Source organism: Stenotrophomonas sp. 21LCFQ19 (genome assembly GCF_056861425.1).
Map to the genome: position 1 here is coordinate 1 of NZ_JBSPUF010000003.1, position 57,104 is coordinate 57,104.

Consider the following 57,104-nt stretch of genomic DNA (forward strand, 5'->3'; position numbering starts at 1 on the left):
CGGCAGAGGTTTTGGCGGGAATGCCCCTTGCCGAGCATGGCTCGGCACTACGAGTCAGTTGCGGTGCGCGGTGCCCAGGTACTCGGCGCTCTGCATCTCGATCAGGCGGCTGGCGGTGCGCTCGAAGGCGCCGGCCAGGCGAGTGCCGCTGTACAGCAGCGGCGGCGCGTCCTGGGCAGTGCAGACCAGGTTGACCTGGCGGTCGTACAACTCATCGATCAGGTTGACGAAGCGGCGCGCGGCATCTTCGTTGAGGCGATCGAAGTGCGGTATGCCACCGAGCAGCACGGTGGTGAACTCGCGTGCGATCTCGATGTAGTCCGACGGCCCACGCGGGCCTTCGCACAAAGCTGCGAAATCAAACCAGGCAATGCTCTTGCCACGGCCACGCACCGGGATCTTGCGGCCCTCGATCTGGATATTGCCGCCGCGTGCTTCTTCGGCACCGCTCAGCTCTTTCCAGCGCCCGGCCAGCCACGCATCACTTTCCGCATCCAACGGCGCTCGGTATACCGGCGAGCGGGTCAGCGCGCGCATGCGGTAGTCCTCGGTGCCTTCGGCATACAGCTCGACGCAGTACTTCTCCAGCAAGGCAATCGCCGGCAGGAAACTGTCACGCTGCAGGCCGTTGAGATAGAGGTTCTCCACCGCCGTATTGGAGGTGGTCACCAGGGTCACGCCCTCGGCGAACAACCGCTCCAACAGGCGTCCCAGCAACATCGCATCGCCGATGTCGGTGACGAAGAACTCATCCAGCACCAGCACGCGCAGCTTGTCGCGCCACTGCTGGGCAATCTTCGCCAGCGGATCGCTTTGCCCCTGGTGCTCATGCAGCTGCTCGTGGATACCGCGCATGAAACGATGGAAGTGGGTGCGGTACTTCTGCTCGATCGGCAAGCCGTCATAGAACAGGTCAACCAGGAAGGTCTTGCCGCGACCCACGCCGCCCCAGAAGTACAACCCTTTTACCGGCTCGGGCTTCTTCCAGAACGCCGACAGCCGGTCCAGCCAGCCATCCTGCGCACTGTCGACAATGGCCAGATGGATGCGGTCCAGCTCGGCCAGCGCCGCATGCTGGGCGACATCGTCGCGCCAATCGCCGCGGGCCACGCCGGCGGCGTAGCGTTGTGAGGGGGTCATTGCATCCATGCTCAGTTGCTGCCGTCAGGCAGCCAGCGCCGCACTTCATGCTGGATGGCGCCGCGCAGGTCGATCAACTTGCGGTGGAAGAAATGCGAGGTGTCCGGCATGCGCACCAGCTGCGGCGGATTCGGCAGCGATTCCAGCCACTGGTACACGCCTTGTGCATCGACCACTTCGTCGGCATCGCCCTGCACTACCAGCCAGTTGGCCGGCGGCTGCACTTCGGAGAAGTCCCAGGTGCGGCGGCCAACCGGTGGTGCGATCGAGATCAAGGCCTGCGGTTGCAGCTGCGCGGCAGCGCGCAGCGACACATAGGCGCCAAAGCTGAAACCAGCCAGCCACAATGTGGCATCCGGACGCTCACTGCGCACCCAGTTGACCACCGCGCGCAGATCGTCGGCTTCGCCTTCACCATTGTCGTAGGTGCCAACCGAGGCGCCGACGCTGCGGAAGTTGAAACGCACGGTGGTGATGCCCAGGTCGCGCAGCGCGCGCGAGACCATGGTCACCACCTTGTTGTGCATGCTGCCGCCCTCGATGGACAGCGGGTGGCAGATGACGGCGATGATCGGACGCGCGGCGGACTCGCCATCGGGCAGGTCGACGCCGACTTCCAGCGGACCGGCCGGGCCGTCCAGCATCAGCGTCGCCGATTCGTGGGGGAATGGGAGAGTTTGCATGCGGCCATAATAGCGGCCCCGTCCGGCGGCTTCACGCCTGCCCTTCACAACTGCCCAAATCCATGCATTTCCTTGTCCTGAGTGTGATCTGCAGTGTTCTGGTATCGGTGCTGCTGAAACTGGCGCCACGCCGCGGCGTCGATATCGCCCAGGCGGTGACCTGGAACTATCTTGCCGCCAGCGTGCTGTCGCTGCTGTTGCTCAAACCTTCCTTGCAGTCGCTGCAGAGCGGGCATACGCCGTGGCTGGCGCTGCTTGGCCTTGCCGTGGCGCTGCCCGGCATCTTCCTTGTGCTGGCCCGCGCGGTGCGCGAGGCCGGCATCGTGCGCAGCGACGTGGCCCAGCGACTGTCCCTGCTGCTGTCATTGGCCGCCGCCTTCCTGCTGTTCGGCGAACAGGCCAATGGCTGGAAGCTGGCTGGGCTGGGGCTGGGCTTGCTGGCGATTGTCGGTGTGACCGCGCGCGATGGCGGCAGCACGGAGCGCTCGCGCTCCAGCTGGGGCTGGTTGCTCGGGGTATGGGCCGGCTTTGCCTTGATCGACATCCTGCTCAAGCAGGTTGCAGCGGCCGGTACGCCATCCATCGCGGCCCTGCTGGTGAGCTTCGGCATCGCCTTCGTGCTGATGCTTGCGTGGCAGCTGCAGCGGCATGTCAGCGGCAACAGCCGACTGACGCTGGGCAATCTAGGCTTTGGCCTGCTGCTCGGGCTGCTCAACTTCGGCAACATTCTGTTTTACGTGCGTGCGCACCAGGCGTTGCCGCACAGCCCGGCGACGATTTTCGCAGGCATGAATATTGGTGTGGTGTGCCTGGGTGCGCTGGTCGGCGTGCTGGTGTTCGGCGAGAAGACCGGCGTGTGGAACCGCGCAGGCCTGGCGCTGGCGGTGGTGGCGATAGCCTTGATTGCGCGCGGGACGCTTTGAGGGTTCTGTTGATCTGGAGCAACAGCAAAGGCACCCCTCCCCGGCCCTCCCCTTCGCTGCGCGAAAGGGAGGGAGAACAGCACCCCTCCCCAACCCTCCCCTTGCCTGCGGCAAAGGGAGGGAGAAAAACTGCCCCCTCCCTTTCGCGCAGCGAAGGGGAGGGTTGGGGAGGGGTGCTCCTAAGCTTCTAGCTTCTAGCTTCTAGCTTCTAGCTTCTAGCTCTCAGCCTTAGGGCTCAAACCCCAGCAACAACGGATCATGGTCCGAGCTGCGCCACGGCCCCGGCACGTTGCGGCCCTGGTAACCAACCTCGTCCGCTTCATCGGCATTGATATGCCACTCGGCTGCGCCCTTCAGCCGTGCGGCCATGCCCGGACTCAACAGCGCGTGGTCCAGGCGACCGGTCATGCCGTTGTAGACGTAGCTATAAGGCTGCTGCACACCGGCCACCTTGAACGCGTCCTGCCAGCCATCGGCGTTCAAGGTGCGGATCGGGTCTTCCATCGCATAGGCGTTGAAGTCGCCCAGCAGCACCGCATCGCGGCTGCCGCTACCGGTCGGATCTTCCTGCAACCAGTTGTGCAGCAACTTGGCCGATTCCACGCGGGTGGCGTTCCAGCAGCCCTGGCCGTCATTGCGATCAGCGTTATCGCCGCTCGCTTCCGAGCAGCCCTTGGACTTGAAGTGGTTGGCCACCACCACGAACGGCGTGCCCTTGCGGCCCATGCGGAACGCCTGCGCCAGCGGCACGCGGCTGCGTTCGCCAAACGGCTCGCGCTCCAGCACCGCCGGCTTGCCGACCGGGCTCACCTTTGACGCGCGGTAGATGATGCCGACGCGGATCGGGTTGTCGCCCGGGCCCTTGCCAGCATCGACGAAGCGCCAATCGCCATCCTTGCCCTGCGCGGCATTGAGCGCGCGCACCAACTGATCGATCGCCGAGCCCGGGCCGTAGCCGTCGTTCTCCAGTTCCATCAGTGCAGCAACGTCGGCATTGAGGCTGCCGATGGTGGTGATCAGCTTGGCCTGCTGCGCCGCCTGCTGTTCGGCGGTCTTGGCGCCACGCAGGGTCGGATAGCCGCCGCCCTTGCCGTCGCCGTTGAAGTAATTCTCCAGATTGAACGCAGCGATGCGCAGGCCGCCAGCCACCGTCGGTGGCTGCTGCGGGCGCTCGGCGTCCACCACGACCGGGGCGGTCAGCTGCAGGCGATAGCCGCCATCGAAACGCTGGTCGACGATGCCCTGTACCTCGCGCAGCTGCGCGCCGCTGCGCAGCAGCTGGTCCGGCGCCAGATACGGCACCGCGCCCGGATCGCGCTTGCCGCTGGCATCGTCCAGGCGCAGGCGACGGCGGTTGTTGTCGGCAATCACCGCGGCTTGTTCAGGGCTGCCGGCGGCGGCCACTTCGCTGGGCTGCCACAGGCGGCCGCCGAAGGCAGCGGTCAGTTCGCCATAGCGTGAGAGCTGGTCCTGGCCAGCCACGGTCAGGCCAGTCGGAATGCGCACCTGCATGCCTTCCAATGCTTCCCAGTTGGCGGGGACATCGGTCAACACCAGCGGCGCCGGTACGGGCCGCGCTGCGGCCGGGCTGATGGTCTGCGCCTGCAGCGTGGTCAGGCCCTGCTCGCTCTTGCCGGCAGCCTGCTCCTCGACGGTGCCGGTGATGCGCAGCCACTGACCGACCTGCACGGTCTGCTCCTTGGGCAGGCGCACGAACAAGCCATCGGAAGAGGCGGCATCACCATCACCTGCGTCCTGCACGAAGATGCCGCCCAGGCCATCGCGCATATCGGCGGTCACCGCGCCCTCGATGGTGACGGTCTTGCCCGCATACGGGCTGTGGTCGGTCGTGCCCTGCACGCTGCCGATCGGCAGTACGACGGGCTTGGACGGGGCAGCCAGCGCCGCGCCGGAACAGGCGGCAGCCAAGGCCAGGGCAAGCAAGCTAGGGGTACAACGCATGGACGCACTCCGGGGAAGACGGAAACACAAAGCGCCGCCCTGGTGGGGCGGCGCCGGCTATTCTGCAGCAATCGGGTCTATTGCCAGCTGCGTGAGTCTGGCGGCTTTCTATTTCAGATTGGCCAGCATCCAGTCCACGGTGGCGTGGATCTGCTCCTCGCTGAGCCCGGCATTGCCGCCCTTGGGCGGCATGATGCCGCCGTCCGGGCCGGTATAGCCCTCGATGGCGTGCTTGTAGAGGGTGTCCTTGCCCTGCGCCAAGCGTTTGTCCCAGTGGCTGTGGTCCAGGGTTGGCGCGTTGCCCACGCCGGTGGTGTGGCAGGCAGTGCACAGGCTGTCGAAGATGGTCTTGCCGTCCAGGGTGCCACCGTAGGCCCCGCTGGCGGCCGCAGCAGCTGCTGCCGCAGCGGCGGCTGCAGCCTGCGCCGACGCACCGGTAGCACCGGCGTACACCGCACCGATGGGTGCAATGCGTTGCTCGATGCGTTTGGTCGCGGTCGGCGACACTTCCTTGGGAATGACGTGCTGCAGGTAGGAGGCGAAGATGATCAAGCCAATCGTGATGACGGCCAGGATGGCGATCACGATGGAAAAGCGTTTCAGGAACTCAAGGTCGTAATTCCGCACGTCTCATCACCCCGGGCGAGTTGTCGGTGGACCAGCAGCTGCTGGGCGAGTATAGACCAGCGTCCGCCTGCTCCCGCAATGCCCATGAACACGCGCAAAAGTGCGGCAATGCAGCATCCCAAGGTGGTTACAGCACTCAGTGCGGCAGCGGCGCACCGGCTGCGCGCAGGCATAGCGCACTGATCGCAGCGACCAGATGTTCGCCATCGCGCAGGCCATCGCGGCTGGGCGCGGTCGGCCCGACCAGGGCTTCGGTGAAGGCACCAACGATGCAGGCCGCGCTGATTTCCAAGTCCTGCGCCGGCAGCTCGCCAGCGCGCACGCCGTCTTCAAGGATGCGCTTGAACACGTCACCGAACAGCCGCCGGCAACGGATGCGCTCGGCCTCCACTTCCGGGTCGACCGGCTCGGCGATGAAGGCATAGGCCAGGCCCGGACCGGCCATGGCGCGTCGCACGAACGAAGCCACCGCCAACTGCAGCCGCTGCGGCGCCGGCAAGGGCTCATCGGCGATGGCGGCGAGGATCTCCAGCTCGTGCTCCACGGCGAAGGTCAGCACCTCCACGAACAGCTCTGCCTTGGACGGGAAGTGCCGGTAGATCAGCCCGGTCGATACCCCCGCCTCGGCCGCCACCGCGGTGATCGGCGCATTGCGATAGCCGCCTGCGGCGACCAGCCGGCGGGCGGCAGCCAGGATCCGCTCGCGGTTGCCCGCCAGCCGTTTTTCCATCAATTCCGAGCGCTTGTAAGCCATTTGTTGATTCTATGTTCAATTTTTGAATTTGTATTCACTTTTTAGCCGGGAGCCGCTAGGCTGCGCGCAAACGCCCGTGCCGACGGCCTGCCCGTCCCCCCAACCCGGTGCGCCCCTTATCGCCAAGCAGTACCGGAGCCAGCCATGCACGTCCCCACCCTGAATTTTGATCTGGGCGAAGAAATCGACATGCTGCGCGAAAGCGTGGCGCAGTTTGCCGCCGCCCACATCGCGCCGCTGGCCGCCGAAGCAGACGCCAGCAACCACTTCCCCAACCAGCTCTGGCGCCAGCTTGGCGAACAGGGCCTGCTGGGCATGACCGTGGAAGAAGAATACGGCGGCAGCGGCATGGGCTACCTGGCGCATGTGGTGGCGATGGAGGAAATCTCGCGCGCTTCCGGCGGCATCGGCCTGTCCTATGGCGCGCATTCCAACCTGTGCCTCAACCAACTGCGCAAGAACGCCAGCGAAGCACAGAAGCACAAGTACCTGCCCAAGCTGTGCAGCGGCGAACACGTCGGTGCTTTGGCGATGAGCGAACCAGGCGCCGGCTCTGACGTGGTGTCGATGAAGCTGCGCGCCGAGCTGCGCGGTGATCACTACGTGCTCAACGGCAACAAGATGTGGATCACCAACGGTCCCGATGCCGATGTCCTGATCGTCTATGCCAAGACCGACCCGGACGCCGGCTCGCGCGGCATCACCGCCTTCATCATCGAAAAGGGCATGAAGGGCTTCTCCACCGCGCAGAAGCTGGACAAGCTGGGCATGCGTTCGTCCAACACCTGCGAGCTGGTGTTCCAGGACTGCGAAGTGCCGGTCGAGAACGTGCTGGGTGCGGTTGGTGGTGGCGTCAAGGTGTTGATGTCCGGCCTGGACTACGAGCGCGTGGTGTTGTCCGGCGGCCCGCTGGGTCTGATGTCGGCGGCGCTGGATGTGGTGCTGCCGTATGTGCATGAGCGCAAGCAGTTCGGCGAGGCGATCGGCACCTTCCAGCTGATCCAGGCCAAGCTGGCCGACATGTATGTCGGCCTCAATGCCTGCCGCGCCTATGTGTACGCAGTAGCCAAGGCCTGCGACCAGGGCCGCACCACGCGTCAGGATGCGGCCGGCGCGATTCTTTACTCGGCCGAGAAGGCGACCTGGGCGGCAGGTGAAGCGATCCAGATCCTCGGCGGCAATGGCTATATCAACGAGTACCCGGCCGGGCGCTTGTGGCGTGATGCCAAGTTGTATGAGATTGGTGCTGGTACTTCGGAAATCCGCCGCATGTTGATTGGGCGGGAGTTGTTCCAGAAGACCGCATGAATCCGCTTTAGCCCCTCTCCCTCCGGGAGAGGGGTTGGGGTGAGGGTCGGCGGCGAAGCCACTGCAGGAACAGATAGTTGCAGGCTGCGTGCCTACCCTCATCCGCCCCTTTCGGGGCATCCCCGCCTTCGCGGGGACAGGCTCTTCTCCCGAAGGGAGAAGGACGATAAAAATCCAGGACCTCGGCCATGACCGTACTCACCTCCCAGCTGCAACCCGGCAGTGACAGCTTCGAAGCCAACCGCGCCGCGATGCAGGCCCAGGTCGATGATCTGCGCGCCACACTTGAAGCCACCGCACGCGGCGGCAGCGATGCAGCCCGGGCCAAGCACAGTGCGCGCGGCAAGCTGCTGGTGCGCGAGCGTATCGATGCCCTGCTCGATCCCGGCAGCCCGTTCCTGGAGGTCGCGCCGCTGGCCGCCCACGGCATGTATGCCGATCCAGTGCCGGGCGCCGGCATGGTCGCCGGCATCGGCCGCGTCTCCGGGGTGGAATGCCTGATCGTCGCCAACGATGCCACGGTCAAGGGCGGCACCTATTACCCGGTGACGGTGAAGAAGCATCTGCGTGCGCAGGAAATCGCCCAGCAGAACCGTCTTCCCTGCATCTACCTGGTCGACTCCGGTGGCGCCTTCCTGCCGCTGCAGGATGAAGTCTTCCCCGACCGCGATCATTTCGGCCGCATCTTCTACAACCAGGCCAACCTGTCGGCACAGGGCATTCCGCAGATCGCCTGCGTGATGGGCAGCTGCACCGCCGGCGGCGCCTATGTGCCGGCGATGAGCGATGAAACCGTCATCGTCAAGGAACAGGGCACGATCTTCCTCGGCGGTCCGCCGCTGGTGAAGGCCGCAACCGGCGAAGTGGTCAGCGCCGAAGAACTCGGCGGTGCCGACGTGCATACGCGCATCTCCGGTGTTGCCGACCACATGGCCGACAACGACCTGCAGGCGCTGGCACGGGTGCGTTCCATCATCGCCAACTTGAACTGGCGCAAGCCCGATGCAGGCGTTGCGCTGCAGGCCAGCGAGGCACCGCTGCTTGATCCGCAAGAGCTTTATGGCGTGATTCCAGCCGATACACGCAAGCCCTACGACGTGCGCGAAGTGATCGCACGCATCGTCGATGGTTCGCGTTTCGATGAGTTCAAGCCGCGCTATGGCAACACCTTGGTCACCGGTTTCGCGCATGTGCATGGCCATCCGGTCGGCATCATCGCCAACAACGGCATCCTGTTCTCGGAGTCCGCGCTGAAGGGTGCGCACTTCATCGAGCTGTGTTGCCAGCGCAATATCCCGCTGCTGTTCCTGCAGAACATCACCGGCTTCATGGTCGGCCGCAAGTACGAGCACGGTGGTATTGCCAAGGACGGCGCGAAGCTCGTCATGGCGGTGGCCAATGCACGCGTGCCGAAGTACACAGTGGTGATCGGTGGTTCGTTCGGCGCCGGCAATTACGGCATGTGCGGGCGCGCGTATTCACCGCACTTCCTGTGGATGTGGCCGAACGCGCGGATCGGGGTGATGGGCGGCGAGCAGGCCGCCAGTGTGTTGGCCACGGTCAAGCGTGATGGTATCGAGGCCAAGGGTGGTGCGTGGTCGATCGAAGAGGAAGATGCGTTCAAGCAGCCGATCCGTGATCAGTTCGAGCAGCAGGGTCATCCGTATTACGCGAGTGCGCGTTTGTGGGATGACGGAGTTATTGATCCGGCGGATACGCGGCGGGTGCTTGGGCTGGCCTTGGCTGCCAGTCTCAATGCGCCGGCGCAGGACACGCGGTTTGGTGTGTTCCGGATGTGATGGCGCCATGCGCTTTTTTGATGAAATAGCGTTGAATCAAGAGCTTTCGCTCCCCTTCGGGGAGCGAGTTACTTCTCTTTGCTCGTGCAAAGAGAAGATAACCAAAAGAAGCGCCTGTTCAACAGCCGAATGGCTGGTCAAGCACGCCCTGCCTACGCGCCCAGCATGCTTCGCGTGCCGGGTGCACTCCACCGGCGGGATTTTTCGACACGACATCCCTGTCGTGGCGAAAAACGACGCGCATCCATGCACGTCGCCCTTCGGGTATTCCCCACCGGTTCCGTCGCTGCGGAAAGGGCCCGTTAGAGCAAAAGCAAGTTCAAGAGCAACAGCAACAACAACGGCGAAAGCCCTTGGCTCCTCCCCTGCCCGCGCGGCACATCGTGGATAAGACAATGTTCAACAAGATCCTGATCGCCAATCGTGGTGAAATCGCCTGCCGCGTTATTGCTACCTGCCGTCGACTGGGCATCGCTACCGTGGCGGTGTACTCGGATGCCGACCGCAATGCGCGGCATGTGCGGCTGGCTGACGAGGCTATCCATATTGGTGCTGCGCCGGCTGCCGAGAGCTATCTGCGCACCGAGGTCATTCTCGATGCTGCGCGGCGCAGCGGTGCACAGGCCATCCATCCGGGTTACGGCTTTCTCTCCGAGAACGCAGGCTTCGCGCGTGCCTGTCATGCTGCAGGGATCGTCTTCATCGGGCCACCGGCCAGTGCCATCGATGCGATGGGCGATAAGAGTTCGGCCAAGGCGTTGATGCAGACTGCCAACGTGCCGCTGACGCCGGGCTATCACGGTGAGCGGCAGGAGCCCGAATTCCTGCGCGCGCAGGCCGATGCGATTGGTTATCCAGTGCTGATCAAGGCCAGCGCCGGCGGTGGCGGCAAGGGCATGCGCAAGGTCGAGGCCAGTGCCGACTTCGAGGCCGCGTTGGCCAGCTGCCAGCGCGAGGCGCAGGCTTCGTTCAGCAATGCACATGTGCTGGTGGAGAAGTACGTCGAGCGCCCGCGCCATATCGAGATACAGGTGTTCGGCGACAGCCATGGCAACGTGGTCTATCTGTTCGAGCGTGACTGCTCGGTGCAACGCCGCCATCAGAAGGTGCTGGAGGAAGCGCCCGCGCCCGGCATGACCGCCGAACGCCGCGCCGCGATGGGCAAGGCGGCTACCGATGCCGCACGCGCAGTCGGTTACGTCGGTGCGGGCACGGTGGAGTTCATCGCCGGGCCGGATGGCGATTTCTATTTCATGGAAATGAACACCCGCTTGCAGGTCGAGCATCCTGTCACCGAGCTGATCACTGGCACCGACCTGGTCGAGTGGCAGCTACGTGTGGCCGCCGGCCAGCCGCTGCCGAAGACGCAGGAACAACTGCAGATCCACGGCCACGCCATCGAGGCACGGCTCTACGCCGAAGACGCCGACCGCGGCTTCCTGCCTTCCACCGGCACGCTGCGCCATCTGCGCCTGCCGCAACCCAGCGCCAATGTGCGCGTGGACGCAGGGGTCGAGCAAGGCGATGCAATCACCCCGTACTACGATCCGATGATCGCCAAGCTGATCGTCTGGGATGTGGACCGTGCCAGCGCCCTGCAGCGCATGCAGCAGGCCTTGGCGCAGTGCCAGGTCGTCGGTGTGACCACCAATGCCGCCTTCCTGCGCCGGCTGGTGCTGACCGACTCGTTCCGCACTGCCAATCTCGATACCGCACTGATCGAACGCGAGCGCGAGGCGCTGGATATCCACCACGTTGCTGCCAGTGACAATGATTGGGCATTGGCGGCTGTGCTTGCCGTAGCCAACGACACGCCGCACGGCAACGATGCATCACCGTGGGCAATCGCCGACAGCTGGCGGCTCACCGGCCCCGCAGCACGCTTGGTGACGCTGGAGCACCTGGAGCAGCGCAAGCAGCTGCAGGTGCGCGACAGCGCCAACGGCTGGCAGGTGCAGGTCGGCGACGCATCAATCAGCGTGACCGGGAAAACCGACAGCACTGGCTACGCCCTGCAGCTGGGTGAACGCCTGCAGCGCGGCCAGGCAATCCGCGAAGGCAACATGCTGTACGTCTTCGGCAGCGAACAGCAGCAGCGCTTCAACATCCACGACCCGGTCGCCGAAGCCGACAACAGCAACGACCATGGCGGCAGCCTGCTGGCACCGATGCCGGGCCGCGTTGTCACCCTGCTCGTGCAGCCCGGCACCAGTGTCAGCCGCGGCACGCCGCTGCTGGTGATGGAAGCGATGAAGATGGAACACACCCTGCAGGCGCCGGCCGACGGCACCGTGCATGGCTTCCGCGCCAAGGCCGGTGACCAGGTGGCCGATGGCGCGGTGCTGGTGGATTTCGAGGCGGGCTGATTGCCCGCCGCGTCTCAGCCAACCGACTCCCAGACCGCCTGTGCAGGATCGAACTCGGTGGTTTCCATCACCTCCGCACGCCATCCGAATCCGCAGATCGCCAAGGGGCTCTGCGCCATCGGATCGAATCCGAAGGTCTGTTCAATCTCTTTTTCGTTGATCGCCGCCGTTACAAAGGCACCGAGCCCCATCTCGGTTGCGCAGCCCAGCAGCAGCTGCGACAGGTGACCAACATCCAATGTCACCGCACGGTAGGCCTTCGCATGCCCCCTGTATTTCCAGTGCAGGCGATCAAAGCGCGGGGCCAGCACGATCATGACGTGTGCGTTTGCAAACCAGAACTGGCCCGCCACGAACCTTGCAGCGGCGCCTGGCTCCGGCGTCAACGCTCCAGGGATCAGCGTGAGCGCGTGCTCCATCGGGTGATAGTGATACAAGCCGGGCAACACCCCTTCAACGTTCTGGATGATGAGGTAGCTCTCGGTCGCATGCAGTCCGCCGGCTGATGGCGCGTTTCTTTTCAGGAAGATGCTTTCCTCGTCCAACCGATAGCTTCCGGTCGCAGCAAAGCAACGCCCCATCAGACGTGAGAAGACCGCCATCGACAGCGGTTTTGAAGTGTCAAAGTTACGGCAGGTGCAACGCATCTGCAGGCGTCGGTCCACCTCGTCCTCAGGCTGACGGGGCAGCATGATCATGGGCCCTTCCGGCGCAACCGTTGCCGGCGGGGGTGCACCAAAGCGCTGGCGCAACCCAGCTGCTGTCTGGATGCCTACCGAATCGATCGCAGCAACGCTGTTCCGGTCTTCCCATCGAGCCTGCCAGTGCAGCATAGCTGCTGGCCCCCACCAGCCCAGCTCGCGGATCCGCTCGTCCGACCGGATATGGCTGCCTTTGCCGCAGTCGCTGAACAGCAATCCTTTCCCAAGCAACTCGAGCTGCGGAGAGCTCAATGGCAGCGCTGTTTCCGTCCAGGTATCCGCATCAAACCCGCCCAGGACCTGAAGTGCCTCCGCGGACACCTCAACACCCTCCGGCAGATGCGGCGCCAGCGCCATCCAGCAGCCGCTCGAAACCAAGCCGGCACGGCCGGCAAGAACATCATCCAGGCTGAAGCGATCCACCCGCCTTGGCTCGATGAAAAGGTGTTTGCAACGGCGAAGGGAAATAACAGTGGAGGGCATGGGTATTTCTTGCAAAAAGAGAGCGCCCAGCGGGCGTCGGACCAAGCGGTGGTAATCCACCATCGTGAATACCGCTAAAGTTACCGTCTTTTATACCGCTATGTTGACCGAGAATCCTCAGCCACTGCCCGTGGCCTACTCCCCAAACAACTTTCTGGATTGAATGCCATGAGTAACGAAAAGAGTCTTCTCTCACAAGAAGACGCGGTTAAGCTTCTGGACCTCCTCAGCACCGATGATGCATTCCGTGAGTTGTTCGCAGCGAGCCCGTCCCAGGCGCTGCAGCAGATCAGCGCCTCAGCAGCTGCATCAAGCTGCACCTGCGAAACCAGCGGGCCGCTTGCGAGCAAGGCGGAATTCATGCGTTCGCGCGACGCCCTTCTTGCCCATCTGGCCGCCAACGCTGCCTTCTACATTCCTCATTGCTTCGTCTCGGGCCAGGTTGACAGCTCGCTGCAGCGCAAGCCGCAGATCTAAGCAATCACGCCCATCATCGGCGCGCCTGGCGCACGTCTCCCACGTTACGCGCCTTGAGCGCGTACGTGCCGGAGTTCTCCGCATAGGCCAAACCGCGCTGAAGCGCCAGCCACTGACGCTGGCTCTCGGCCAGTTCACGTCTCCCAAGCTTGGCCTGCAGGCTTGCAAGAACCACGTGTAGCTGCAGCAACTCCGTGCCGTCCACCTGCTTCTGTAGCCGGGCTACCGCCTCTTCAATACGCGGCCGGTCCACTTCCTGGCCTGCGTGTATCAACTGCAGGAGCTGTCGACTTCTTGGATCGTTCACACGCTTGCCCACATCATCAAGACGCGGCAGCCACGACGCCACCAGTCCCTGATGTCCGGCGCGCTGGGCCAGGTACAGAGCAGACGCGGCAATGAACACCCATTCCACCGTGTCCGCGCCCACGGCCTGCAGCGCTTCCTGCTGCAACCGCTGAAGCTCTCTTTCGAACGTCGCAGCGGCCACGGGGTGACCCATCTCGGGAAGCACCGCGAGCTCCTGCAAGCGAAAGACACTGCAGACATAGCCTTGGACTTTGCATTGACTCGCGCCCGCCCGTGCCTGCGCAAGCGCTTCTTCCGGCTTTCCTGCATCCACAGCGATAGCTATGCGCTGCAGCCACCCGGACATGTCTTCCTTTGGCAGTGAATCAAGAACCGACTGCGCTGCGGCAAAGTCATCCTGCGCCGCCAAAGTCGCGGCAAGCTCACTGTCGGTATAGCGTTCGTCAGACGCCCTTATCTCCTGGAAGTTCTGTTTGGCTTCATCAAGCTTGTTCTGTGCCAGCTGCGTACGTGCGAGCTGGCGCTGCGCGAGCAGACGTAGTGAGTTCTGCGGGACCACGGCTCCCCGCGCCGAACGCTCGGCTTCCGGGTACTGCCCAAGGGTGAACAATGCATTGGAGCGATTGGCGTACGCGGCGTGGTAGTCAGGATAAAGATCGCCGAGCAGCTTCCACTTGTAGGCGCTCTCTGCCGCACCGGCACCATTGATCTCCGCCCCCCATGCATCCAGGTACAAACCTTCGCGCGGTGTCAGATCATCGCGGTATGCAACTGCTTTCTGCAGCAGTTCCCGCGCAAGAATCGTGTCCCCACGCGAGTACGCGATCCGCATCTGGGCCATATATGCGGCGGCAAAAGCCGGATCCAGGTGCTCGGCCTGCTCCAGATAGGCCTCTGCGTCATCCCGCCTTTTCTCCGCATAGGCCCCAACCCCCATCGCATAGGCATGCAAGGCATCCAGATTGCTGGTGGCGACCCGTGGCAGCGGCAAGGATGTGCGCCCAAGATCATCGCTGGCCTCACCAAGTTTCAGGCGGATGGCGGCAGCAACCTTATCCAAGGAGCCCAAGGCCGAATCCAGCCCGTCACCGTCCGCATATGCGGAATACACGACCCTGCCGGACGCGGGATCCACAACCTCCATGGTGATCCGCAGCTTTCCGTGCAGCTCCAGCACACCAGGCATGACCACGGCTCGCGCACCATCCCGGATGGCGACCTCCTTGGCTGTATCACGATCCAGCGGTTGGGAAGGATCCTTGCGCATCTGCTGCAGGGTCTCGCGCACTTTCAGGTCACTGAGGACATTCACATGGCGGGACTGCTCGAGACTGATTCGCAGTGCCTGCTGCAGGGCATCGTCCAGCACCAGGTTGCCGGTCTGGTTGCTGAAGTCGCCAACGACCACCCAATCCCGCTCGGCAAAAGCGATGGCTGGCTCGGGGCGCACCAACACCCATCCTACAGCGCCCACGGCAACCACCAGCAACAACTCGGCGACCAGCGCTGCCGGTCGCCGCCACAGCGGCAGACGTCGCCACGCCTTGCTGGAGCGGGCCGGCATGCGCAGTGGAGCGCTACCCGTTGTGCCCACTTCAAACACTTCCTGTGGCGTCGGCAGGCCCTTGAAGTACCAGCGACCGTGCGACTTCCATTGCAGGTCCGCACCGCGCTCGCCCAGCTCGCGTTGGCTTGGGCGCAACAGTGCTTCGGCCACTGACGACAGCAGGATCTGATTCGGTCGCGCCAACGCCATCAAACGGGCGGCGGTGGGCTTGGCCACACCTTCCACATCGACTGGCTTGGCGCCAGCAGCAACCGCATCCTCATCGTTGCGCCAGAACAGCACGTCGCCCACATGGATGCCGATCCGCGCCTGCAGCGGCAGCTTGCGCTCCCTGCCGATCTCAGCCAGCACATCCAGGTAGTCCAAGGCAAAGCCCAGCCCCTGGGTAGGCACGTCGAACAGCAGGAACATGCCATCGGAGCGATCGATCAGACGTCCTTTCCAGCGCTGCAGCAGCTGCAGCGCGCGCATGTCCAGGCTGCGGAACAGCTCGGCTGCCGCCGCATCGCCAATCCGCGCCGTCAGTGCCACCGAATCACAAAGATCGGTCAATACCAGCGTCTTCAACTGGCGGTTGGATAAAGGCCCGTCGGTCTCGCTGCTCATGCGCTAAACCGTGCTAGCCGAGGTCACCGGACTGCTCCAGGAACCACCGCGCGCGATTACCGCCTTCGCGCTTTGCCAGGTACAGCGCTTGATCAGCGCGCGAATAGGCGTCGTTCCAGTGGTGGTCCTCATCGATCAATACCATGCCGACACTCAGCGAACAGGCACCGACCGTCGCGCCGGGGTAGGCGATCAGGTGGCGCATGGCTTCGAGCACGAATTCGGCGGTGCGCGACAGACTGGCGGCGTCGGCCTTCATCAGCAATACGCAGAACTCGTCGCCGCCAAGACGGCAGGCGATATCGTCCTTGCCGGTCACCGAGGCAAGAATACGGCCGAAGCACTGCAGGGCATGGTCACCAGCAAGGTGACCGTAAGAGTCGTTCAAGCCCTTGAAGTCATCGCAGTCGAGCAGCAACAGCCCCTGCGGGCGATGACCGGAGCGGTGTGACTTCTGTAGAAAGGCGGTGAGCGCACGGCGGTTGCTGAGCCCGGTCAGATCATCGCTGTAGACCAGCTCACGGGTGTGGTGCAGCTCGTGGTTGGCGCTGTAGAGATTGCCGAGCGCGGTTTCCAACTCCTGGTTGCGACGGCTGAGCTGGGCGATCAGGCGCTGCTCGCTGGACACCACCCGCGACAGGGTACGGCGCAGGAAGAACACCACCATCGCCGGGTCCTGGTCGATCAGGCGATGGAAATTCTCGTGGGTGATCTCCAGCAACACGCTGTCGCAGTTGGCGCGCGCATCGCAGGAACGCGGGTGGCGCTCGATCAACAGACCAAGTTCACCAAAGAAGTCGTTGCAGCCCATCGGCTTGGGTGCCAGGCCGGCGCCGAAGTCCAGGCTGACCGTACCGCTGACGATGATGAACATCGAGCTGCCCAGGTCACCACGGCGGAACAGCACCTGCTCGGCCTGCAGCGTGCGGCGCACGCCGTACTCGGCAAACAGCGCAAACTCCACCGGCGACAACTGCGCGCGCAGTATCGCGCCTCCCGTCGACGTAGCGACGGAAAGTTCAGACTCCAGTGCCAGACCCCCTGTTCCCATGCCGCTCATTCCCTGCCTCATGGACCGCTCGCCCATCTCAGACGAGTAATCTCGCGAGCCTATCATCAAAATTATCGGTTTTGTGATCCGCCACACCGTTTGATACAGGGTCATGCCCAAAAAAAAGAAGGGGCTCGTAAGAGCCCCTTGGAAACGACCTGGCCAGCGCCCTCAGGCAGCGACTTCAGTCTGGAACTGCTCTTCCTCGGTGGAGCCGGTCAGCGCGGTCACACTGGAGGCGCCGCCCTGGATCACCGTGGTCACATCATCGAAGTAACCGGCGCCCACTTCCTGTTGGTGCGAGACGAAGGTGTAACCCTTTTCACGGGCGGCGAATTCCGGCTCCTGCACCTGCTCCACGTAGTGGCGCATGCCTTCGCCACGGGCGTAGTCGTGGGCGAACTTGAAGGTGTTGAACCAGTTGATGTGGATGCCAGCCAGGGTGATGAACTGGTACTTGTAGCCCAGCGCGGCCAGCTCGTCCTGGAACCTGGCGATGGTCTTGTCGTCCAGGTTCTTCTTCCAGTTGAACGAGGGCGAGCAGTTGTACGACAGCAGCTTGCCGGGGCTGGCAGCATGCACGGCCTGGGCGAATTCGCGGGCGAAGCCCAGGTCCGGGGTGCCGGTCTCGCACCACACCAGGTCGGCGTGCGGGGCGTAGGCGACGCCGCGGCTGATCGCCTGCTCCAGGCCGTTCTTCACCCGGTAGAAGCCCTCGGCGGTGCGCTGGCCGGTGACGAACGGCGCGTCATTGGGGTCGAAGTCGCTGGTCAGCAGGTTGGCGGCTTCGGCATCGGTGCGAGCCAGCACGATGGTCGGCACACCCAGCACGTCCGCCGCCAGGCGCGCGGCCGACAACTTCTGGATCGCCTCCTGGGTCGGCACCAACACCTTGCCGCCCATGTGGCCGCACTTCTTCACCGCCGCCAGCTGGTCCTCGAAATGCACCGCGGCGGCGCCGGCGACGATCATGTTCTTCATCAACTCGTAGGCGTTCAACACGCCACCGAATCCGGCCTCGCCATCGGCGACGATGGGCAGGAAGAAATCGATCGCATCCTCGGCCTTGACCTTGCCGTCGATGATGTTCTTCCACTGGATTTCGTCGGCGCGCTGGAAGGTGTTGTTGATGCGGCGGACCATGGTCGGCACCGAATCGTAGGCGTACAGCGACTGGTCCGGGTACATGGTTTCGGAGGTATTGCCGTCGGCGGCCACCTGCCAGCCGGACAGGTACACCGCTTCCAAGCCGGCCTTGGCCTGCTGCATGGCCTGGCCGGCGCTGATCGCACCAAAGGCGTTGACGTAGCCCTTCTTCGAGCCGCCATTGACCAGTTCCCACAGGCGCTCCGCACCGCGCTTGGCCAGGGTGTACTCCGGCTGCACGCTGCCGCGCAGGCGTACCACGTCGGCGGCACTGTAGGTGCGCTTCAAACCCTTCCAACGCGGGTTGGTATCCCAGTCCTGCTGCAGGGCGGCGATCTGTTGCTGGTAGCTGCTCATCGTGTCGTCCTCAAAAAAGTGGTGCGTACGTAAGGGGAAGGGTCAATCGATCTGCCGGTAGGCAGGCAAGGTCAGAAAGTCGGTCAGCTCGTCGGCGCGGCTGAGCTGGTCGAGCAGGCCGATGGCCTGGGTGATACGGCTGCCACCGGGCAGCGCGGAGGTATCGCCAAGGCGTGCGGGCAAGGCGCGCAGGGTGCTGGCCAGCAGCGCGAAATCGATCGCGGTGCCGTCATCCAGGTGCTGGTTGCCGGCATGCAGCCACTGCCAGATCTGGCTGCGGCTGATCTCGGCGGTGGCGGCGTCTTCCATCAGGTTGTGGATGGGCACGCAGCCGTTGCCGTCCAGCCAGGCGGCCAGGTAACGCACGCAGACTTCGACGTTGTTCTCGAAGCCGGCGCGGGTAACCGTGCCGCTGCAGGGCGCGATCAGTTCATCGCGGCTGGCCTGCACATCACGGCGCAGCACGTGGTGCTGGTTGGGGCCGGACATGTGCTCGTCAAAGATCGCGCGGGCCACCGGGATCAGCGCCGGGTGCGCCACCCAGGTGCCATCGTGGCCGGCGGTGACTTCGCGCAGCTTGTCGGCGCGCACCCGCGCCATTGCCTGCTCGTTGGCGGCGGCGTCGTGGTTGATCGGGATCTGCGCGGCCATGCCGCCCATCGCATGCGCGCCACGGCGGTGGCAGGTCTTGATCAGCAGTTCCGAATACGCCTTCAGGAACGGCTGGGGCATCGTCACCTGCCCGCGTTCCGGCAGCACCTTGTCGCCGTGGCGGCGGAAGGTCTTCAGGTAGGAAAAAATGTAATCCCAGCGACCGCAGTTCAGGCCGACGATGCGATCACGCAACACGTACAGGATCTCGTCCATCTCGAACACCGCCGGCAGCGTCTCGATCAGCACGGTGACCTTGATCTGCCCATGCGGCAGGCACAGCATCCCTTCGATGTGCGACAGCGCGGTCTCCCACAGCGCCGCCTCTTCCATTGACTGCAGCTTGGGCAGGTAGAAATAGGGGCCGCGGTCCTTGTCCATCAGGGTCTGCGCGTTGTGGAAGGCGAACAGGGCCGCATCGAACAGGCCGCCGGCAATCGGCTGGCCGTCGATCAGCACGTGCTTCTCGTCCAGGTGCCAGCCGCGCGGGCGCACGATCAGCACCGCCTGCTCTTCGAACGGGCGCAGCGTGTAGTGCTTGCCCGGGCCCTTGGCCGTGGCCGGCGCGGTGAAATCCAGGTCGCCGCGCACTGCCGCCTTCATCGTCTGCTGGCCGGCCAGCACATTGCGCCAGGTCGGCGAGGTCGAATCCTCGAAGTCGGCCATGAACACTTTGGCACCGGAGTTCAGCGCATTGATGACCATCTTCGGGTCGGTCGGGCCGGTGATCTCGACACGGCGGTCCTGCAGCGCGGCCGGGATCGGCGCCACGCTCCAGTCCTCCTCGCGGATGGCACGGGTGTCGGCGCGGAAATCCGGCAGGCCGCCCTGATCGAAGAAGGCCTGGCGCTCGCGGCGGGCCGCCAGCCGCGCCTGCCGGCCCGGCTCGACCGCACGGTGCAGCGATACGAGCAGGCCCAGCACGCCGGCCGGCAGCAGCGCGGACTGGCCGGCCAGCTGGGTGGTCAGGGTGATGCCCGGGGTCGGGCGGGGGGCGGACTGCTGGGCAACGACTGCGTGGGCGACGGCGGACATCGGAGGTTCCTGCGTATGTCGGGGACTCCAACGTGCCGCCGCAGGGAGGTATTTAACAAAACAGTTTTTGCAATGTTATCTATAAGTTGTGCTAATACTTACCTCAACATGCCCACCAAGACGCCCGTAACTCCGCGTTTTTCCTACAAGTCTGATCGGCTCAAGCCGCTGCGGGCATTCCTGCAGACGGTGCGCCTGGGCTCGGTTTCGCGTGCTTCGGAAGCGCTTTTTGTCAGCCAACCGGCGGTGAGCCTGCAGCTGCAGGCGCTGGAACGGGAGTTGGGAGTCGTGCTGTTCGAGCGCAGCGGGCGCCGGCTGGTGCCTACCCGCGAAGGCCAGCTGCTGTACGACATGGCGCAGCCGCTAGTGGAAAGCCTGGACGGCCTGCTGCCGCGTTTCCGCGAGAAGGTCAGCGGGTTGGATGCGGGCGAGCTGAATATCGCCGCAAATTCTTCGACCATCCTGTATCTCCTGCCGAAGATCGTCGAAAACTTTCGTCAGCAGCACCCGGATGTGCGCCTGACCCTGCACAACGCAATCAGTGCCGACGGCACCGACCTGCTACGCAGCGACGCCGCCGACCTGGCCATCGGCTCGATGATGGATGTGCCGGCCGACCTCAGCTACGCCCCGGTCTACCGTTTCGAGCAGGTGCTGATCACCCCGCCCGACCACCCGCTGGCGAAGAAAAAGAACCTGACGCTGGAAGACCTGTCGCCGTGGCCGCTGATCCTGCCGCCGCGCCGGCAGATCACCTGGCGGCTGGTCGACCTGGTGTTCCAGCAGCACCGCGTGCCGTACACGGTGGCGCTTGAAGTTGGCGGCTGGGAGGTGATCAAGCAGTACGTGGCAATGGGCATGGGCATCAGCATCGTCACTGCCCTGTGCCTGAACGACGGCGACCGCGACAAACTGGCGACGCGTGCGATGAGTGAGTACTTCCCGTCACGCAGCTATGGCGTTGTGGTGCGACGGGGCAAGGTGTTGTCGCCACAGGCCAGGGCGTTTGTGGAGTTGATCCAGCCGGATCTGTTTGCGCCGAGGCAGTACGACGACACCGGGCATTCGGAGCGGTAAGTTTTTTGGCTTTCGGCTTTCGGCTTTTGGCTTTTGGCTTTTGGCTTTGATGCCGTCATTCCCGCGCAGGCGGGAATCGCACTTGCCTCTGTTCTTGCCTCTGTTCTTGCCTCTGCCCTTGCCCTGGTCTCACACACCCAGCAAAGAGCGATTCCCGCCTGCGCGGGAATGACGGGTGCGTAGTTGGTCGGTAAAGGCCTCACAGCCTAGACTCATGGCATGTCCCTGGAACTCCGCCACCTGCGCTACTTCCTGGCCGTCGCCGACACCTTGCACTTCGGTCGTGCCGCCGAGCGCTTGGGCATGTCGCAACCGCCGCTCAGCCAACAGATCCGGCAACTGGAAACCCTGCTTGATGCACAGCTGTTCGTGCGCAGCCATCGCCGCGTGCAGCTCACACCAGCAGGCGACGTACTGCTGGAACAAACCCGCGACATCCTGCAGCGCATGGACAAGGCAGTCGACAGTGTGCAGCGCGCACAACGCGGCGAAAGCGGCGAGCTGCGCATCGGCCTGACCCGTGCGACACCGCTGTCACCGCAGATCCCGCGCGCGATCTACGCTTACCGGCAGCAGCACCCACAAGTGCAGATGCAGCTGCGCGAAATGAACAGCCTGCGCCAGATCGATGCCCTGCTTGCCGACGAATTGGACGTGGGCATCATCCGCAAGCGCGTGCTGCCGGACGAACTGGTTGCACAGCACCTGTTCGACGATCCCTTGGCACTGGTCGTGCATGCAAGCCACCCGGCGCTGCGCGGCAAGGACCCGGCAACGGTACGTTTGTCGTTGAAGCAATTCGCACTCGACCCGTTTGTCGGCTTCTCACGCGACTCCGGTGCAGGCATCCACGACCATGTGATCACCCTGTGCCGCAATGCCGGCTTCAGCCCGCGCATCGTGCAGGAAGCCGGTGAGTCATCAACCTTGATCAGTCTGGTCGCTGCCGGGCTTGGTGTATGCGTACTGCCCTCCTCCTGCGGCCACATCCAGGTGGAGGGCGCGTGCTTCGTGGAACTGGCTGATCGTGGTGCGGCGTCCGAGATCCAGTTGGCATGGCGGCGTGAAGCGGTGACGCCGTTGTTGCGGCAGTTCATTGCCTTGTTGAAGCGGGAAGTGGCGGCTTGAAGGGGAGAGTAGCAGCGGGAGCAAGGGCAAAAGCAAAAGCAAAAGCACCCCTCCCCAACCCTCCCCTGCGCTCCGCGCAAGGGAGGGGGCGAAGCTCAGTCCCCTCCCTTTGCCGCAGGCAAGGGGAGGGTTGGGGAGGGGTGCTTCTGGCTTCTGGCTTCTGGCTTCTGGCTCTCAGCTCTTCGCCTCAACCAACACCAGACCCGCCCCCTGCTCCAGCCGACGCCACAACCGCCAGGCCGCACCAACACCCGCCAACGTCAGCATCAAGCAGAAAACGCAGACGCCGGCCCACCCCCAGTGCGTATAGAACACACCACCCACGGCGCCCAATACGCTGGAGCCCAGGTAGTACGAAAACAGATACAAGGCCGACGCTTCAGCACGCAGTGCACCTGCGCGCACGCCCACCCAACTGCTGGCTACCGAATGGCCGCCGAAGAACCCAAATGTCGCCAGCGCGATACCCAAGGCCATCGTCGGCAACCACGGCATGGCCAGCAATACGATGCCAGCCAGCACCAAGCCAAATGACATGGCCAACACCGGCCCACGCCCGAGTCGATTGGCAAGCTGCCCCATCCACGCCGAACTGACGCTGCCCACCAGATACACAGTGAAGATCAGCCCGACCACCGTCTGGCTCAAGCCATACGGCGGTGCCAGCAGGTGGTAACCAAGGAAGTTGTAGAGCGTCACGAACACGCCCAGCAGCAGGAAGCCGCAGGCAAACAACCATGGCAGTGCTGCATCACGGAACAGCCCGGCAAAGCGCGCAGGCAATTGCAGCGGCTCGACGCGCTTGGCGCGGAAGTGACGCGATGCCGGCAGCTGCGTCCACAACGCCACGCTCGCCAGCAACGCGATCACGCCCACCGCTGCAATACCGGTGCGCCAGCCCCAATGGTCAGCCACCACGCCGGCAATCAAGCGTCCGCTCATGCCACCCACCGCGTTGCCGCCGATATACAGGCCCATCGCCAAACCCAGCGAGTGACTGTCCATTTCCTCGACCAGCCAGGTCATGGCCACGGCCGGCACACCGCTCAGGCTCAGGCCAAGCAAGCTGCGCAGCAGCAGCAAGGTGTTCCAGTCATCGGTCAAAGCGGTGGCGAGCGTGAGCAACGCAGAAGTGAGCAGCGACGCCACCATCACCGGGCGCCTGCCGATGCGGTCGGAGACCATGCCCGCCACCAGCATCGCAACCGCCAACACGCCGGTGCTCGCCGACAAGGCCAAGGCGCTGTTGCCAGCACTGATGCCGAAGTGGCTGCTGAAGCCCGGCATTAGCGGCTGCACGCAGTACAGCACGCCAAAAGTAGCGAAGCCGGCCATGAACAAGGCCAGCACCGCGCGCCGGAACTCAGGTGTGCCCTGGCGGATGTGGGGATGTTCGGCTGCCGTGTTCGACGCGCTGATCGGGGCCAGCGATTGGTTGCAGGCTGGCATGTTGCCGGGTTCGGGTTGCATTGCTTCCTGGCCTGTAGCGGCAGGCCGGTTGATTGGAGATGCGGGAAGCTTGAACCTGGGGATCGAGTCGATCCATAACCTGCTGTGTACGGATTGATATCTGCAAAATATTGATTGAGGCGTCTGTAGGAGCGGCATAAGCCGCGAAGCTGGCTATCCCGACCGGCACCGGCTTCGCGGCTTACGCCGCTCCTACAAACGCAAGCGCCTCAATGCCCGCTGCAATCGCAGCCCTTCCAGCCCGGCTGCTTGCTGGTCTGGCCGATGCCCGGGTTGAAGGTATTGCTCGGGTCCAGCTGCTGGTAGAACTGCGCCAGCGCCGGCTTGGCCGGATACAGGTGACCGACGTTGTGCTCGGCCGGGTACTCGGCACCGCGTTCGTCCAGCAGCTTCCACATGGCGTGTTCGATCGCCATAGGGTCTTCACCCTTGCGGGCGATGTAGTCCTGGTGGAATACATGGCACAGGAAGTGACCGTAATAGAGTTTGTGCAGCAAGCGCGCATCCAACTCGGCCGGCAGCTGCTCGAACCACGCGCGGTCGTCGCGGCGCAGGGCGATATCCAGTGCGACGATGTCCTGTACCTGCGCACGATGCACTTCGCGGTAGCGTACCGCCGCGCCAGCCACTGCGAACCGGTGCAGGAAGGCCTTGCGACCTTCGTCCGGCGTGCAGTGGAAGTAGTCGCCTTCATGCCCGGCGAAGAAGCCGCGCAACCACTGCTCAGTCGCTGCCGCATCCTGTGCGGAAACCTTGACCAGCAAATGGTGTTCATAGCGCTGGCGGAACTCGCCCATGCGCTTGGGCAGATGCGAGGGCAACAGTCCGGTCAGCAGTTGCATCGCGTGATCGGTGACGCCACGCAGGCCCAGTCGCTCGAACCAGCCATCAACCCGGCTCTTCAAGGCGAATGCCGCCGGTACCCGTGCGGTGCCCAGCTTGTCGATCAGCAGGAAAGTGTCCTTGCCGTAACGCTCACCGATGTCATAGGCGACGCGATGGATGTACTCGCCGGAAATCGGCAGGCGCTCGAAGCCGGTCAGCAGCTGGCGGCGGATCGCGGTAAGGCTTTCGGTGCTGTTGCTGCCGATATAGAACACCTCGGCCGCTTCCTTGGCGAAGGTGTCCAGGCGCACCGCGAATACGGCCAGCTTGCCAGCCGAACCCGCGGCTTCGTAATGACGGCTGGGGTCGGCGTTGAAACGCGCGGGCGTTGCCGCGTCCACCTGCCGTACCTGCTCGGCATAGCGCGGATCGGAACCGGCGCGCTCACCATCAACACGCACATCGGCGGGCTGGTAGTCGCCGGCCTGCAGGCGCTGCAGGATTTCCTCCGGCGTGTCGCCCAGGGCAATGCCAAGATGGTTCACCAGCTGCAGGCGGCCATCGCCATCCACCTGCGCGTACAACGCCATCTCGGTGTAGGCCGGACCACGCCGCACCAGCGAGCCACCGGAGTTGTTGCAGACACCGCCCAGCACCGAGGCACCGATGCACGAGGAACCAATCACCGAATGCGGCTCGCGCCCAAGCGGTGCCAAGGTCTGTTCGAGTCGGTCCAAGGTAGCGCCGGGCAGGCACAGCACCTGCCGCCCTTCATCGAGCAACTGCACGCCGGTCAGCCGAAGCGTGCTGATCAATACGATCGGCCGACCATAGTCGTTGCCATCCGGCGTCGAGCCACCGGTCAGACCGGTATTGGCCGCCTGCAGGATGATCGCCGCCCCGCCCTGCACCGCTGCCTGCAAGGCGCGCCACATCTCCAGCAAGCTTCCAGGACGCACCACCGCCAGCACAGCGCCATCGCCGAAACGGTAGCCCTTGCGGAAGCGGCGCGTGGCCTTGTCGCCGGTCAGTACATGGGCATCACCAACGGTTGTGCGCAGCTGCGCCAGCAGTGCTTCGTTCGCACTCATGCCAGGTTGACCAACGAATCGCGGCCGATATCGGCAATGCGACGTGCACCGGTCAACGTCATCGCCACGCGCATTTCCTTGGCGATCAGGTCCAGCAGATTGGCCACGCCAGCCTCGCCCTGCGCGGCAAGCGCGTAGACGAAGGCACGGCCGAGCAGCACGCTATCCGCGCCGAGTGCGAGCATGCGCACCACGTCCAGGCCAGTGCGGATACCGGAGTCGGCGAGGATCTTCAGATCGCCCTGCACCGCGTCTGCAATCGCCGGCAAGGCACGTGCGGTGGACAGCACGCCATCAAGCTGGCGACCACCATGATTGGAAACCACGATGCCGTCGGCACCAAAGCGCACCGCATCGCGCGCATCATCCGGATCGAGAATGCCCTTGATCACCATCGGGCCTTTCCAGAACTCGCGGATCCATTCCAGGTCCTTCCACGAAATCGACGGGTCGAAGTTGTTGCCCAGCCAACCGATGTAATCCTCCAGCCCGGTCGGGCTGCCGCGATAGGCGGAGATGTTGCCCAGGTCATGCGGACGGCCAAACAGGCCAACGTCCCAGGCCCAGCGTGGATAGGTCATCGCCTGGCCGATGCGGCGCATGCCGGCATTCGGGCCACTCATGCCCGAATGCGCATCGCGGTAGCGCGCGCCCGGCACCGGCATGTCGACGGTGAACACCAGCGTGGTGACGCCGGCAGCCTGCGCGCGCTCCAGCGCGTTACGCATGAAGCCGCGGTCGCGCAGCACGTACAGCTGGAACCACATCGGTCGTTTGATCGCAGGTGCCACTTCCTCTATCGGGCACACCGATACCGTCGACAGCGTGAACGGAATGCCACGACTGTCCGCCGCACGCGCCGCCTGCACTTCACCGCGACGCGCATACATGCCGGTCAGGCCGACCGGTGCCAGCGCAACCGGCATTGCCAGTTTTTCGCCGAACAACTCGGTTTCCAAGCTGAGCTCGGACATGTCGCGCAGGATGCGCTGGCGTAGCGCGATGTCGGACAGATCGGAAACATTGCGTTTGAGCGTGTGTTCGGCATACGCGCCGCCATCGATGTAGTGGAACAGGAACGGCGGCAGACGACGCTGCGCGGCCGCACGGTAATCGGTGGAGGCGGAGATGATCATGGGTCAACCGTGGGGAGAAGGAAGCCGCGAAGCGCGGGCACGCCGCGCTTCGTCTTCATCGAGCGTGCGCAGGGTCGTGTGCACGAACTCAAGATGGGTATGCGCTGCGGCACGCGCACGCTCGGGGTCGCCAGCCAATACCGCATCCATCATTTCGCGGTGCTGGTCGGACAAGGGGGAAAACGTCGTCGATGCGGTGTAAAGCTTTTCGCGGCTCTGCGAGATATTTGTCTGCAGCAGCTCGAACAGGCCGCGCATCACCTGCAGCAGCACCAGATTGTGCGAGGCCTCGGCGATGGACAGATGGAAGGCGGCGTCGGCGCGCGCTTCGCCGGCCGGATCGTCCTTGCCATGCGCATCCATCATGGTCTGGAAGGCCTGCGCGATGCGTGCGCGGTCGTCATCGGTAGCCCGCAACGCGGCATGCCAGGCGGTTGCGCCTTCCAGCGCATGGCGGATTTCCAGCACGTCGAAGCGGTATTCCGGATCGCCCTGGAACAGCGGCAGGTACGGCACCAACGGCTCATCCAGGGCTTGCCGCGCACGCGCTGCCGGCTCGGCGACATAGGTGCCACCACCAACCCGCGCCACCAGCAGGCCCTGGCTGCCAAGCTGGGCAATCGCCTCACGCAGCGCCGTGCGCGAGACCCCGAGCTGCACCGCCAGTGCGCGCTCGGAAGGCAGCCGGTCACCCGGCTGCAGTTGTTGTTCGTCCACCAGCACGCGCAGCTGCGCGGCCACCTTGTCGGAAATACGTTGCGTACTCATGCCGACATTGTGGCCCGAAGCTGCACTGCGTTGGCGGATGCGCGCGGCCATGGCTCAGGGAATCATCCAGGTCAGCCAATAGGCCTGCGCGGTGGTGATCAGGCCGACCATTACCGTGAAGATCAGGCTGTGCTTGACGGTGAAGCGGAACAGGTCCGATTCCTTGCCGGCCAGGCCCACCGCCGCACAGGCGATGGCGATGGACTGCGGCGAGATCATCTTGCCGGTGACGCCGCCGGTGGTATTGGCCGCAACCAGCAACACCTCGGACACACCGATCTGCTGCGCGGTGGTCGCCTGCAAGGCCGAGAACAAGGCATTGGACGAGGTGTCCGAACCGGTCAGGAACACGCCCAGCCAGCCGAGGAACGGCGAGAAGAAGGTGAAGGCCTTGCCGGTATGTGCAAGCGCCAGCGCCAATGTCGCCGACAAGCCGGAGTAGTTGGCGATGAAGGCGAAGGCCAGCACCATGCCGATGGAATAGATCGGCATCTTCAGTTCATTGACGGTCTCACCAAAGGTGCGCACCGCCGCACGTACCGGCATGCGCAGGTAGAGGATCGCAATCACCGCCGCCAGCATGATCGCGGTGCCGGTGGCCGAGATGGCATCAAACTTGTACACGGCCTCGTAAGCGGTGGGCGCGTTCACGATCGGCGGCATCTTCTGCACCAGCTGGTCCAGGCCCGGTACCGGCAGCTTCAGCACCCAGCTCTCCAGCGGGCCACCGGGGGCAAACAAGGCCTTGAACGGCTTGATGCTCCACAGCGTGACCATCGCGGTGAGGATCAGGAACGGCGACCACGCCTTGGCGATCTGGCCGGCGCTGTAACGCGGTGCGGCCGATGCCTGCGCGGCAGCGTCAGCACTGGCTTCGGTTTCAAAGCGGAAGATGCGCTTGGGCTGCCAGCGACGCAGGAACAGCGTCAGGCATACCAGCGATGCAAGCGACGCCGTGATGTCCGGCAGTTCGGGGCCGATGAAGTTGGAGGTCAGGTATTGCGCGATGGCGAAGGAACCACCGGCGATCAACACTGCCGGCCAGGTTTCCTTGATGCCGCGCCAGCCATCCATGATGGCCATGATCCAGAACAACACGATGATGGTCAGGAACGGCAGCTGGCGGCCGGCCATCTGCCCGATCTCGAACGCATCCAGACCGGTGACCTGGCCGGCGACGATGATCGGAATGCCCATCGCGCCGAAGGCCACCGGCGCGGTGTTGACGATCAGGCACAGTCCGGCGGCATACAGCGGCTTGAAGCCCAGCCCGACCAGCAACGCGGCGGTGATCGCCACCGGTGCGCCAAAACCTGCGGCACCTTCAAGGAAGGCACCGAAGGCGAAGCCGACCATCAGCATCTGCAGGCGCTGGTCTTCGGTCACCGACAGGATCGACGCGCGGATGATCGCGAACTGGCCAGTCTTGACCGAAACCTTGTACAGGAACACCGCGCCAATGATGATCCAGGCGATCGGCCACAGCCCGTACAGGAAGCCGAAACCGGCTGCACCCAAGGCCTGCGACACCGGCATGCGATAGAACAGCAATGCAACGGCCAGCGCGATGGCGACGGTGATGGTGCCGGCCAGCCAGCCCTTCATGCGCAGCACGGCCAGGGCAACGAAGAAGAAAGCGATCGGCAACAGCGCGATCAGGCTGGACAGCCAGAGGTTGCCAGCGGGGTCGTACAGTTGTTCCCAGGGCTGCATGCAGGTTCTCGTCAAAGGCGAAAGGCGGCCCACCCGCAGGTGGCGTGGCGGTGGTCGCGAACATTGGTATTACCAATATTCAATCTGTCTGACCAACGAACCGCGATTGAATCGCCGTTTTCGCGAAGATCCTATTAGACCATAGGGTTAATGATGGATATTGGTACTACCAATTAAACATAGATCTTGTGGGAGCGGCGTCAGCCGCGAAGCCAGTGGTGCCGGCGAACCGCATGGATGCAATGGCAAACAGACAAGGGCTGTATTGATGTCAGCTTCGCGGCTGACGCCGCTCCCACAAAAAAACAAAAACAAAGGCAAGAAAAACGGCACGTCTCCGTGCCGGTTTCTTCATTGCCATCGCCACTTACAAACGCCGCCACTCCGGCCCATCACCGCGTCGCCAATACACCGCCACTGCCTTGCCATACACCGTATCGGCATCCACCAAACCGAAGAAACGGCCATCAAAACTGTTACCACGATGGTCACCCACCACCAGCAACTTGCCAGCCGGAATGGTGATGCCATTGATATCCGGGCCGCCGCCATCACGCAGATCCAGCTGCACCTGCTTGCTGCCGAACAACTCCTGCGCCACGTCCTGGCGCAGCGGCTGCTCGTTGATGGACAGATAGCCGTCATGCAGCTGCACACGGTCGCCAGCCACGGCAACCACACGCTTGATCAGGCGCGTGCCATCGGCCGGCGAATCGAACACCGCCACGTCACCGCGCTGCGGTGCCTGCCCCGCCAACAGCTGTACGTCCGTGAAAGGAACGCGCAGACCATACGCACGCATATCCACCACTACCCGATCACCGGGCTGCAGGGTCGGCTGCATCGAGCCACTGGGCACCTGGTAGTGGTTTGCCAGGCTGTCGCGGGCAGCAAACAGCAGCAGCAACATCACCGCCAAAGGGAAGGCTTCGCGTCGCAGCCAGGCCAGCACGGGGTGGGGCGATGCAAGGGACGCAGTCTCATTCATGGCTGATCACCAACTCCGGGGTCAAGCCGAATTGACCGTCCAAGGCGGCCGAAGTTCCCCGTGATTCCGGCCCCCGGGCCACACACTTGCTACGCAGGCTTTACGCCGCCGCGCCCAGCCACCATCGCGATTTGACGCGGCTGCAGCGCATCGTGGCACCACCGCGCCGCATGGCGCTTGAACATGGTGCTACATGAGCGTTTTACTGATCCGGCACACCCAGAAGCCAATGCCGGATGCATCCTTCCTGCCTGCACATCTCGCAGGGCAGCCGCTGCAATGCCTGTACTGCGCCTCATTGCCCGCTTTGGCCCAATGCCTGCAGCACGCACGGCAGCATGCGCCGAGCTGGGTGCTGATCGAGAACAGCGCAGCCGACGCGGCGCAATGGACGCTGCACGGCCGCAGCGTATGCAACGCCCTGGACGCCCTGCCGGCACCGTACATCGAAATCGCCAGCAATGATGCCGATACGCTGGAGACCCATCTGCATCCGCACCACGCTGCAACTGCGGTGGTGGTCTGCAGCACTGGTACCGATGAGGCGCGACATCTGTCGCTGGCCATTGCCACACACCTGCTCAGCAATGGAAAAGGTGGTTGAGCCATGGCGATCTTCATCGTGCGTGGGCCCGATGCCTGTGATGCACTGCTGCAGGCTGCCGTGCCGCTGCCACGTCAAGTCATGAATGCATTGGTGCATCGCGCACTCGATGTCGGCATCAGCGTGGCACAGCGCAACTGCCGCTCCGAGCAGGAGCTGTTGGACTCGCTATGCGCTGCCGACCACAACCCGGACGACGTGATCCTGCTTGCACCGGCGGCCTGCGTGCACAGCCAGCGCTTGCAGCGGCTGCTGCCGCGCCTGCGCAATGCCTACGTGGAGGTTCACGAGGACGCCAGCGACGCCCCGCAGCCCTGCCTGCCGGAGCATCTTGGCCGTCGTCTTGGCATCGCCCAGGGCTACTGTGCACAAAGCTACGTGCTGGCCATGGAGCTGGCGCTGGAACACCTGTGCTGCAGCGATATCGGCGATCGCGTGCATGTGGGCACCTGAGATGGACACGCATCGCTACATCGTCGGCTACGAGGTCTATCTGGATGGTCATGCGTTCTGGTGGGGGCATCTGGCCGTGCATCTGCAGGATGCAGATCCGATGCTGTTGCAGCCGCAGCTGCTGCTGGATCATCTGTGTGCGACGGCGGCGCAGCGTCACGATGTTGCTTCGGCGCAGGTACGGTTGAAGATGATCAGTCGGTTGTAGCGGATGGTGTTCCTTTCTACCGGCCTCGTGGCCTACGCCGCTCCTGCACACCACGGGTGGATTGCCTGGAAAGCCCCTTGCCGAGCGTGGCTCGGCACTACATGCGGGCGTCTGGCCCGCTTTCGCAGTTGGGCCTCGCCAAATACACTCGGCCTGCCATCTTTGAACTGCAGGTCTTCGACTCCTCATGCCTCTACTCAACGGTTTCGCGCTGGGCCGGGAATTCGATATCGAGACGGAACTGGTGCAGGCATGTTCGGAAGCGCCCAACCACATCCTGGAACAGCTGGTTTTCAGCTCGGAACTGGACTTTGATCCCTGTCGTGAGCAACTGGAGAAGGCGCTCTCGCTGCGTTACGGCCCCTCTGCAGCGCCCATCTTGAGCGTGAACGGAGAAGTTTCCGTGGCCTGCTATACCTTCGCGAAGGACGCAACACGGGTCACCGCGCAGATCTCCTGCGAAGGGCCGAACTACCGCTGCCATGGCTTCATCCATGCCACCACCGGCTGGCAGCCGGATTCCAGTCCGTGATTCGTTATCATCAGCTCGCGGGCGTTTACACGCCGGCGTGAAGCACGCTTCGATTCCCAAGGACGATCCCTGACATGAATAGTCATTCCATGCTGCTGTGCTTGCTGCTTGCCGTTACACCGGCTGCGGCGGCGGATACCCAGGATGAAGCAGCCACAATGGCCATCGTCACCGCCGGCCATTGGCAGTCAGGGCAACAGCAAGGGATTTATCGGGTGCGCCTGGAGAATGTTGGCTTCGAGCACGTTTCCTGCCGCGTCTGGATTGAATGGCTGAGCGCAGCTGCTCCTGCAAAGCCCTTCGCTACCGTTGCAAAACTGCCGTTGGCGGAAGCATCGGACGGCTTCTGGTCGTGCCCCAACCGCAGCGGCACCGTGGCTCTGCACGATGCCTCGTTGCAGCTGCATCTGGTCCATGCCTATTCGCACGAGCCGCGCGTGCTCAATGTGGTGCTTGGGGCACCGGGGCACTACCAGCTGCAGGATGGGAACGTACCCTGAAACACCTGCCAATCGCTCGACAACAAGGCAAAGGCAGGCGTGACTTCACGCCGTACGCAGGCACTGCCCAACAAAGGAACACACCACCGTGACGAATGGAATCAGCCACACTTTGCTACCGACGACGAACACCGGGCAGCACACCTGCCGCGGCCTGGTGTTGGCAGGCATATTGCTGCTGGGCGCATGTGCCACACAGCCCGGTCCACTGGGCACGCTGTCCAACATCACGGTCACCGAGAGTGGCGTGGACAACGAGCGCGACGCGCTGCTGTGTCATGGATTCAAACCGGATCCCCGGCAGGTGCGTGCGTTCTTCCGCCAAGCGGTGCTGATCACCCCGCGCCAGCAACACGACTTCTTCCTGCATGGGCCCTGCTATGTGCGCGGCACCCTCACCACCGCGTACGAGACATGGCATTGGGAGCTGCGCAATGGCGGCACTGCGCGGGTGACTTCCGCTGCGGGCGATGATGCTTTCCTGCTGGCCGATCCGCGCGAGGAATCTTCGCTGGGCGATGAGTGAGGCCTGCACGGTTCTGTAGTGGGGGGGGCGGGGGGGGGGGGGGGGGGGCCGGGGTGGGGAAGGCGGGGCGGGGGGGGGCGGCCCGGCGAGCCATGCTCGGCAGATGCCTTGCCGGTAAAGCCTCTGCCGAGCATGGCTCGGCACTACCGCGTTACTCCCTCCCTTTTGCGCAGCAAAGGGGAGGGTTGGGGAGGGGTTGGCTCCGCGGCCTTTCCAGCGTCGCTGGCTTCGCGGCTTACGCCGCTCCCACAGAGCTGGCGGATGGTTTGGGAAGCCTCTGCCGAGCATGGCTCGGCACTACCGCTGCTGCTCCCTCCCTTTTGCATAGCAAAGGGGAGGGTTGGGGAGGGCTTGGCTCCGCGGCCTTTCCAGCGTTGCTGGCTTCGCGGCTTACGCCGCTCCTACAGAGCTGGCGGATGGTTTGGGAAGCCTCTGCCGAGCATGGCTCGGCACTACCCTCAGTAGTCTTCTTCGGCGGCGGCTTCGCGGCCTTGCTGGCGGATCAGCGCTTCTTCGCGGGCGTCGTTGATGGCGTGACGCACGCTGTCCAGGTCCACCGCGCGCTCGTCCGGGGTGAACTCGCCGGTCAACACGGTATCGGGCAGCAGATCGCCGGCCTGGAACAACTCCCACATCTCTTCGCCGTACCAGGTCTCCAGCAGCTCCGGTGCCCAGCGGCCGAGGTTGGCGGTGAGGTTGTTGACGTCACGCAGCAGCATGGTGCGGGCGGCGTTGTTGCCGCCGGCGCTGACCACCTGCGGGAAATCGATCACCACCGGGCCATCCGGCCCGACCAGCACGTTGTACGGCGACAGATCGCCGTGGATCAGGCCACAGCACAGCATCAGCTTGACCTGCTGGACCAATACGGCGTGGAACTCGCGCGCCTGCTCGGCGCTGAGTTCCACCTCGCCCAGACGCGCGGCGCTGAAGCCCTCGGCGTCGGTCACCAGCTCCATCACCAGCACGCCGTGGAAATAGCCGAACGGCTCCGGCACGCGCACGCCGGCGTCGCGCAGCTGGTACAGCGCGTCGACCTCGGTGTTCTTCCAGGCCGCTTCGGCCTGCTTGCGGCCGTAGTTGCTGGCCTTGCCGATGGCGCGGGCCTCACGGCTGCCGCGCACCTTGCGGCCTTCCTGGTACTGCACGCGCTGCTGGAAGCTGCGCTGCGCCATGTCCTTGTAGACCTTGGCACAGCGGATCTCGTCGCCGCTGCGAACCACGTAAACCGCTGCTTCCTTGCCGCTCTTGAGCGGGCGCAGGACCTCGTCGATGACGCCGTCGTCTATCAGTACCTGCAATTGTTGGGGTGTTTTCACAGTGTCTCGGTGGCTGCGGGTGGCGGCTCGATCTGCATCGAACGTGGGCCGTCCGGGTGGGATCAGGCCGGCATATTGTTGCCGATGGTACGGAAACCGGCCAGCGATGGCAGCACCGGGGGTTCAGGCTGGACAGTTCCCATGGCACAAACGCGGACGGCCAGGCCTTGGGCCTGGCCGTTGGTCGGTGATCGCAGCTGGCAGCAGGTTGCGCCTACCCTCTCCCCAACCCCTCTCCCGGAGGGAGAGGGGCTAACGCCTCGCCTTAGCGGCTCAACACGCCCGGGTTCATCAGGCCCTTGGGATCGAGCTGGGCCTTGACCGCGTCCAGCACCGCCAGCGCGGCCGGGTCGCGGCCGGCGCGGTAGTCGTAGAACTTGCCCAGCTGCAGGTTGGCCGCGCCATGCGCGCGCATGGTGTCGGCGATCTGCCGCTTGAGCACATCAGCCGCGGCGCGTGCTTCCAGGTGTTCACCCGGGCAACCGATGCGCTCGCGGTGATCGGCATCGACGGTGCGCTGGTGGAAGGTGTTGTGGCTGTCCGGCCAATAGATGCAGGGCTCGATCACCACCGTCTGCGCGCCCACGCTGGACAGCAGGGTGCCAATGAACATGCCGTGCCTGTCCATCGTTTCCTGCTCGCGCGCGAACAGTTCCTGGAGTGCGTTGAACATGCTGGTGGCCTTGGAATGCGGCACCAGCGCATGCACCGGCGCCCAGCGCTCGCCCTGCGGGCCGAGCATCGAGTTCCAGGCGGCAAAGGGATTTGCGGCCATCATCTTGGGAATGGAGGGTTCAATGCTTTCACCAAACTCACCCACCAGCTTGCGCGCGCGGGCGACGCGATCGGCCACCTCGGCGGCGCTGTCGCCCTCCAGGGTGATATGCAGCGAGAACTGCTCCTGGTCGACGATATCGCGGCCCTTGACCGCCAGCTTCAAGCCGGAGATCAGGCCGCCCTTCCTGATCACATTGCCCAGCGCCTTGACGTCGCTGGATAGCCCGGCGCGGCGCATGCGCACGCGGGTCAGGGCCGGATCGAAGGCCGCCGTTTCGCTGGCGAGCCCATGCCGTGCGAGCACGCCAAGCGCGGTAAACAGGCCGTCGGCGGCCGGGAACTGCCAGGACAGGTAGTCGATATACGCGTGTTTGGGGATCAGCTTCAACACAATCCGGGTCTTGATGCCGAGCAGGCCGCAGTCCCCCAGGAACAGGCCGGTCAGGTCCGGGCCATACCAGCGGAAGAACGGCGCGGTGTTGGCAGCTGCGGCCGAACCGGTGGTGAGGATGTCGCCGTTGGCGGTGACTACCTGCAGGCCCAGCACCACATCAGCCGAACAGCCATAGCGCGCGGTGCCGTGGAAGATCGCGCCCTGTGACATGCCGCCACCGACCGTGGCATGCGAGCCCGACATCGGCCCGAAGTACGGGGTGCGCACGCCTTTGGCGTCCAGCGCGTCCTTCAGCGCACGCCAGGTGACGCCGGCTTCGACCACGACGTAGGCGTCTTCCAGATTGATCTCGACGATGTTGTCCAGCGAACTGGTATCCACCAGCACGCTTGGGCTCTGCGCGGCGGTATAGCCGCTGGTGTAGCTCATGCCGCCACCGCGTGCGATCACCGCAACACCGGCCTCGGTGAGTTGCTTGACCGCAGCGGCCAGTTGTTGCGCATCGTTCGGGCGCAACACTGCCAGCAGCGGCTTGCCCTGTGAATAGACATCGGTGGCGTAATACTCAAGCTCGCTGGCATCGGTGACGATGCTGCCGCCCCAGCTGGACTGCAGCGTGGCGATGACGGCGGTGGCGGTGTCGTTGCTCATGGGGGTCCTTCGGTTCAGGCGGACAGGGCGGCGGCGCGCCCCTGGTAATCGGATTCGCTATCGGTGATCACCCGCAGCGGCACCGGCAAGGCACGCAGGCGCGCTGCCAGATCCGGTGCGGTGACATCGCGCAGCAGGCCATGCAGGCGATTGCCCAGGCGCAGCAGTTCAACAACATTGGCATGCACCAGTGCAGGCGCTGGCGCATCCACACGGCGGCGCGCAGCGGCACTTGGCGCCAGCCACGGCCACAGCAGATGGCGCTCGCGCTCCCATTGCCAGGCATCGCAGAGATAGCCACCGGCGCGGTCGATGACGGTGCTGGGCAAGCCCTGCAACAGCAGCGCCTGCTCCTCGGCATCGAGCAGCCATGGCGAGTGCAGCACGACTTCGCTGACCCGCGCGCCCAGCGCATCCACCAGCGCAGGAACGTAGCCAGCAGCAGCGCCATGCGCTTCGATCAGCAACGGCAGCTCCGCGCTGTCGCGCACTGCGTCCAGCAAGGCAGCGACCACGCTGGCAGCATCCAGCCCGGCATCGCTTTCGCAGGAGGCACCGTGGCCGGGAAGGTCCGGCAGCAGGCACGCGCTGTCATCGTCATCAAGCTGTTGCGGCATCAGCGGGCGGGTGCCGGGCGCATGCAGGAACAGGCGCATGGCCCCCCGCCCTGCCCGCTCCCAGACCGCCATGTCACCGCTGGCGGTGGCGATGATGCGTCGCTGCCAACGGTCGTCCGCCGCTGCACCCGCGCTGCCGGCAACGAAGGCCGGCTCGGCCGCCAAGGTCTGCGCCAACCACGCATCCATGCTGTCGAGCATCGCCGGAATGCCCGCGGGCTCTTCAACCACGGTGACGTTGTCAGGCAGACCGTGCAGGCGCGGTCGGTGCGCCAACAGCGGATCGCCGTGGCGGTAGACCAGCCACGACGGCATCTGCAGCTGCTGCAGCCAGAAGTGATCGTTGTGGCGGAACGCCGCCGCATAACCGGCGCGGTAGGTGTCGCCTACATCCAGCACATCCATCACCGTTTCGCGGGTGCTTTCAGTGGTCTGTGGCGGAATCATCATCGCCGCGTCGGCGCGGCCGTCGTACCACGGGAAGTAATACTTCTGCTCGCGCATGCGCGACCACAGCCAGCGCAGGTGCGAGCCGTCCCACTGCGGCACGAACGGCGGCAGGTAGGCGTCGCCATACAGTGCGCTTTCCTGCGCGGTGAAAGCCGCATAGCCATCAACGATCAATGCAGCCACGCGCTGCGGGTTCGCCCAGGCCAACCAGGTGGCGATCAAGCCGCCGGTATGCATGCCGAACACCGCGAAGCGCTGCAGGCCGATGGCGTCGACGAACGCCAGCGTGGCCGCGCCGAACTCGGCAATCGTCATTGGATTGCCGGGCAAGGCATCGGAGTAGCCGAAGCCGGGCGTGTCCGGCGCAATCACCGTATAGCGGTCGGCGTAGCGTTGCTGCATGGCCGCCCACATCCGCGAGTTCTGCGGTGACTGGTGGATCAACAGCAACGCCGGGCCGCTGCCGGCAATACGGTAGTGCACCTGCCGTCCGTTGACGGAAGCGAAGCGCCGTTGGATCTGGGTCATGCCTGTTCCTTAGAGCCGTACCAGTGCCTTGCCCAGGTTCTCGCCATTGAGCAGGCCGATGAAACCGGCCGGCGCGGAGGCCAGCCCGTCGTGGATATGCTCGCGGTAGCGCAGTGTGCCGGCGGCGATCATCTGCGCCAGTTCGCTGCGGCATTGCGCAAAATCGGCCAGATGGTCGTAGACCACCAGGCCTTCAAGGCGTGCGCGCGCACCAATCACCGGCCCGAGATTGGGTCCGGCCGGGCGCTCTGCGCGGTTGTACTGATCACTCAGCCCACACAGCACCACGCGCGCATGCAGGCGCAGCAATGACAACGCCGCTTCCAGCACCACACCGCCGACATTGTCGAAGTAGCCGTCGATACGGTCCGGGCACGCTGCACGCAGCGCATTGATGAAATCCGGATCGCGGTAGCTGACGCAGGCGTCGAAGCCAAAATCATCGGTGACGATGGCGCACTTCTGCGCGCTGCCGGCGATACCGACCACGCGGCAACCCGCGGCCTTGCACAGCTGGCCGACGACACTGCCAACCGCACCAGCAGCAGTGGATACCAGGATGGTTTGTCCGGGCTTTGGTTGCAGGATCCTGCGCACACCCGCCCACGCGGTGAGGCCGGGGACACCAAGCACACCGAGGAAGGTACTAGCCGGTGCCAACCCCGCATCGATCAGCGTTGTGGCACTCGCATCCAGCACGGCCTGTTCGGCCCAACCGGTCATGCCGGTAACCACGTCGCCCATCTGGAAGCGACCGCTTCGATCCTCGATCACCGTGCCGATGCCGTAGCCCGGCACGATGCTGCCCAGCGGCGGGCACGGCACCGCATAGCGGCCACCGAGTAGCGCACGCAGGAACGGGTCCAGCGACAACCATTGCACCTGTACCAACAGCTGGCCGTCACCGGGATTCGGCAACGGCAGCTGCTGCGCTTCGAAGTCCTGCAGCTGCGGCAGGCCCTGTGGGATGTTTCGCAGGCAAACGGCCTGCATTGTGGTGTGCAGGCCGTCCATCATCAGAACGCGTTGATGCCGGTCAGCTCGCGGCCGATCACCAGCTGGTGCACGGTCTCGGTGCCTTCGTACGTGATCACCGATTCCAGGTTGAGCGCATGACGGATCGCACCGTGCTCGGTGGTGATGCCGGCGCCGCCGAGCAGATCACGGCATTCACGGGCGATGTCGATGGCCAGGCGGCAGTTGTTCCACTTGGCCAGCGACACCTGCTGCGGCTGCATCTGCCCAGCGTCCTTCAGGCGACCGAGTTGCAGCACCAGCAACTGACCGGCGGTGATGCGGCGGGCCATGTCGGCCATCTTGATCTGCGCGCTCTGGGTGGCGGCCACCGGGCGGCCGAACAGGATGCGTTCCTTGGTATAGGCCAGCACTTCGTCCAGGCAGGCGATGGCCGCGCCCAACGGGCCCCAGGTGATGCCGTAGCGGGCCTGGGTGAGGCAGCCCAGCGGGCCCTTCAAGCCCTTCACGTTGGGCAGGCGGTTGGCGTCGGGCACACGCACGTTGTCGAAGAACAACGCACCGGTCACCGAGGCGCGCAGGCTCATCTTGTGCTTGATCTCCTGGGCGGTGAAGCCCGGCGTGCCCTTCTCGATGACGAAGCCCTGCACGCCTTCGTCGGTATTGGCCCAGACGATGGCGATGTCGGCCACCGAGCCATTGGTGATCCACATCTTGGAGCCGTTGATCACCCAGTCGCCGCCGTCCTTCACTGCGCGGGTCTTCATGCTGGCCGGGTCGGAACCGCCATGGGCTTCGGTAAGGCCGAAGCAGCCGATCACCTTGCCGCGCGACATGTCCGGCAGCCAGCGCATGCGCTGCTCTTCTGAACCGTAGGCGTAGATGGGGTACATGCACAGCGAGCTCTGCACCGAGACGAAGCTGCGGATGCCGGAATCACCGCGCTCCAGTTCCTGGCAGATCAGGCCGTAGCTGACGCTGTTCAAGCCGGCACCGCCGTACTGTTCCGGTAGCGAGCTGCCAAGCAGGCCCATGTCGGCGATTTCGCCGATCAGCTCGGTCGGGAAGCGACCCTGGTCGAAGCAGTCGCCGATGATGGGCAGCACGCGCTCATCGGTGAAACGGGCAACGGAATCCTGTACAGCGCGTTCTTCCTCGCTCAGCAGCGAACGCACGTCGAACAAATCGTAGGGGTTCAGTGTCTTCAGGCTCATTACTGTCTCTGGAAGGCGCATCCGCGCCCGGAAGGTAGGGGATAAGGTAGTTCAATCAGGCCGAAAGAATTGCTGCAGCTGCACGCTCGCCCGAGGTTACGGCCGCTTCCATGCCCGGAACCTGCAGTTCGGTCTGCTCGCCAGCGAAGTGGATGCGCCCGAACGGGGTGTTGGCCCAGCGCAGGGTCTGCGCGAAATGACCCGGCGCAATCTCCGAGAACGCGCCGTCGGACAAGGGATCATTGCCCCAGCTGCGGGTCTCCAGCGGCAGCAGCGCGCCCTTGGACGCAGGCCGCAGCCGTTGCATGGCGCTGATGGTCCAGGCGAAGCGAGCCTCGCGGTCCAGCGTGTCGGCCTGTTGGGCCATGGCGCCGTTGAGCCAGACGATAAGGCGGTTGATCTGGCCATCGGCGCCGGGCACGGCAAACACGCGCTGCAGCGGGCCATCGCCCCACAGCGACAGCGGCAGGCCATCGTCTTCCCAGAACCTGCGGGTGGGCTGCAGGTGGATGGTGGTGACGGCGTTGGAACGACGTGCCGACCAGACTTGCTGCTGTGCGACCGGCGGCGCCGGATCAATGACGATGCGGCTGAGCGGGCCGCTGGGCAGGGCCAGCACCAGATGCGCGGCGCGGAAGCGACGGCCATCGGCGCAGCGGACTTCCACGCCGCTGCGAACAGACTCGACCCGGGTGACCTGTGCATCGAGCAGCGGTGGCTGCGACAGCGACGCCGCCATCGCCTCCGGCAACGCCTGGCTGCCGCCCTGCACCCAACCGGTACCCTTGGAACCGAACCGACGCAGCGCATCGCGGCGCAATGCATCGAGCGCACTGATCGAGTGCAGTGACGAAAAACTATTGCCGATATCCATCCATCGCATGGCCTGCGCCGACCAGCCCTTGCTGGCGATCAACTGTGACAGTCGGATATCCAGCGAGAGATTGGCCGGATCGCGCCAGCTGTCGACGGCCGGCAGGCCAAGCTCGGCAATCGCGGTGGCCAGCAGCATCGGCGGCAACAGGCCATGCTCGCGGCCTTGCAGGGTATTGAGCGGGCTTTCGCCCCAGGATTTTGCCGGCACCAGCGTATCGCCGATGGCCAGGCCCAGCCCGGCAGCGGTCGGCAACGCGGCCGACGGCGGCACGATGCCGACACCGACACGCCTGGCGTGGGCGTGTACGCGCTCGTAGGCAGTGCCGACTTCGACACCGCCGATTTCGAAGCGGATGCCATTGCGCACCACGGTCTGCAGGCGGCCGCCCACGCGCGGATTGGCTTCGAGCACCGTGACGCGGGCTCCACCGGCTTCCAGGGCATGGGCAGCGGACAGACCGGCCAGACCGGCGCCTACGACGATGACGTCACTGCCGGGAATCTTGGCGTGCAGCAAGCCGGGCAGCAGCGAAAGTGCAGCCATGCCAGAAACTCCGTTGATGAAATCGCGTCGTTGCATTGCGGCTACCTGCGGGTCGGGGTTGCTTTGCTTCGTAGTTGTTCTTGCTTGAAAGGCTGTCGTTCCGGCGCAGGCGGGAACGACGATCTGCTGGTGTGCCGGTGATGCCAATCAAGCGCAGGCTGGGACGGCGCAATGACCCTCCCAGCCCACCTCACCACCTAGAACTTGTAACTAACCTCAACGCCATACATACGCGGCAACGAAGGCGTCAAACCAAAGTCACGCAGGTTGGTCACCGCCAGTCCGGTCAATGGCGGCACCGCCGGCACGGCGACGTAAGCATCCGGATTGATGGTGCGCTGCGCGTCTTCCAGGGTGCGGTCGTTGAACGCATTGGTCACGTAGGCCGATACCTGCAACTGCTCGGTCGGGCGGATGCTGAAGCGGAAGTTGGTGCGGGTGGAGGCGCCGATGTACGCCAGGTTGTCGACCTGGATGTAGCGCTTGCCTTCGTAGTTGACGTCCATGTTGGCGGTGTATTCCCAGCCATTGGACAGCGCACCGTCATACATCAAGCCCAGCGTTGCCTTGTGCTTGGGCACGCGCGGCAGGGTGGCCCCAGCGGCATCTGCGGCCGGGTCAGCCAGTGTCGGTGCATTGCTGCTGGAGAACAGATCAGCCTGGTCCTGGCTGATGAACTTCAGGATCTCGGCATCGGTGAACGAGTACGCCAGGCTGACCAGCCAACCCTGCGCGAACGCCCACTGGCTTTCCAGCTCGAAACCGCGAATGCGCGATTCACCGACATTGGTGGTGTAGCTGGTGGAGAACAGCGAGCCGTTCTTGCGGGTCACCGGACCGGTTTCGGTCAGCTGCTGGTTGGTCCAGTCAATCTGGTAGAGGTTGGCATTGATGCGCAGGGTGCCATCCAGCCAATCGCTCTTCATGCCCAGTTCGTAGTTCCAGGCTTCTTCTTCCATGTAGGTGTTCAAGCCACGCGCGATCAGCGCGTCGCGGTCGGCCTCCTGGAAGTCGGCGCGGTAGACGTCGGTATTGAACCCGCCCGGCTTGTTGCCCTTGGATACCAGCCCGTACAGGTTCACGTTCTCACGCGCCTGGTAGCTCAGCGTCCAACGCGGGGTGAAGCTGCTGAAGGTCTTGTCCAGCGCATACGACTGCCGATAGGTGTTTGCGCCGAGCACGCGCACATCGGTGCCGCCCTTGCTGATTTCATCGCGCGCATAGCGGCCTTCCAGCGAGGTGGTCCACTGCTCGTTGATGCGCCAGTTGATCAGGCCGTACAACGCCTTGTTGACGGTCTGGTCGTCCGGATTGGTCGGGATCGGCGTGACCACCTTGCTGCCACCGATGGTGTAACCGGTCAGGTCGCCGCCCCAGCCCGGCTGCGCGTTCTGCTCGTAGTAGTACGCGCCGAGCATGCCCGACACCACCAGGCTCTGGTCGCTGGTCAAACGGATGTCCTGCGACCAGTTCTTGACCCCGCTGTTGGCGAAGCTCTCGAACGCGCCGCCGTAGCCACGGATGGCGCTGTAATCCTGATCGCTGGCAGCGTAGGTTTCGCTCTTGTTGTAAGCCGAGGTCGAGGTCAGGTTCCAGCCATTGGCGAACAGATAGTCCACCACCACGCTGGTGCGCAGCAGGTCGGTCTTGCGGCCGGAGAAATAACCTGCGGTCTCGAACTCCCTGGTGTTCAGCGCGTAGTCCGACGGTTCCTTCAGCTCACCGCAGTAGTAGCCGCGACGGCGCGATTCCAGGACCGGGTACAAGCCCAAGTGCAAGCGATTGGCGTATTCGGGCAGGTAGCAGTTGAGGTTGTCGCTGCCCAGGCGCGCGGCGGCGAAGTGCTGGTCGCGGCTCTTCTGCTTCATCACCCTTGCGGTGATGTCCAGCGAATCGGTCGGTGACCAGGCGATGGCGGCCATGCCGCTGATGGTCTGGGTGCCGTTGAGGTCCTTCCTGCCGGATGCCTGGTTGTAGAACACGCCATCGTTGCCACGCTTGTTCAAGCTCAGGTCGTAGCCGAACGAGCCGTCTTTATTCCCGCCCGAGTAGAACAGGCCCATCTTTTCCTGGCCGTAGTTGCCAGCGCCCAGGGTGAGCTTGCCGCCCGGCGCACTGCCCGGCCGCTTGGTGATGAAGTTGACCGCACCGGAGAAGGTGCGGCGACCGAAGGCCGCCGACTGCGGGCCACGGATCACTTCCACGCGCTGGATGTTCTCCAGCCCGTAGCTTGAGATGTCACCTTCAACGTAGATGCCGTCGATGAAGAACGAGGCATTGGCCTCGCCCTGGATATTGGACATGCCGCGGATCACCGGGCGGTCGAAGCCGCGGCCATAGCCGGACTTGAACGAGAAGCTCGGCGACAGGTTGGCGATGTCGCGCACATCGGTCAGGCCCTTCTTCTCGATGGTCTGCTCGGACATGGCGGTGATCGGCAGCGGCATCTGCTGCAGCGGCTCGGACACGCCGCGCGCGGTCACGGTGATCTGGTCAAGGCTCTGCACGGCATCACTATTGGCTGCCGGCGGCGCGGACGCTTGATCGCTGTCGGCAGCGGCAGCGCTGCCCGTGCACAGCAGCAGCGCGAGCGCGATCGAGGAGCACAGCAGGTCTGGCTTGATGGTTTTCATGGAATTCCCGACTGCAAGGTGTGTTCGGTATGGATTGGGAGGATGGATGCGCCGTCTTGGGGGAGGGTTCCGTCCGGTGTTTCCGTACTTCAGTCCTGCTGTTTCGCCGCCGCGCCCTGCTTGAGCTGCTTGTAGGCGCTCCAGCTGGTGACGTTGGGCTGCACCCAGGTTTCGGGTGCGCGGGCGTATTCCGGGTAACGGCTACGCACGAGTTCCTGGATATCGGCCGGCAGCTCACTGACCGATGCGCGCTTGTTGCCCTGCGCGATGTACAACAGGCTGCCCGGGCGCATGCCCAGCTTCATCCATGGCAGCCACGGCCCGATGCGGGTCCAGCCATAGGTGACCGGCACGCTCTTCAACGCCGGGTTTTCCAGGTCTGCGCGCGGCGCGAAGAACATGAAGTGCTCCGAGCCCATGTAGGTCGGGCCACTGGACTCGGCGGGGAATTCGGCCGGCTGCAGCGGATTGGGATAGGCCAACGGAATGTTGAGGGTCAGCATCACCTGGTCGCCGGCTTCCACCCATGGCAGGTGCATCGGCCGGCCTGGTGCGTTGAGCACGGTGTTGACCGGATCGTTGGCGACCTGCACGACCTCGTTGCGTTCGCCGGACAGCGGGTTGTCCCAGCTGTCGATGATCTTGCCGGTCTTCAGGTCGCGGTAGAACGTGAGCTCACGCGTGTACAGGCGCCACACACCATCTGCCTGCTTCTCGGCACGGCAGATGTTGTAGCCCTCGAAGCCCATCAGCGGTGCGGCTTTCTTGCCCGGCTCCTGCGCGAACAAGGTGCCGGCCCACCACAGGATCTCTTCCTGCTTGGGGTCCAACGAGCAACGCAGCTTGACCATTGCCTCGACGCTGCCCTGTTCGGACTGCAGATCCAGCGCTTTTGCCTGTGGCGAAAGTGCGATTGCGACAGCCAGCAAAACCGATGACATTCGAATCACGTCCAACCCCCGATTGAAATGGAGCGATGAAGCCAGTGCCTTGGCCTGCTCCGGACCACGGAAGACAGGCCAGTGGGCCCATCAAAGATGACATATAGCTATATCATTAGTACATGTTTGTCCAATCATTTGTAAGACCTTTGTCGCCAACCCCGCAGCCCTGCTGGAGGGCGTGAAAACACCGCTGCAGTGGGCATGGCCAGGACTGCGCAGGATGTTGCCTTGCAACAGAGAAGCCCCCGTCCGGGCCGTGAAAATGGGCACTGGATTTTTGTCCGGACATTTGAGAAATTCGGGACCCAGGTCGTTTGCTTGGTCCACGGGAAGGCCGTCCCGACAGGGGTTGCGGCTGATACACGAAGCAAGCGCACAGGTATTACCCCGGTGCTTGACCCCAACCAGACCTACATGACATATAGATATAACTTTAGAACTTGAAGCCTCCCGAGGAGTCGTCATGAGTCAGCAAGCCCTGCCCCCCAGTTGGCAGCACGTGGGCCGCCATGCGGTCTTCCCTGACAGCGCGCTGGATGACACCGCCCGCTTCGATTTCCTGGCCAACCTCAATGGCTACCTGGCCACCCAGCTCAGCCCCAAGGTCAAAGCCGCCTACGAAGGTCGGGTAAAACCGGCGTTCGAGAAGGAGAAAGGCCGCGCCCCGCAAACCCGCCACGAAGTCCGCAAGGCGATGGCCGGCGATGCGATTTACCAGACCTGGAGTGCCCTGCGTCGCAGCAGCATGGAAATGCGCCAGCAGGCCGGTCGCGGCCTGGTGCTCAAACAGGTGGATGCGCTGATCGAGAAGACGCGCGTACTGAACGCCAGCGACGACGGCCTGCAGCTCGATCCCTCGGTGCAGGTGCCGCGCTATTCCAGTGCGGTCGACATCCACTGCATGCCCGGTGGCTACCACACCGAATTGCTGGCCGATGACGTCTCCGCCGCCGCCAATTACGACTGCGGCATCTTCGCCACCACCGGCGGCATGCTTGGCCGTTACAACGATGGCGGCGGCCAGGCCTTGGCGCAGTGGCTGCAGGAAGAACACCCTGGTTTCACGCCGCGCCGCATCCTCGACATCGGCTGCACCGTCGGCCACAACATCGTGCCGCTGGCGCAGGCCTTCCCTGACGCCGAAGTGATCGCCATCGACGTGGCCGCGCCGATGCTGCGCTATGCGCATGCCCGCGCCCGTGCGCTCGGCATCAACAACATCACGTTCCGCCAGGCCAATGGTGAAGCGCTGGACTATGCGGATGGTTCCTTCGACCTGATCACAACCGCCATGTTCTGGCATGAGAGCTCGGCCACGGCGATGCCGCGCAAGCTGCGCGAGATCCAGCGCCTGCTGGCCAGTGGCGGCCTGACCGCGCATCTGGAGCAGCCGCAATACCACGGCATGGACCCCTACGAGCAGTTCATTCGCGACTGGGATGCGTACAACAACAACGAGCCGTTCTGGAGCGTGATGCACGAGTACGACCTGCGCCAGATGATGGCCGCAGCCGGCTTCGATGCCGAGCGCTATTTCGAGACCAAGGTCCTCGGCGTGGTGGACAGGGACATCTTCCCGGTCGCCAGCGAGAGCGGCGAAGACCACGGCCGTGCCGCGCTGTGGACCATGTTTGGAGCCTGGAAAGCATGAGCATCGATCCGATCGCCCTGGCCGGCAGCCGCGCCCGTGGCAAGCGTCCCTATTTCTTCAAGGACCCGGACGTGGAGCGGGTGCTGTCCATCGCCATGGCCATCGCCATGGAGAACGCGGTTACCCATCAACGCCTGGACGCGCTCGAGCGCCTGATCGAACACAAGGGCCTGCTCAGCCGCGAGGAACTGGACCAGTTCCGCCCGGACCGCGAGGCCGAGGCACAGCGCACGCTGTGGATGAAGGAATACATCGCCCGGGTGCTGCGCATCGTGCAGCAGGAAACCGAGGCAGTGGAAGGCGGTGCTATGGACGTGCCGATGGAAGAAGTGATGGATGCACTTCGCAACGAATGAGGCCAAGCCTCAACTGATGACATCAATACGACCACAGGAAACCGCAATGCCGAACATGCAACTGCACCTGCCGCTGCTGGCCCGCCACGAAGGCGTCTGGGACGGCGTCTACCGCTACTACGATGCCAACGGCGACAAAATAGACGAGCACAAGTCACGCCTGATCTGCCGCTTTCCCGCCGACGAGAACGTGCCGTACCACCAGACCAACCATTACAGCTGGGCCGATGGCAAGGTGGAGGTACGTGACTTCCCCACCCGCTATGAATTCGGCCGCGTCATCTTCGACAACGAGCTGATCTATGGCTGGGCCGCCGAAGTGCCGCTGGACGATTACCACCGCACGGTGATGCTGTACTGGAAGCGCAAGGGCGAAGAAGGCCTTGAGCTGTACGAAATGATCCAGCTTTCCGACTGCGGCCAGCTGCGCAACCGCATCTGGCATTGGTACAAGAACGGCGTGCTGGTCCAGCGCACGCTGATCGATGAGACGTTCGTCAGCCGCGACTGGCAGAAGATCAAGGGCGAGAGCTTCAACGGCGATCCGATCTGATTTCGCAACTGAAACGATGACTCGGGGCGCCTTGGCGCCCCGAGTCTGTTGCGGTGGTGCAGCGGTGGAGTTTGCGATTGCGGCTGTGAAGCCCCTCTCCCGCCTGCGGGGTGAGAGGGGCAGCTTACGAACCACTGGTTCGTTGCCCGTCGAACGTCCTTGCGCCAGCGCAAGGGCCGGGGCGCGGAGCGGGGGTTGGGGTGAGGGGAAGCTTCTAGCGAGCAGACCCAACGCTTTAAAAAGCCTTTAAAGCTTTAAAAGCTTTTAAAGCTCCCCTCATCCGCCCCTCCGGGGCACCTTCTCCCGCAAGCGGGAGAAGGGATCAAGAGCACAAGCAACAGCACAAGCAACAGCAACAGCAACAGCAACCGCAACCGCAACCGCAACCGCAACCGCAACCGCAACCAACATGATCCAGGCTATCCATCCCCGAGGTACCCGATGAGCAACACCCGCAGACATTTCCTCGGCAGCGCCGCCGGCTTGGCCGCACTCGGCGCCGTCGGCCCCGCCCTGCTTGGCAGCTCGGCGCCCGCACAGGCAGCCATGGGCAAGGGGCCGGATGCGCTCAACGAGCGCACCGACGGCACCTACGCCACGGTTGAATTGGCCAAGCCGACATGGACCCTGGGCCTGGTGCAATCGCGCGTGCACAGCTTCGATGCCAAGGAATGGAAGGCGGGCAGCAAGCGCAATCTGGCCCATATGCTCGAGCTCATCGACAAGGCGCATTACCACGCCAAGCCCGATCTGCTGCAGTTCCACGAGTTCCCGCTCAGCGGCTGGCGCAAGTGGACCCGCGATGAAATCCTCAAGTTCGCCATCACCATTCCCGGCGAAGAAACCGAAGCCATCGCCGCCAAGGCACGCCAGTACGGCACCTGGATCGTGTTCGGCGCCTACGCCACCGATCCGGACTGGCCGGGCCACGTGTTGTCGATCACCACGATCATGAACGACAAGGGCGAGATCGTGGACAAGCACTGGAAGGCGCGCAACCTCAAGGGCGCGTTCCCGGACTTCGAGCTGTTCACCACCACCACCTATGACGTGCTCGATCGCTACGTGGAAATGTACGGCCGTGATGCGGTGGTGCCGGTGACGCGCACGCCGCTGGGCAATATCTGCACCAGCTCCACCCAACGCGAGCCGGAGCTGTTCCGGGCGATGGCGTTCAAGGGTGCCGAGGTGTTTCTGCGTACTGCCTCGGGTGGTTTCTCGGACATGGATATCGCTGCCTGCGCGATGTACAACGGCGTCTATTCGTCCATCGTCAACAACTCGATATCGCCGGACAACGGCCCGTACTTCGATGATCCGGGTTCAGGCGGCACCGCCCTGTATGACCCCAGCGGCAAGATCGTCGCCGAGGCGCAGAGCAAGGAAGAAACCCTGGTGCTGGGCCGCGTGCCGATCGCCGAGCTGCGTGCACGCAAACGCCAGCCTGTCGTGCACATGGATCTGTTCCGCGACGTCTACGACACCTACCAGAACGCCTATCCGCCCAACCTGTGGTCTGAGTACCTGCCCACTTCGCTGGAAGATGCGGCGCGCTACATCCGCGGCAAGTCGCGCTGGAAGTAAGTTGAACCGACAACGGCGCCGCAAGGCGCCGTTGCTTCATCCGGCGCCACCTCTGCTTCCGGCCGATCGAACCAAGACGGCTTCAAACCACAGCGCGCGGTACTGCCCACAGCTACTCCAACTCACAGGCAGGTGACGCTGCTCGGGGCAAGCTTAGTGTCCGTTCTGAGACGACGGAGTCGCCAATGCCAACCGTCTTCCATCTCGGCCTGCTGCTGTGCTGGGCGGTGGTGCTTGGCTATTGGGCCATCACCGCACTGCGCGCCAAGCCGGTGACCCGCAGCGAATCGCGTGCCAGACAGTTCCTGGCGTACTGGCTGCCGTTGATCATCGCGGTACTGCTGCTGGGCCCGGGCCATTGGTTCGGCCACAGCTGGCTGCGTGAGCAGTTCGTTCCGCATTCAGTGGCGATCTACACGTTGGGTCTGCTGCTGTGTGCGGCCGGTGCCGCACTCGCGCTGTGGTCACGCTGGCAGCTGGGGCGCAACTGGAGCGGCAACGTGCAGATCAAGCAGGCACACGAGCTGATCAGTAGCGGCCCGTATGCGCATGTGCGCAACCCCATCTACAGCGGCTTCCTGCTGATGTTCAGCGGCACCGCCTTGATGGTTGGCGATTGGCGCGGGGTGATCGCCGTGGCAATCGTGTTCGCCTCGTTCTGGGTCAAGCTGCGCCAGGAAGAACGTTTCCTGATGGCCCACTTCGGGCCCGCCTACAGTGCCTATGCTGCACGCACCAGACGCTTGATTCCCGGCCTGCTGTAAGGCCTCAGGCGCCGCGCTCCGGGTCATCCTCACCGCCGCGCCCTGCGCCGTAACCCAACCCGGCGCCCATGCCCATGCCGGCGCCCATGCCGCCCATGCCGCCACCACCGGCACCGCCTTTGCCACCACCCGCGGCGTCCTTGTCGGCGCCTTTGCCCGCGCCCTTGTTGCCGCCACCGCTGCCCGCCGGACGCAACGGCCCTTGCCGGGGAATGGCGACGGCAGCCGGTATCACTTCCAGGTCCAGCACGCTGCGGACGAAGTCGCGCAGTGACACCACCAGCTCGGCGGTATGGATCGGCCGGCCCTCGACCATATCGGTGGCAGCGCGCGCGGCCAGCCGCACCTGCTCCTCGGTGCCCAGCAGGATCACATCCGACAGCGCCGCCTCCACCGCATCACGGATGCGCCGCGCCCGCTCACCCGCCTCGCCTGGATCCGGGCTTGGCAACAGCAGGGCACCGTCGGCGGTGGTAGCGGTCTGTCCCTGCGCCAGTTCGGCCGCACGTCGGCGCAGATCGCGCAGATGGCTGGGGTCGACGCTGAGATCGCCTGTAAAGGAACCACCCAAAGTCTTGTAGGCGGCAATCAGGGTCTTCAGCCGCTCGTTGATCTGCCGGTTGGCCGCCTCACGTTTCTGCTGCACCGCCTGCATCACCAGCAGGCGGATGCCCACGCCGATCAGGGTGATGATCGCCAGGCCCACCAGCGTCGACAGCAGGCCCTGCCAGGAACTGAAATCCAGACCACGCATCCGCGCACCCGTTGCTGCAGGCGCACATGCGCGCCGGGACCTGCATCGTACCGGCAGCATGCCAATCCCCACCAACGGCACAGCCACTGCGGCGGGCGGACGCGGTATCGTGTCGCCCTCTTCTTGTCCTAGAACCCGCCGATGCCCAGCACTTCTTCCGCCCCGGCCAGCGCCCCCTCACACAAGCTGGAACGCGCGCTCAAGCCGCGCCAGCTGATCATGATGGGGCTGGGCAGTGCCATCGGCGCCGGCCTGTTCCTGGGCTCGGGCGTGGGCATCCAGGCCGCCGGGCCGGCAGTGCTGATCTCCTACCTGGTGGCCGGCACCCTGGTCATCATCATGATGCACGCCATGGGCGAGATGGCGGCCGCGCGGCCGGCCAGCGGCGCCTTCTCGGTGTACGCGGCCGATGCCCTGGGTGCCACTGCCGGGGCCACCGTGGGCTGGCTGTGGTGGGCGCAGCTGGTGGTGGTGATCGCGGCCGAATCGGTCGGCGCGGCCGGCCTGCTCAATACGGTCTGGCCACAGTTGTCGGTACCGATGACTTCGTTGGCCTTCATGCTGGTATTCACCGCCATCAACCTGCTGGGCGTGCGCAATTTCGGCGAATTCGAGTTCTGGTTCGCCATCCTCAAGGTCGGCGCCATCATCGCCTTCATCCTGGTCGGCATTGCCCTGCTGCTGGGCCTGCTGCCGAACGTGCCCTCACCCGGCCTGGCCAACATCACCGGCCATGGCGGCTTCATGCCCAAGGGCCTGGCCGGCATCGGCGCGGCCCTGCTGGTGGTGATCTTCGCCTTCGGCGGCACCGAGATCGTGGCCGTGGCCGCGGCTGAAACCCAGGACCCAGAGCGCAGCCTGGCCCGCGCCATCCGTACCGTGGCCTGGCGCATCCTGGTGTTCTACATCGGTTCGATCGGCGTGATCATCGCGGTGGTGCCGTGGAACAGCGAGACCCTGAAATCGCCATTTGCCGCGGTGCTGCAGGTCGCCAACATCCCCGGGGCCGCCACGGCGATCACCCTGATCGCGGTGATCGCCCTGCTCTCTGCGCTGAACGCCAATCTGTACGGCGCCTCGCGGATGATCTATTCCCTGGCCGAACGGGCCGAAGCGCCGCGCTGGCTGGGCCTGACCAATACCCGCCAGGTGCCGGTAGTGGCCGTTCTGGCCAGCGTGCTGTTCGGCTTCGTCGCCACCGTGCTGGAGCTGATCTACCCGAACAAGGTGTTGCCGGTGCTGCTCAACGTGGTCGGCTCCACCTGCCTGCTGGTGTGGACCATCACCCTGGTATCGCAGCTGATCCTGCGCCGTCGGGCCGACCGCCTGGGTACGCCGCTGCCATTCCGCATGGCCGGTTTCCCCTACCTGACGGTGCTGGCACTGGCAATCCTGGCGCTGATTTTCGCGCTGTTGCTGGCCACCCCGGAAACCCGCCTGCAGTTCCTGTCGATGGCCGCCTTCACCGCTTTCATCGCGCTGTGCAGCGGCTTGGCAAGGAAGTCGCAACGCGGCTGACCATGCCAGAACAGGCTGTTCGCCCGCCTACGACCATGGCGGGCTTGTTTTAACGCGAAACTAACGGCAGGCTGCGCCCATCCGAGGCCAGTCATGCCCACTCCAGACCCCCGCGTAGACGACTACATTGCCAATGCCGCCGCTTTCGCGCAGCCGATCCTGCACGAGATCCGCCTGCGTGTGCACAGCGGCTGCGCCACGGCTGAGGAAGCCATCAAGTGGGGCATGCCGGCGTTCCTGTACAAGGGCAAGCTGCTGTGTGGCATGGCCGCGTTCAAGGCGCACGCCACGCTGGGCTTCTGGCAACGCGAGGCCGGCAGCGGCGATGACTCGGCCATGGGCCAGTACGGCCGCCTGCAGTCGCTTGGCGACCTGCCCGGCAAACGCGAATTCACAAGCCAGCTACGGGCCGCCATGCAACGTATCGATGCAGGCGTAACCCGCCCCAAAGCGGCCCCGCGCGCGCCCTTGCCGATGCCCCCGGCCTTCGCCGAGGCGCTGGCCGGTGCAGCCGTCGCCAAGGCGCACTTTGACGGTTTCAGCCCCGGCTACCAACGCGACTATCTGGAATGGATAGGTGAAGCCAAACGCGACAGTACCCGCCAGCAGCGGATCGCCCAGGCCATCGAGTGGTTATCCGATGGCAAGCACCGCGGTTGGAAACATGAGAAGCATTGACGTGGACCGCGCCAGCGATTCCACTTGCCGCAAACATCCCCCCATCAGTCCTGTTGCTACGCCATGATCGACCTAGAAGACCTCATCCAGCGCTCCATCGACCCTGAATCCGTCAGGCTGGAAGGCACCCTGACAAATCCGCCGTCGTTCGGCGTATATGCCATCGAGAACATCGACGACGGCAGCACCCATTACCGCTTTGGCAACCACCCGGTGCGCAAGCAGGAACTGGAGGACAAGTTCGGCAGCGCCGAGCTGGAGTACCTGTTCCTCAGCCGCGAAGACGCCGCTGCATTGACCGCGGCCCTGAATCGCCCCGAAGCGGACTGAGCAGGCCGAGGTAGCCTGGAGCCATGCTCCGCTGGGGCATGCAACTGTAGAGCCGAGCCATGCTCGGCTGGAGCGTTACCGATAGAGCCCCTTGCCGAGCATGGCTCGGCACTACGCTGTTGCTCCCTCCCTTTGGCGACGCCAAGGGGAGGGTTGGGGAGGGGTTGGCTTTTCGCCGCCTGATGCAGCTGGGGCTTCGCGGCTCACGCCGCTCCCACACACCCGCCGGGAACGCCCCTTTGCCGAGCATGGCTCGGCACTACGCTGATACTCCCTCCCTTTGGCAACGCCAAGGGGAGGGTTGGGGAGGGGTGGCTTTTCGCTGCCTGATGCAGCCGTGGCTTCGCGGCTTACACCACCCCTACATCCGCGGGGAAAGCCCCTTTGCCGAGCATGGCTCGGCACTACATTTCGTTGCACCGGTGAAGCCCCTTGCCGTGCGTGGCCCTGCACCACAATCGTGCGGGTTCTTGATATTAGTCATCGAGAAAGCAGGCCTGCTGCGCGGAACATGGAACTACCCCCGAAGCCGGATAGTTCGCACCATGCTCAGCCCCACCCAACGCGACCTGATCAAAGCCACCGTCCCCCTGCTGGAAACTGGCGGCGAAGCGCTGACCAAGCATTTCTATGGGCGGATGCTGAGCCAGAGCGATGTCGCGCGCCCGCTGTTCAATCCCAAGCACCAGAGCAGTGGCGACCAACCGCGTGCGCTGGCCAACTCGGTGTTGATGTATGCCAAGCACATCGACCGCCTGGAAGCACTGGGTCCACTGGTGGGTCAGATCGTCAACAAGCACGTTGCCTTGCAGATCCTGCCGGAGCATTACCCCATCGTCGGCCACCACCTGCTGGCCTCGATCCGCGAAGTGCTGGGCCCGGATATTGCCACCGACGAGATCATCGACGCCTGGGGCGCGGCCTACCAGATGCTGGCCGACCTACTGATCGGCGCCGAGGAAGAAGTCTACGCTGCCAATGAAAAGGCCCCGGGCGGCTGGCGCGGCGCGCGCACCTTCCGCGTTGCCGAGAAAGTGCCCGAAAGTGCGGAGATCACCTCCTTCCATCTGGTGCCGGTCGATGGTGGCGCGGTGGTGGACTTCAAGCCGGGCCAATACATCGGCATGAAGCTGGAACTCGACGGCGAGGAAACCCGTCGCAACTATTCCCTGTCGCGCGCAGCCAATGGCGTCGGTTATCGCATCAGCGTCAAGCGCGAAGGCAACGGCAAGGTATCCAACCATCTGCACGACAAGGTGCAGGTAGGCGACACGCTGGAGCTGTTCGCCCCGGCCGGTGATTTCACCCTGGTTGCCAGCGAGCGCCCGGTCGCCTTCATCAGCGGTGGCGTCGGCATCACCCCGACCCTGCCGATGCTGGAGCAGGCGCTGGCCAGCGGCCGTCAGGTGCATTTCATCCATTGCGCACGCAACGGCCAGGTGCATGCCTTCCGCGAGTTCATCGCCGACAAGCAGAAGCAGCACCCGCAGCTGCACAGCTACACCTGCTACAGCGAGGCACTGCCGGGCGATGCCGCCGACGCCGAAGGCTTCCTCAGCCGCGAACTGCTGGAGCAATGGCTGCCGGCCGAGCGCGACGTGGACGCCTACTTCCTCGGCCCGAAGCCATTCATGGCGCAGGTGAAGAAGCTGCTGCGTGATGTCGGCGTGCCGGAAGCGCAGAGCCGTTACGAGTTCTTTGGCCCGGCCGCGGCATTGGAAGCCTGAGTCGCGTCATAGCAAGTGTGCGAGGTAGAAGGACGGCGGGGAAACCCGCCGGCCTTCTTTGTCGTGGCGGCTACGCAAGCGCACGCGACAGCGCTAGGATGCGGCATCGCTCACTGCCCAGGGGAAATGCATGAACGTCTATGCCGTGGTGTTGGCCGCTGTATCGAGCTTCCTGCTGGGCGGCTTGTGGTACTCACCTGTCCTGTTCGGCCGTGCCTGGAACCGCGAGAACGGCGGCGAAGTACCGCAAGGGCATCCGGGCAAGGTCTTCGGTGTGGCCTTTGTGTTTTCGCTGGTGGCTGCGTTTGCTTTTGCCTGGTTTGTCGGCCCGCAGCCGGAGCTGCGCAAGGCCTTGCTATGTGGCCTGGTTGCCGGTTTCGGAATCGTCGCGGCCAGCTTCGGCATCAACTACCAGTTCGCCCAGCGCAGCGGAAAACTATGGGCAATCGACGGCGGTTATCACACCGCCCAGTTCCTGCTGTTCGGCCTGATTCTGGGGCTGTGGCACTAAGCCCATAGCAGCAGCTGTTGTTGCTGTTGCTGTTGTTGCTGTTGCTGTTGCTGTTGTTGCTGTTGCTGTTGCTGTTGCTGTTGCTGTTGTTGCTCCAGCCCCCTCCTTTGCGCAAAGCGCAGGGGAGGATTGGGTAGGGGTAGCTTTTGCAGTTGCCATTGCTGCGGCTTTCCGCCCGCGAGTGCCCTTCCGCAACAGCGGATTTGACGGAAGCCCCAATGGAGCGACGTGCATCCCTGCACATCGCCCTTCGGATTCTTTCCGCTGGCGCCTTCGCTGCGCAAGCGGGACACGGAAGAACGCAGGCAAAAAGTATCCACGCTGCCCCATCACTGTCGATGATGACGTTCTTTACGCATATCTGCTCCATATGTAGAAACAGAATTTGTCACCTCGAACCTCGCGGGCAAAAATCCCCTCGCTTTCTGCAAAGACATTCGAAAGCACGCTCAAGCGACTTCACCAACTGACAGATTCACCAGCCAAACGGTTGAATGATTGCCGGGTGCTACGCAAGCGCGATCTGGCACTCTTCAAACCTGCTGGCATCGGCATACATGCATCGAACTCCCCCGCATCATTGACAGCAAGCAAGGCACGCCAAAGCCAATGGAGGCAGTCTTCTGGCGGGTTTGCACGCGCCAGCAACATTGCCGGAGTGGAATCTTCAGTGACACCCACACCTAGCATTTCAAGGAAGAAATTTGTTCATCACAACGGATCGATTGGATGATGCCGTGCTGGCGAAGGCGGTACACGAGCAGGTTTTGGCAGTACAAGTGAAGCAGTTCATCCCCAGGGAAACCGCGATGGAGATTGGCCACCGCATCCTGGGCCAAGGATTCGACAGCTACGTCAATGCGCCCGATATCGGCAGGATAGGCATGGCGCTGTACGAAGCAGAAAATATCCCTGCCCGCCTCGATGCCTACTTCAATACAGCCTTGGACAACATTGAGGTGTTGCGGAAGCGATGCATGCCATACGCCTCACCCATGGATATGCTTCGCTGCACGCTGGATGAAATGTGGCCTGCTGGCGCCCAACTCGAGCATCTTTATGGACGCAAGGCGTATACCGGCCTGTCACGGATCGTCCAGCCCGGGGTGGAGTTCCTCGCCCACCACGACATCCTCGCGAAAGATGCCCCCGAGACCTTCCGCTCGCATAGTCTCACCTCGCAGCTGGCAGCAAACATCTACCTCACCATGCCGACAGATGGCGGCGGACTGCATATCTGGCAGTCGGCGATCTCCGCTGCGGAGTTTGATGGCATGCGCGGCGACAGCTATGGCATAGATCCATCCCTCCTCGGCAAACCGACACTACATATCCAGCCCGAAGAAGGCGACCTTGTCCTGTTCAACTCACGCCACATGCACGCTGTCACACCCGGATCGGACAAGCCACGTTTGAGCCTGTCCTGTTTTGTCGGCTACCGCGGCGTTGCCAGCCCTTTGACGTTCTGGAGCTGATGGGTGAGCAACCATTTCCACGAATTCGTATCACTGGCGCTGATTCATCTGCTGGCAGTCATTGCACCAGGCCCGGACTTTGCCGTCACCGTGCGGCAAAGTGTCAGGCACGGCAGATGGGCGGGGGTGCAGGTAGCCATCGGCATTGGAGCCGGCATTTCCGTGCATGTCCTCTACACACTGCTCGGCGTCGGTGCGCTGCTGCACGCCAATGCACTGCTGATGACCGTCACCAGGATGCTCGGCGCGACCTATCTGCTCTATCTGGTGTATTCGTTCCTGCGAAGCGCTGGACGTTCCAGCTCCACCGGAAAGCT

Annotated in this window: 51 protein-coding genes (1 of these 51 running past the window's edge); 25 read left to right on the plus strand and 26 right to left on the minus strand. The window is 64.0% G+C overall.

Features of this window, described 5'->3' with window-relative positions:
• Positions 1 to 54: 54 nt before the first annotated feature.
• Together zapE and AC13FW_RS04105 are read right to left on the minus strand one after the other, a co-directional pair.
• Complete coding sequence (gene zapE / locus AC13FW_RS04100) at positions 55 to 1,149, minus strand: cell division protein ZapE (RefSeq protein ID WP_296247539.1); 1,095 nt, start codon at positions 1,147 to 1,149, stop codon at positions 55 to 57.
• A 2-nt stretch (positions 1,150 to 1,151) separates the two neighbouring features.
• Entirely contained in the window at positions 1,152 to 1,823 is a 672-nt protein-coding gene (locus AC13FW_RS04105) for an alpha/beta hydrolase (RefSeq protein ID WP_482988280.1), read from the minus strand.
• Positions 1,824 to 1,885: 62 nt separating this feature from the next.
• Between AC13FW_RS04105 and AC13FW_RS04110 the strand changes: the two genes are divergently transcribed.
• Positions 1,886 to 2,746, plus strand: a complete 861-nt coding sequence (locus tag AC13FW_RS04110; RefSeq protein ID WP_482988281.1) for an EamA family transporter — start codon at positions 1,886 to 1,888, stop codon at positions 2,744 to 2,746.
• A 228-nt stretch (positions 2,747 to 2,974) separates the two neighbouring features.
• Here the strand turns inward: AC13FW_RS04110 and AC13FW_RS04115 are convergent, their stop codons facing one another.
• The 3 genes from AC13FW_RS04115 to AC13FW_RS04125 all read right to left on the minus strand — a co-directional run bounded on the left by AC13FW_RS04115 (position 2,975) and on the right by AC13FW_RS04125 (position 6,089).
• Positions 2,975 to 4,708, minus strand: a complete 1,734-nt coding sequence (locus AC13FW_RS04115; protein ID WP_482988282.1) for an ExeM/NucH family extracellular endonuclease — start codon at positions 4,706 to 4,708, stop codon at positions 2,975 to 2,977.
• Positions 4,709 to 4,816: 108 nt separating this feature from the next.
• Positions 4,817 to 5,335 carry a c-type cytochrome gene (locus AC13FW_RS04120; protein ID WP_296247531.1) on the minus strand — a complete coding sequence of 173 codons (519 nt, stop codon included), beginning with the start codon at positions 5,333 to 5,335 and terminating at the stop codon, positions 4,817 to 4,819.
• Between the two features lie 136 nt (positions 5,336 to 5,471).
• Positions 5,472 to 6,089 (minus strand): TetR/AcrR family transcriptional regulator, encoded by a 618-nt coding sequence (locus AC13FW_RS04125; protein WP_296247529.1) that lies wholly within the window; start codon positions 6,087 to 6,089, stop codon positions 5,472 to 5,474.
• Between the two features lie 144 nt (positions 6,090 to 6,233).
• Between AC13FW_RS04125 and AC13FW_RS04130 the strand changes: the two genes are divergently transcribed.
• From AC13FW_RS04130 to AC13FW_RS04140, 3 genes are all read left to right on the plus strand, one after another.
• Entirely contained in the window at positions 6,234 to 7,397 is a 1,164-nt protein-coding gene (locus tag AC13FW_RS04130) for an isovaleryl-CoA dehydrogenase (protein ID WP_296247527.1), read from the plus strand.
• A 188-nt stretch (positions 7,398 to 7,585) separates the two neighbouring features.
• On the plus strand, positions 7,586 to 9,196 hold the full coding sequence (locus tag AC13FW_RS04135; protein ID WP_482988283.1) for a carboxyl transferase domain-containing protein: 1,611 nt from the start codon (positions 7,586 to 7,588) through the stop codon (positions 9,194 to 9,196).
• 395 nt (positions 9,197 to 9,591) lie between these two features.
• On the plus strand, positions 9,592 to 11,562 hold the full coding sequence (locus AC13FW_RS04140) for an acetyl/propionyl/methylcrotonyl-CoA carboxylase subunit alpha (RefSeq protein WP_482988284.1): 1,971 nt from the start codon (positions 9,592 to 9,594) through the stop codon (positions 11,560 to 11,562).
• 14 nt (positions 11,563 to 11,576) lie between these two features.
• On the opposite strand, the gene AC13FW_RS04145 is transcribed toward AC13FW_RS04140, so the two are convergent.
• Positions 11,577 to 12,746 (minus strand): putative peptide maturation dehydrogenase, encoded by a 1,170-nt coding sequence (locus AC13FW_RS04145; RefSeq protein ID WP_482988285.1) that lies wholly within the window; start codon positions 12,744 to 12,746, stop codon positions 11,577 to 11,579.
• Between the two features lie 168 nt (positions 12,747 to 12,914).
• On the opposite strand from AC13FW_RS04145, the gene AC13FW_RS04150 reads away from it, so the two are divergent.
• Positions 12,915 to 13,223 carry an NHLP-related RiPP peptide gene (locus AC13FW_RS04150; RefSeq protein WP_482988286.1) on the plus strand — a complete coding sequence of 103 codons (309 nt, stop codon included), beginning with the start codon at positions 12,915 to 12,917 and terminating at the stop codon, positions 13,221 to 13,223.
• Between the two features lie 13 nt (positions 13,224 to 13,236).
• On the opposite strand, the gene AC13FW_RS04155 is transcribed toward AC13FW_RS04150, so the two are convergent.
• The 4 genes from AC13FW_RS04155 to aceB form a co-directional block, all read right to left on the minus strand.
• On the minus strand, positions 13,237 to 15,705 hold the full coding sequence (locus AC13FW_RS04155) for a putative peptide modification system cyclase (RefSeq protein WP_482988287.1): 2,469 nt from the start codon (positions 15,703 to 15,705) through the stop codon (positions 13,237 to 13,239).
• 13 nt (positions 15,706 to 15,718) lie between these two features.
• Positions 15,719 to 16,756 carry a GGDEF domain-containing protein gene (locus AC13FW_RS04160; RefSeq protein ID WP_482988288.1) on the minus strand — a complete coding sequence of 346 codons (1,038 nt, stop codon included), beginning with the start codon at positions 16,754 to 16,756 and terminating at the stop codon, positions 15,719 to 15,721.
• Between the two features lie 171 nt (positions 16,757 to 16,927).
• Positions 16,928 to 18,259, minus strand: coding sequence for an isocitrate lyase (gene aceA, locus AC13FW_RS04165; protein ID WP_296247512.1), 1,332 nt, complete (start codon positions 18,257 to 18,259; stop codon positions 16,928 to 16,930).
• Between the two features lie 42 nt (positions 18,260 to 18,301).
• Positions 18,302 to 19,945: a malate synthase A gene (aceB, locus tag AC13FW_RS04170; RefSeq protein ID WP_482988289.1), complete on the minus strand. Its 1,644-nt coding sequence runs from the start codon at positions 19,943 to 19,945 to the stop codon at positions 18,302 to 18,304.
• Between the two features lie 108 nt (positions 19,946 to 20,053).
• Here aceB and AC13FW_RS04175 point away from each other — a divergent pair, with 108 nt between their 5' ends.
• On the plus strand, positions 20,054 to 21,022 hold the full coding sequence (locus AC13FW_RS04175; RefSeq protein WP_482988290.1) for a LysR family transcriptional regulator: 969 nt from the start codon (positions 20,054 to 20,056) through the stop codon (positions 21,020 to 21,022).
• Positions 21,023 to 21,241: 219 nt separating this feature from the next.
• Complete coding sequence (locus AC13FW_RS04180; RefSeq protein WP_482988291.1) at positions 21,242 to 22,150, plus strand: LysR family transcriptional regulator; 909 nt, start codon at positions 21,242 to 21,244, stop codon at positions 22,148 to 22,150.
• 174 nt (positions 22,151 to 22,324) lie between these two features.
• Here AC13FW_RS04180 and AC13FW_RS04185 read toward each other — a convergent pair whose 3' ends face one another.
• The 6 genes from AC13FW_RS04185 to lepB all read right to left on the minus strand — a co-directional run bounded on the left by AC13FW_RS04185 (position 22,325) and on the right by lepB (position 30,141).
• Positions 22,325 to 23,620 (minus strand): MFS transporter, encoded by a 1,296-nt coding sequence (locus AC13FW_RS04185; RefSeq protein WP_482988292.1) that lies wholly within the window; start codon positions 23,618 to 23,620, stop codon positions 22,325 to 22,327.
• 209 nt (positions 23,621 to 23,829) lie between these two features.
• Positions 23,830 to 25,536 (minus strand): D-lactate dehydrogenase, encoded by a 1,707-nt coding sequence (gene dld / locus AC13FW_RS04190; protein ID WP_482988293.1) that lies wholly within the window; start codon positions 25,534 to 25,536, stop codon positions 23,830 to 23,832.
• Positions 25,533 to 26,672 carry an FMN-dependent L-lactate dehydrogenase LldD gene (gene lldD / locus AC13FW_RS04195; RefSeq protein ID WP_482988294.1) on the minus strand — a complete coding sequence of 380 codons (1,140 nt, stop codon included), beginning with the start codon at positions 26,670 to 26,672 and terminating at the stop codon, positions 25,533 to 25,535. The genes dld and lldD overlap by 4 nt, the downstream gene beginning before the upstream one ends.
• Positions 26,673 to 26,675: 3 nt before the next feature.
• Positions 26,676 to 27,440: a transcriptional regulator LldR gene (gene lldR / locus AC13FW_RS04200; RefSeq protein WP_296247498.1), complete on the minus strand. Its 765-nt coding sequence runs from the start codon at positions 27,438 to 27,440 to the stop codon at positions 26,676 to 26,678.
• 54 nt (positions 27,441 to 27,494) lie between these two features.
• On the minus strand, positions 27,495 to 29,153 hold the full coding sequence (gene lldP, locus AC13FW_RS04205) for an L-lactate permease (RefSeq protein WP_482988295.1): 1,659 nt from the start codon (positions 29,151 to 29,153) through the stop codon (positions 27,495 to 27,497).
• A gap of 367 nt (positions 29,154 to 29,520) precedes the next feature.
• Complete coding sequence (gene lepB / locus AC13FW_RS04210; protein WP_482988296.1) at positions 29,521 to 30,141, minus strand: signal peptidase I; 621 nt, start codon at positions 30,139 to 30,141, stop codon at positions 29,521 to 29,523.
• 193 nt (positions 30,142 to 30,334) lie between these two features.
• On the opposite strand from lepB, the gene AC13FW_RS04215 reads away from it, so the two are divergent.
• From AC13FW_RS04215 to AC13FW_RS04240, 6 genes are all read left to right on the plus strand, one after another.
• The gene (locus AC13FW_RS04215) at positions 30,335 to 30,745 is read left to right on the plus strand and encodes a hypothetical protein (protein WP_482988297.1); all 411 of its coding nucleotides are present in this window, start codon (positions 30,335 to 30,337) and stop codon (positions 30,743 to 30,745) included.
• A gap of 3 nt (positions 30,746 to 30,748) precedes the next feature.
• Positions 30,749 to 31,198, plus strand: coding sequence for a 3-dehydroquinate dehydratase (locus AC13FW_RS04220; protein WP_482988298.1), 450 nt, complete (start codon positions 30,749 to 30,751; stop codon positions 31,196 to 31,198).
• 1 nt (position 31,199) lies between these two features.
• The gene (locus tag AC13FW_RS04225; RefSeq protein WP_482988299.1) at positions 31,200 to 31,406 is read left to right on the plus strand and encodes a hypothetical protein; all 207 of its coding nucleotides are present in this window, start codon (positions 31,200 to 31,202) and stop codon (positions 31,404 to 31,406) included.
• Positions 31,407 to 31,593: 187 nt separating this feature from the next.
• The gene (locus AC13FW_RS04230) at positions 31,594 to 31,938 is read left to right on the plus strand and encodes a hypothetical protein (protein ID WP_482988300.1); all 345 of its coding nucleotides are present in this window, start codon (positions 31,594 to 31,596) and stop codon (positions 31,936 to 31,938) included.
• 74 nt (positions 31,939 to 32,012) lie between these two features.
• Entirely contained in the window at positions 32,013 to 32,438 is a 426-nt protein-coding gene (locus AC13FW_RS04235; RefSeq protein ID WP_482988301.1) for a hypothetical protein, read from the plus strand.
• An 88-nt stretch (positions 32,439 to 32,526) separates the two neighbouring features.
• On the plus strand, positions 32,527 to 32,964 hold the full coding sequence (locus AC13FW_RS04240; protein ID WP_482988302.1) for a hypothetical protein: 438 nt from the start codon (positions 32,527 to 32,529) through the stop codon (positions 32,962 to 32,964).
• A gap of 458 nt (positions 32,965 to 33,422) precedes the next feature.
• Here the strand turns inward: AC13FW_RS04240 and AC13FW_RS04245 are convergent, their stop codons facing one another.
• The 8 genes from AC13FW_RS04245 to AC13FW_RS04280 all read right to left on the minus strand — a co-directional run bounded on the left by AC13FW_RS04245 (position 33,423) and on the right by AC13FW_RS04280 (position 44,883).
• Entirely contained in the window at positions 33,423 to 34,283 is an 861-nt protein-coding gene (locus tag AC13FW_RS04245; RefSeq protein WP_482988303.1) for a PA4780 family RIO1-like protein kinase, read from the minus strand.
• 265 nt (positions 34,284 to 34,548) lie between these two features.
• Entirely contained in the window at positions 34,549 to 36,105 is a 1,557-nt protein-coding gene (locus AC13FW_RS04250; protein WP_482988304.1) for an FAD-binding oxidoreductase, read from the minus strand.
• A gap of 14 nt (positions 36,106 to 36,119) precedes the next feature.
• A complete protein-coding gene (locus AC13FW_RS04255) occupies positions 36,120 to 37,700 on the minus strand; it encodes an alpha/beta hydrolase (RefSeq protein ID WP_482988305.1) in 1,581 nt (526 codons plus the stop codon).
• Positions 37,701 to 37,709: 9 nt separating this feature from the next.
• Positions 37,710 to 38,717, minus strand: a complete 1,008-nt coding sequence (locus tag AC13FW_RS04260) for an NADP-dependent oxidoreductase (RefSeq protein WP_482988306.1) — start codon at positions 38,715 to 38,717, stop codon at positions 37,710 to 37,712.
• On the minus strand, positions 38,717 to 39,889 hold the full coding sequence (locus AC13FW_RS04265; protein WP_057626965.1) for an acyl-CoA dehydrogenase family protein: 1,173 nt from the start codon (positions 39,887 to 39,889) through the stop codon (positions 38,717 to 38,719). The genes AC13FW_RS04260 and AC13FW_RS04265 overlap by 1 nt, the downstream gene beginning before the upstream one ends.
• Before the next feature lie 55 nt (positions 39,890 to 39,944).
• Positions 39,945 to 41,309: a flavin monoamine oxidase family protein gene (locus tag AC13FW_RS04270; protein ID WP_482988307.1), complete on the minus strand. Its 1,365-nt coding sequence runs from the start codon at positions 41,307 to 41,309 to the stop codon at positions 39,945 to 39,947.
• A gap of 197 nt (positions 41,310 to 41,506) precedes the next feature.
• On the minus strand, positions 41,507 to 43,942 hold the full coding sequence (locus tag AC13FW_RS04275; protein ID WP_482988308.1) for a TonB-dependent receptor: 2,436 nt from the start codon (positions 43,940 to 43,942) through the stop codon (positions 41,507 to 41,509).
• Positions 43,943 to 44,031: 89 nt separating this feature from the next.
• Positions 44,032 to 44,883, minus strand: coding sequence for a DUF1838 family protein (locus AC13FW_RS04280; RefSeq protein ID WP_296247461.1), 852 nt, complete (start codon positions 44,881 to 44,883; stop codon positions 44,032 to 44,034).
• A gap of 466 nt (positions 44,884 to 45,349) precedes the next feature.
• On the opposite strand from AC13FW_RS04280, the gene AC13FW_RS04285 reads away from it, so the two are divergent.
• The 5 genes from AC13FW_RS04285 (at position 45,350) to AC13FW_RS04305 (ending at position 49,794) form a co-directional block, all read left to right on the plus strand.
• Positions 45,350 to 46,537, plus strand: a complete 1,188-nt coding sequence (locus tag AC13FW_RS04285) for a class I SAM-dependent methyltransferase (protein ID WP_482988309.1) — start codon at positions 45,350 to 45,352, stop codon at positions 46,535 to 46,537.
• Positions 46,534 to 46,893, plus strand: coding sequence for a hypothetical protein (locus AC13FW_RS04290; RefSeq protein WP_296247458.1), 360 nt, complete (start codon positions 46,534 to 46,536; stop codon positions 46,891 to 46,893). The genes AC13FW_RS04285 and AC13FW_RS04290 overlap by 4 nt, the downstream gene beginning before the upstream one ends.
• 46 nt (positions 46,894 to 46,939) lie before the next feature.
• A complete protein-coding gene (locus tag AC13FW_RS04295) occupies positions 46,940 to 47,446 on the plus strand; it encodes a hypothetical protein (protein WP_482988310.1) in 507 nt (168 codons plus the stop codon).
• Between the two features lie 441 nt (positions 47,447 to 47,887).
• A complete protein-coding gene (locus AC13FW_RS04300) occupies positions 47,888 to 49,030 on the plus strand; it encodes a nitrilase-related carbon-nitrogen hydrolase (RefSeq protein WP_482988311.1) in 1,143 nt (380 codons plus the stop codon).
• Between the two features lie 185 nt (positions 49,031 to 49,215).
• Positions 49,216 to 49,794, plus strand: coding sequence for a methyltransferase family protein (locus tag AC13FW_RS04305; protein ID WP_296247452.1), 579 nt, complete (start codon positions 49,216 to 49,218; stop codon positions 49,792 to 49,794).
• A 4-nt stretch (positions 49,795 to 49,798) separates the two neighbouring features.
• Here AC13FW_RS04305 and AC13FW_RS04310 read toward each other — a convergent pair whose 3' ends face one another.
• Positions 49,799 to 50,548, minus strand: a complete 750-nt coding sequence (locus tag AC13FW_RS04310; protein ID WP_296247450.1) for a hypothetical protein — start codon at positions 50,546 to 50,548, stop codon at positions 49,799 to 49,801.
• A gap of 141 nt (positions 50,549 to 50,689) precedes the next feature.
• Between AC13FW_RS04310 and AC13FW_RS04315 the strand changes: the two genes are divergently transcribed.
• The 5 genes from AC13FW_RS04315 (at position 50,690) to AC13FW_RS04335 (ending at position 55,312) form a co-directional block, all read left to right on the plus strand.
• Positions 50,690 to 52,066, plus strand: a complete 1,377-nt coding sequence (locus AC13FW_RS04315) for an amino acid permease (RefSeq protein ID WP_282272859.1) — start codon at positions 50,690 to 50,692, stop codon at positions 52,064 to 52,066.
• Positions 52,067 to 52,159: 93 nt separating this feature from the next.
• On the plus strand, positions 52,160 to 52,744 hold the full coding sequence (locus AC13FW_RS04320; RefSeq protein WP_482988312.1) for a YdeI/OmpD-associated family protein: 585 nt from the start codon (positions 52,160 to 52,162) through the stop codon (positions 52,742 to 52,744).
• A gap of 63 nt (positions 52,745 to 52,807) precedes the next feature.
• Positions 52,808 to 53,074: a hypothetical protein gene (locus AC13FW_RS04325; RefSeq protein ID WP_282272864.1), complete on the plus strand. Its 267-nt coding sequence runs from the start codon at positions 52,808 to 52,810 to the stop codon at positions 53,072 to 53,074.
• Positions 53,075 to 53,619: 545 nt separating this feature from the next.
• Positions 53,620 to 54,801 (plus strand): NO-inducible flavohemoprotein, encoded by a 1,182-nt coding sequence (gene hmpA, locus AC13FW_RS04330; RefSeq protein ID WP_482988313.1) that lies wholly within the window; start codon positions 53,620 to 53,622, stop codon positions 54,799 to 54,801.
• A gap of 130 nt (positions 54,802 to 54,931) precedes the next feature.
• Positions 54,932 to 55,312, plus strand: a complete 381-nt coding sequence (locus tag AC13FW_RS04335; RefSeq protein ID WP_481533642.1) for a DUF1761 domain-containing protein — start codon at positions 54,932 to 54,934, stop codon at positions 55,310 to 55,312.
• Here AC13FW_RS04335 and AC13FW_RS04340 read toward each other — a convergent pair.
• On the minus strand, positions 55,309 to 55,596 hold the full coding sequence (locus AC13FW_RS04340; protein ID WP_482988314.1) for a hypothetical protein: 288 nt from the start codon (positions 55,594 to 55,596) through the stop codon (positions 55,309 to 55,311). The genes AC13FW_RS04335 and AC13FW_RS04340 overlap by 4 nt on opposite strands.
• Before the next feature lie 420 nt (positions 55,597 to 56,016).
• Here AC13FW_RS04340 and AC13FW_RS04345 point away from each other — a divergent pair, with 420 nt between their 5' ends.
• Positions 56,017 to 56,787 (plus strand): 2OG-Fe(II) oxygenase, encoded by a 771-nt coding sequence (locus AC13FW_RS04345; protein ID WP_482988315.1) that lies wholly within the window; start codon positions 56,017 to 56,019, stop codon positions 56,785 to 56,787.
• 3 nt (positions 56,788 to 56,790) lie between these two features.
• On the plus strand, positions 56,791 to 57,104 hold the beginning of the coding sequence (locus tag AC13FW_RS04350) for a LysE family translocator (protein ID WP_482988316.1). Its footprint extends 352 nt past the window's final position; 314 of the gene's 666 nt are visible here — the first part of the coding sequence; its start codon is at positions 56,791 to 56,793; the stop codon falls past the right edge of the window.

Bases quoted from the DNA above. Each gene is read 5' to 3' on its own strand.
- zapE (WP_296247539.1), bottom strand. From the start codon at position 1,149: ATGGATGCAATGACCCCCTCACAACGCTACGCCGCCGGCGTGGCCCGC.
- AC13FW_RS04105 (WP_482988280.1), bottom strand. From the start codon at position 1,823: ATGCAAACTCTCCCATTCCCCCACGAATCGGCGACGCTGATGCTGGAC.
- AC13FW_RS04110 (WP_482988281.1), top strand. From the start codon at position 1,886: ATGCATTTCCTTGTCCTGAGTGTGATCTGCAGTGTTCTGGTATCGGTG.
- AC13FW_RS04115 (WP_482988282.1), bottom strand. From the start codon at position 4,708: ATGCGTTGTACCCCTAGCTTGCTTGCCCTGGCCTTGGCTGCCGCCTGT.
- AC13FW_RS04125 (WP_296247529.1), bottom strand. From the start codon at position 6,089: ATGGCTTACAAGCGCTCGGAATTGATGGAAAAACGGCTGGCGGGCAAC.
- AC13FW_RS04130 (WP_296247527.1), top strand. From the start codon at position 6,234: ATGCACGTCCCCACCCTGAATTTTGATCTGGGCGAAGAAATCGACATG.
- AC13FW_RS04135 (WP_482988283.1), top strand. From the start codon at position 7,586: ATGACCGTACTCACCTCCCAGCTGCAACCCGGCAGTGACAGCTTCGAA.
- AC13FW_RS04140 (WP_482988284.1), top strand. From the start codon at position 9,592: ATGTTCAACAAGATCCTGATCGCCAATCGTGGTGAAATCGCCTGCCGC.
- AC13FW_RS04145 (WP_482988285.1), bottom strand. From the start codon at position 12,746: ATGCCCTCCACTGTTATTTCCCTTCGCCGTTGCAAACACCTTTTCATC.
- AC13FW_RS04150 (WP_482988286.1), top strand. From the start codon at position 12,915: ATGAGTAACGAAAAGAGTCTTCTCTCACAAGAAGACGCGGTTAAGCTT.
- AC13FW_RS04155 (WP_482988287.1), bottom strand. From the start codon at position 15,705: ATGAGCAGCGAGACCGACGGGCCTTTATCCAACCGCCAGTTGAAGACG.
- AC13FW_RS04160 (WP_482988288.1), bottom strand. From the start codon at position 16,756: ATGGGAACAGGGGGTCTGGCACTGGAGTCTGAACTTTCCGTCGCTACG.
- aceA (WP_296247512.1), bottom strand. From the start codon at position 18,259: ATGAGCAGCTACCAGCAACAGATCGCCGCCCTGCAGCAGGACTGGGAT.
- aceB (WP_482988289.1), bottom strand. From the start codon at position 19,945: ATGTCCGCCGTCGCCCACGCAGTCGTTGCCCAGCAGTCCGCCCCCCGC.
- AC13FW_RS04175 (WP_482988290.1), top strand. From the start codon at position 20,054: ATGCCCACCAAGACGCCCGTAACTCCGCGTTTTTCCTACAAGTCTGAT.
- AC13FW_RS04180 (WP_482988291.1), top strand. From the start codon at position 21,242: ATGTCCCTGGAACTCCGCCACCTGCGCTACTTCCTGGCCGTCGCCGAC.
- AC13FW_RS04185 (WP_482988292.1), bottom strand. From the start codon at position 23,620: ATGCAACCCGAACCCGGCAACATGCCAGCCTGCAACCAATCGCTGGCC.
- dld (WP_482988293.1), bottom strand. From the start codon at position 25,536: ATGAGTGCGAACGAAGCACTGCTGGCGCAGCTGCGCACAACCGTTGGT.
- lldD (WP_482988294.1), bottom strand. From the start codon at position 26,672: ATGATCATCTCCGCCTCCACCGATTACCGTGCGGCCGCGCAGCGTCGT.
- lldR (WP_296247498.1), bottom strand. From the start codon at position 27,440: ATGAGTACGCAACGTATTTCCGACAAGGTGGCCGCGCAGCTGCGCGTG.
- lldP (WP_482988295.1), bottom strand. From the start codon at position 29,153: ATGCAGCCCTGGGAACAACTGTACGACCCCGCTGGCAACCTCTGGCTG.
- lepB (WP_482988296.1), bottom strand. From the start codon at position 30,141: ATGAATGAGACTGCGTCCCTTGCATCGCCCCACCCCGTGCTGGCCTGG.
- AC13FW_RS04215 (WP_482988297.1), top strand. From the start codon at position 30,335: ATGAGCGTTTTACTGATCCGGCACACCCAGAAGCCAATGCCGGATGCA.
- AC13FW_RS04220 (WP_482988298.1), top strand. From the start codon at position 30,749: ATGGCGATCTTCATCGTGCGTGGGCCCGATGCCTGTGATGCACTGCTG.
- AC13FW_RS04225 (WP_482988299.1), top strand. From the start codon at position 31,200: ATGGACACGCATCGCTACATCGTCGGCTACGAGGTCTATCTGGATGGT.
- AC13FW_RS04230 (WP_482988300.1), top strand. From the start codon at position 31,594: ATGCCTCTACTCAACGGTTTCGCGCTGGGCCGGGAATTCGATATCGAG.
- AC13FW_RS04235 (WP_482988301.1), top strand. From the start codon at position 32,013: ATGAATAGTCATTCCATGCTGCTGTGCTTGCTGCTTGCCGTTACACCG.
- AC13FW_RS04250 (WP_482988304.1), bottom strand. From the start codon at position 36,105: ATGAGCAACGACACCGCCACCGCCGTCATCGCCACGCTGCAGTCCAGC.
- AC13FW_RS04255 (WP_482988305.1), bottom strand. From the start codon at position 37,700: ATGACCCAGATCCAACGGCGCTTCGCTTCCGTCAACGGACGGCAGGTG.
- AC13FW_RS04260 (WP_482988306.1), bottom strand. From the start codon at position 38,717: ATGATGGACGGCCTGCACACCACAATGCAGGCCGTTTGCCTGCGAAAC.
- AC13FW_RS04265 (WP_057626965.1), bottom strand. From the start codon at position 39,889: ATGAGCCTGAAGACACTGAACCCCTACGATTTGTTCGACGTGCGTTCG.
- AC13FW_RS04270 (WP_482988307.1), bottom strand. From the start codon at position 41,309: ATGGCTGCACTTTCGCTGCTGCCCGGCTTGCTGCACGCCAAGATTCCC.
- AC13FW_RS04275 (WP_482988308.1), bottom strand. From the start codon at position 43,942: ATGAAAACCATCAAGCCAGACCTGCTGTGCTCCTCGATCGCGCTCGCG.
- AC13FW_RS04280 (WP_296247461.1), bottom strand. From the start codon at position 44,883: ATGTCATCGGTTTTGCTGGCTGTCGCAATCGCACTTTCGCCACAGGCA.
- AC13FW_RS04285 (WP_482988309.1), top strand. From the start codon at position 45,350: ATGAGTCAGCAAGCCCTGCCCCCCAGTTGGCAGCACGTGGGCCGCCAT.
- AC13FW_RS04290 (WP_296247458.1), top strand. From the start codon at position 46,534: ATGAGCATCGATCCGATCGCCCTGGCCGGCAGCCGCGCCCGTGGCAAG.
- AC13FW_RS04295 (WP_482988310.1), top strand. From the start codon at position 46,940: ATGCCGAACATGCAACTGCACCTGCCGCTGCTGGCCCGCCACGAAGGC.
- AC13FW_RS04300 (WP_482988311.1), top strand. From the start codon at position 47,888: ATGAGCAACACCCGCAGACATTTCCTCGGCAGCGCCGCCGGCTTGGCC.
- AC13FW_RS04305 (WP_296247452.1), top strand. From the start codon at position 49,216: ATGCCAACCGTCTTCCATCTCGGCCTGCTGCTGTGCTGGGCGGTGGTG.
- AC13FW_RS04310 (WP_296247450.1), bottom strand. From the start codon at position 50,548: ATGCGTGGTCTGGATTTCAGTTCCTGGCAGGGCCTGCTGTCGACGCTG.
- AC13FW_RS04315 (WP_282272859.1), top strand. From the start codon at position 50,690: ATGCCCAGCACTTCTTCCGCCCCGGCCAGCGCCCCCTCACACAAGCTG.
- AC13FW_RS04320 (WP_482988312.1), top strand. From the start codon at position 52,160: ATGCCCACTCCAGACCCCCGCGTAGACGACTACATTGCCAATGCCGCC.
- AC13FW_RS04325 (WP_282272864.1), top strand. From the start codon at position 52,808: ATGATCGACCTAGAAGACCTCATCCAGCGCTCCATCGACCCTGAATCC.
- hmpA (WP_482988313.1), top strand. From the start codon at position 53,620: ATGCTCAGCCCCACCCAACGCGACCTGATCAAAGCCACCGTCCCCCTG.
- AC13FW_RS04335 (WP_481533642.1), top strand. From the start codon at position 54,932: ATGAACGTCTATGCCGTGGTGTTGGCCGCTGTATCGAGCTTCCTGCTG.